We start from the raw sequence: 53401 nt of genomic DNA, 5'->3' as shown, positions 1-53401 counted from the left end.
GCGCGAGCACCAATGCATCCAGCACGCCCGCGCGACCCGCGCGAGCACCAACGCACCCATCGTGCCAACGCGCCGCCCGGCGGTTCGTCAGGCGACGCGCAGATCCATTGCGATGTCGAGGATCGGGGATGAATGGGTCAGACCGCCCACCGACAGATAGTCCACCCCGGTGGCCGCGTAGGCGCTCGCCGTTTCGAGGGTGAGGTTGCCCGTGGCTTCCAGCTCGGCGCGGTCGCCGACGTGTTCCACGATTGAGCGGAGCAGTTCCGGGGTCGTGTTGTCGCAGAGGAGGAAGGTCGCGCCGGCCTCGATCGCCTCCTGGGCCTCGGCGAGGGTCGTCACCTCGACCTGGACCGCGACGTCCGGGAACCGTTCGCGGACCAGGCGGTATGCCGCGCTGATGCTGCCGGCCGCCAGCTTGTGGTTGTCCTTGATCATCGCTACGTCGTAGAGGCCCATGCGCTTGTTGGTGCCGCCGCCGACGCGGACCGCGTACTTTTCGAGGTAGCGCAGGCCGGGGGTCGTCTTGCGGGTGTCCAGCACGGTTGCCTTCGTTCCGGCGAGTTCGTCGGCCCACCTGCGGGTGTGGGTGGCCACGCCGGACATGCGGCACAGCAGGTTGAGGGCCGTACGCTCCGCGGTCAGCAGTGCGCGGGTCGGCCCGGTGACCACCGCCAGCACGTCGCCGCCGGCGACGCGGGCGCCCTCCGGGACTCGCTGGTCGAAGCTCGCCGTGCCCCCAGACGTCACCGCGAAGACCTCGGCGGCGACGGGCAGGCCGGCCACGACCCCGGCGGCCCGGGCCACCAGCTCGGCGGTGTCGGTCTGGTGGGCGCCGATGGTGGCCTCGCTGGTCACGTCGCGCGGTGGGTCGCCGAGGTCCTCAGCCAGAGCCGTGTAGACGATGCGTTCCACCTCGGCCAGGTTGAGGCCTTCGTCCATTGCCGCTTCGGGTGTTGCGTCGGTCATGCCATCTCCTCGAAGGTCTGGGTCAGCGCGCCGTGGCGGTCCATCGAGTCCAGCAGGTGGCCGCGCCATTCGTCGGCGGCGTTCGGGTGGTCCTCGCGCCAGTGGCAGCCTCGGGTCTCGCGGCGGGCGTGGGCCGAGGCGACCAGGGCCGTCGCCACGGTCAGCAGGTTGGTCGACTCCCATGCGGCGTTACGGGGCTTGCCGCGTTGCTCGCCGAGGCGGGCGAGCTCCCGCGCCGTGCCCTCGAGGGAGTCGGACGAGCGCAGCACTCCCGCGCCGCGGGTCATCGCACGCTGGAGCTCGCTGCGGATCTCCGCGGCGACCACCCAGCCCCGGTCCGCGGTCGAGGGGGCCGGGTCGGCCTGCGGAGGCAGGTCGCGCGCGATGTCGTCGGCGATGCGGCGGGAGAAGACCAGGCCCTCGAGCAGGGAGTTGCTGGCCAGCCGGTTGGCGCCGTGGACGCCGGTGCAGGCGACCTCGCCGCACGCGTACAGACCGGGGATGGAGGTGCGGCCGTGGAGGTCGGTGCGGACGCCGCCGGAGGCGTAGTGGGCGGCGGGGGCCACCGGGATGAGCTCGGTGGCCGGGTCGACGCCGGCCGCGCGGGTCGACGCCACGATGGTCGGGAAGCGCCGCTCGAGGAAGTCTTTGCCGAGGTGGCGCGCGTCCAGATAGACGTGGTCCTCGCCCGTGGCACGCAGCACCCGGTGGATGCCTTTGGCAACGACGTCGCGAGGCGCCAACTCGGCAAGCTCGTGCTGGCCGACCATGAACCGCTTGCCGGCCTCGTCGACGAGGTGGGCGCCCTCGCCGCGCAGCGCCTCGGAGATCAACGGCCGTTGCACGGAGGTCACGCTGGCGGTGACGAAGGAAGTCGGGTGGAACTGGACGAACTCCACGTCGGTGACGCTCGCCCCGGCGCGCAGCGCGAGCGCGACGCCGTCGCCGGTGGAGACGGCCGGGTTGGTGGTGGACGCGAAGATCTGGCCCATGCCGCCGGTGGCGAGCACGACCGCCCGCGCCAGGATCGCGCCGACGCCGTCCTCGCTGCCCTCGCCGAGGACGTGCAGGGTGATGCCGCAGGCGCGGCCGTCGGCGGCGCGAAGCAGGTCGAGCACGAGGGCGTGCTCGACCAGGCGGATCCAGGGATCGCGGCGCACCGCCGCGTGCAGGGCCCGCTGGACCTCGGCCCCGGTCGCGTCACCGCCGGCGTGCACGATGCGGTCGGCGCGGTGGCCGCCCTCGCGGGTCAGCATCAGCGAGCCGTCGGCGTTGCGGTCGAACTCCGCACCGATCCGCATCAGCTCCTTGATCCGCGTGGGGCCCTCCTCGACCAGGACCCGCACCGCCGCCGGATCGCAGAGGCCCACGCCGGCGATCTCGGTGTCGAAGGCGTGCGCCTCGGGGGTGTCGAGCGGGTCCAGCACGGCGGCGATGCCGCCCTGCGCCCAGCGGGTCGAGCCGTCATCGATGTTGACCTTGGTGACCACCGTGACGTGCAGGCCCTGCTCCCGCAGGTGCAGGGCGGCGGTCAGGCCCGCGATTCCCGAGCCCACCACCAGCACGTCGGTGGACTCGCTCCAACCCGGCTCGGGGGCGGCCAGGCGGCGGGGAAGCGCCGGCAGGCCGGCGAGAGGCGACATGTGATCAGTCAACCGCGCCGGTACGACGAAATCACGGCCGGGGCGCCAAGAAGTGCCCAGCGTTACTGATACTGGACCGGCAGAGCCTTCCCGCCCTTGCCCTTCAGCGACGCCTTCAGCTTGTTCGTGTCCACCCACAGGTAGCAGCGCACTCCGCGGTCGCCCAGTTCCCAGACGTCCTCTCCGCCGGGCAGCGACACGACACCGGCCCGGTATTGCAGGTCGGCGTCGTTGGGCACGCCCACGTAGGAGGCGATCAGACCCCGGCACCCCTTGTGGAAGTCGTCCCACTGCTTCTGGATCTTCGGGTACGGCAGGTTGCCGGCGTCCCAGACCCCGACAAATTCGGAGTTGTGCGCGGCGGAACACGGCGCGGCGGGCATCGTGCCGATCTCGCCGTTCTTCAGCTGCACGCCGTAGCAGGTCAGCAGCAGCGGCGACGTCGAGTCCCGCAACGCTCCCCGCAGGGTCCCGACCCGCTGCACAAGCCCGCCGTCATCCTCGACCGAGCTGCTGACCACCGCCTCGCAGCGATACCAGCGGGCGCCCCCGGTCCAGGCGGCCTTGGTCGGCTGGGTCACCCCGATCCACAGGCGGCCGGTACGCCACGGCCGGCCGACGTACTCGGTGGTCTTCTTGTCACAGGTCTCGTACGCCGCACGCGCCGCCGCGGAGGAGTTCGCCGGCGGCTCCGGCGCCTCGGCGGCCGGACTGGGGTATTCGCCGACGTGGACGGTCTCGGTGCGGTGCTTGGTCTGGCAGTCGACTTCCTCGTACGAGGCCCGTGGGCCAAACGTGGAGAAATTGGCCAGGTGGCAGGTTCCGGCCGCCGGGGTGAAACCCGTCGGCACGCCGAGCGCTGCCCACTGGTTGGTGAGGTTGCCGTCGACGCCGCCGGGTTTGGCGCACCCGGAGAGGACGGAGGCCACCAGCACGCTCAACGCCACGGCGACGCCCCACCCACTCCGTCGCCGGGAGAAGTGACGCATGAACCGAGCCTCCCGCAGCGCCGCACAATGTCCGATTTGCCGATGATATGGCAACCGAAGCGAATGTCAGGCGCCGTTCGTCAGACCGGCCGATCCAGGAAGCCACCACCAGCCGTAGGCCGAGCAGCCAAGAGCGACCGACGACAGGGAGCGACCGGCGGTGGAACGAACGGCGGCGCGGGAGGGGTGATCGCCTCAGCGGGCGGAGAGCGTGAGATCCCCCCGTACCAGATCATCGGCCATGCCCTCGACGGCGGCCGCCGGGTCCGCACCCAGCTCAATGATCTTGTTGTCCGCGTCCACGTGCACGATCCGGGGCTGGTACGAGCGCGCCTCCGCCGAGTCCATCTGTCCGTAGGAGATCAGGATGACCAGGTCACCGGGGTGCACGAGGTGTGCGGCCGCGCCGTTGATGCCGATCACGCCGGTGCCGCGCTCGCCCGGGATCACGTACGTCTCCAGGCGGGCGCCGTTGGTGACGTCCACGATCGCGACCTGCTCGCCCGGCAGCAGGTCGGCTGCCTCCAGCAGATCCAGGTCCACCGTCACCGACCCCACGTAGTGCAGGTCGGCCTGCGTCACGGTGGCCCGGTGAATCTTGGACTTGAGCATGGTGCGGAGCATCAGGCGACCTCTCCCAGGAACAGCGGAACGTTGTCGATCAAGCGGGTGGTGCCGACCCTCGCCGCCACGAGCAGGCGAGCGGGGCCGGTGGCGGGCGCCGCGCCGAGCAGCGGGTCGGTGAGGGCAAGGTAGTCGACCCGCACGCCCGGCTCGTCGTCGAGGATCTTCTTGGCCGCCTCGAGGACGCGCTTGCCGTCGTCCTGCAGCGCCCCCTCGCGCAGCGCGTGCGACAGTGCGAGGGCCGCCTCGCGCTGCTCGGCGGACAGGTACCGGTTGCGGCTGGACATGGCCAGACCGTCGGGCTCGCGGACGGTGGGTACGCCCACGATCTCGACGCCGAGCTCCAGGTCGGTGACCATCTGCTTGATCAGCGCGAGCTGCTGGTAGTCCTTCTCGCCGAAGAACGCCACGTCGGCGCCGGTGAGCCGGAGCAGCTTGGCGACCACGGTCAGCATGCCGGAGAAGTGGCCGGGCCGGCTGGCGCCCTCGAGGATCGTCCCCAAGGCTCCCGCCTCGAGCGTCACCGACGGCGTGCCGCCCGGGTACATCTCGTCGCGGTCCGGGGCGAACACCAGGTCGACCCGCTCGGCCGTGCAGGCCTCGACGTCCGCGGCCAGCGTGCGCGGGTACTTGTCGAAGTCCTCGTTCGGGCCGAACTGCAGCGGATTCACGAAGATGGTGGCGATCACGTAGTCGGCGTGCTTGCGCGCCTCCCGCATGAGCTGCCGGTGCCCCTCGTGCAGGGCGCCCATGGTCATCACCACCGCGACCCGGCCCGGTGCGGCGGCGCGGGCGGCGGCGAGCTCGGCCCGGGTGTGTGCGAGAACGGTCATGAGTGGCTCCCAACGGTCGCGTGGGCGGTGGCCAGGACATCCAGCAGCAGCGCCGCGTCCTGCGGTCGCAGGCGCCCGGCGGCGATGGCCCGGTCGGCGGTGCGCCGGGCCAGGGCGAGATAGGCCGGCGCGGACTCCGGCGGAAGGCGATCAAGATGCTTGCGTACGGTGCCAGCGTCGCCCCGCGACACCGGGCCGGTCAGCGCCGCGTCGCCGAGCTCGAGCGCGTTGCCGAGCGCGGCGTGCAGCAGCGGCGACAGCACCGTGCCCGGCTGGCGTACGCCGGCGGCGCGCAGCAGGTCGGCCGCCTCGTTGACGAGCGTGACCAGGTGGTTGGCGCCGTGTGCCAGCGCCGCGTGGTAGAGCGGGCGGGCGTCCTCGGCGATCCACTCCGGGACCCCGCCGAGGTCGGTGACCAGGCGCGCGGCGAAAGCCCGGTCGCGGGCCGTCACGCCCCACGCGATGCCGGGCAGCCGGTCGAGGTCGCCGTCGGCGCCCGTGAAGGTCAGCGCCGGGTGCAGTGCGATGCCGTCGACGTCGCCGAGGATCGCGAGGCCGTGTGCACCGGAGGTGTGTGCGACGACCGTGTCGCCGGAGAGCGCCCCGGTCGTGGCCATCCCGGCCACGACGTCGCCGAGCGCGTCGTCGGGTACGGCGAGGAGCAGCAGGTCGGTGGCAGCCCGGGCGACTTCGTCGGCGGGAAGGATCGCGGCTCGCGGCATGAGGCGGCGGGCGCGCTCACGGGAGGCGGCGGAAACGGCGGCGGTGGCGACGACATCGTGCCCGGCGGCGGCGAGGGCGGCGCCGAGAACGGCACCCACCCGGCCCGCGCCGACAACGCCGACAACCAGCGGGTACGCGCGCGAGGCGGCACGTGGCACAGCGCTCATATGCGAGATCCAGTCCTCGAAAGGGGTACCGGTCGAGGGAAAGTATGCGCCCGCTTAACAGGCTCGTGACAAGAGCGTGTGAACAACTGCACCGCCGTAGATTGCTTCTTGTGACGAGGGTGGGTTGGCGGGTCGCCATGCAACACGCGCTGTATGGCCGCGACGGGTTCTTCACGAGCGCGGCCAGCGGTCCGGCGGACCACTTCCGGACCAGCGTGCACGCCTCCCCACTCTTCGCGGGGGCACTGCTGCGCCTGATCGAGGCGGTGGACCAGCGGCTCGGCCGGCCCAAGATCCTGCAGGTCGTGGACGTGGGGGCGGGGCGCGGGGAACTCCTCGCGGCGCTGGCCGCCTCTGCCGCCGACACGGCGCTCGCGGGACGGGTGCGCTTCACCGGCGTCGAGGTGGCGCCCCGGCCCGCCGGGTTGCCCGCCACGATCGACTGGCGGACCGACGTGCCCGAGAACCTCGTCGGCGTGCTGCTCGCCACCGAGTGGCTCGACAACGTGCCGCTCGACGTGGCCGAGATCGACGCCGCCGGACGTGCCCGGCGGCTGCTCGTCGACACGGCGACCGGCACGGAGTCGTTGGGCGCCGAGATCGACCCCGCCGACCGCTTCTGGCTCGCCCGCTGGTGGCCGCGGGCCGGGCTGGGCGACCGCGTCGAGATCGGCTGGCCGCGCGATGTGGCCTGGGCGGACGCGGTCGCCTCGGTGCGCCGAGGCTGCGCGCTCGCGGTGGATTACGGGCATCTGCGCAGCGCGCGACCGGCGTTCGGCACACTCACCGGATATCGGGGCGGGCGGCAGGTGGACCCCGTGCCGGATGGCACCTGTGATGTGACCGCGCACGTGGCCCTGGACTCGGCGGCGGCCGCCGGCGGCGTTCCGTACCGAATCATCACCCAGCGTGTGGCGCTCAAGGCCCTGGGGGTCGACGGCGCCCGGCCACCGCTGGATCGTGCCCGCACCGACCCGGCGGGCTATCTGCGGGCGCTGGGGGCGGCGGGCGCGGCGGCGGAGCTGACCGATCCGGCGGGGCTCGGCGGGCACTGGTGGCTGCTGCACGAGGTGGGGATCGAGCTTCGTGGGACGATCTGAGTCGTGAGGGAACGCAGTGACCGAACCATTGGGCTCAGCAGTGGTCGCTCGTGGCGACGCGGAGCGGCGTCATGAGTGACTTGCGGGAGATGACGGTCGGGACCGGGGCCGGGCTCGACACCGCCGACATGGTGCTCAACATCGGGCCGCAGCACCCGTCGACCCACGGCGTGCTCCGGCTCAAGCTGAAACTCGACGGCGAGCGGGTCGTCGAGTGCGAACCGATCGTCGGCTACATGCATCGCGGCGCCGAAAAGCTGTTCGAGGTCCGCGACTACCGGCAGATCATCGTTCTCGCCAATCGGCACGACTGGCTGTCGGCGTTCGCCAGCGAACTCGGCGTCGTCCTCGCCGTGGAACGGCTCATGGGCATCGAGGTGCCCGAGCGGGCGACCTGGCTGCGGATGGCGCTCGCAGAGCTCAACCGGGTGCTGAACCACCTGATGTTCCTCGGTTCCTACCCGCTCGAAATCGGCGCGATCACCCCGATGTTCTATGCGTTCCGGGAACGGGAAACGCTGCAGACGGTCATGGAGGAGGCGTCCGGCGGGCGCATCCACTACATGTTCAATCGCGTCGGCGGCCTCAAGGAGGAGGTGCCGGCCGGCTGGACGCGTCGCGCCCGCGAGGCCATCGCGCTGGTCCGTAGCCGCATGCCCGACATCGATCGCCTGATCCGAAGAAACGACATTTTCCTTGCGCGTACGGTCGGAGTCGGCGTGCTGACCGCCGAGCAGGCGGCCGCGTACGGCGCCTCCGGACCCGTCGCCCGCGCCAGCGGCCTGGACCTGGACCTGAGGCGCGACGAGCCCTACCTGGCCTACGACGAGCTCGACGTGCCCGTGGTGACCCGCAGCGCGGGCGACTGCCACGCGCGGTTCGAGGTGCTGCTGGAGCAGGTGTACGTGTCGCTGGACCTGGCGGAGCAGTGCCTCGACCGGGTGGACCGGATCGGCGGGCCGGTCAACGTGCGGCTGCCCAAGGTGGTCAAGGCCCCCGAGGGCCACACGTACGCGTGGACGGAGAACCCGCTCGGCATCAACGGGTATTACCTGGTGTCCCGAGGCGAAAAGACTCCGTGGCGGCTCAAACTGCGAACAGCGTCGTACGCGAACGTGCAGGCGCTGGCGACGCTGATCCCCGGATGTCTCGTGCCGGACCTGATCGCGATCCTCGGCTCGATGTTCTTCGTGGTCGGCGACATCGACAAGTGACGCCCTGCCGGCTAGTCACCAGCGCCGGTGGTTGCGCCGATCGCGATCCGAGGCGCCGGGCTGGTCGAGGCCGTCGGTGCGGCTGGGGCTGTCGGTGCGGTTAGGGCCGTCGGTGCGGTTAGGGCCGTCGGTGCGGTTAGGACCGTCGGTGCGGTTAGGACCGTCGGTGCGGTTAGGACCGTCGGTGCGACGGCCGTGCGTTCGCCCGTAGCCGTAGCTCGCGTTGCCGTTGTCATAGTCGTAGGCCGCGCTGACGCCGCCATAGACCGACCCGCTGCCGCCGTAAACCGCTCCACTGTCGCCGTAGCCTTCGCCCGCGTCGGCGTAACCCGGACCGCTGGCGTCGTAGCCCGCGCTGCCGGCGTCGTAGCCCGTGCCGCTGGCGTCGTAGCCCGTGCCGCTGGCGTCGTAGTCCCCGGCGTGGTCATGGTCCTGATCGGCGCCGCCGCCGTGGTAGCGGCCTGATGGGAAGCCGCCGGCATAGCTACCCGAGGTGTCCTCGCCCGTCTGCGCACCGATGGCGCCGGTGGTGAGGCCGTAGGCGGCCTGCGGCTCGAGGCGACCCCAATCCGCATCGGAAGTGCCAGGCTCGGGATCGGAGCAGGTTCCCACGGACGGGCCGGGGTCGAACCCGTTCGCGGCGGTGCGGGACCAACTCGGCTCGGCGCCGGCGGCGTGGCCGAAGCGGGCGATGTCCGTGCCGGTGTCCGGAGCCGCGTGCCGACGTCGAGGCTGCGATTCTCCAGCCGGGGTGTCCGGAGCCGCATACCTGCGCCGGGGCCGCCGTTCGGGAGCCGCGGCGTGCGGCAGATGGTCGCGGTAGGCCCCCTCCCGAGGCGCCGGCACCGAGGCCGAGCCACGCTGCTGGGAAGGCGCGGCGGTTCGAGTCCCGGCCGCCGACCCGAACGACGCGGGCGCAGACGCCGGCGCGACGGACGACGACGCGAACACCGGCGCGGGCGCGGACCGCGGCATTACCGGCGATGAAGCGAACACCGGCGCGGGCGCGGACCGCGGCATTACCGGCGATGAAGCGAACACCGGCGCGGGCGCAGACGGCGGTGCGACCGGCGATGACGCGAACGCCGGTGCCGGTGCCGGTGCCGGTGCGAGGGCTGGAGAACGGGGGACCGCTGCCGCAGCTGCGGGAACCGCCGTCGGAGCGACAGGGGCGGACACCGACGCGGACGCGGTCACGCGACCCGCCACAGCGGGCATTCCGGCCGGCGTGCCCGGCATGCCGGCCGGCACCCGGTGGTCCACGCTGGTGACCTGGACCGGCGCTTCGTCCCGCAGCTCGCGGCGCAGCGCCTTGAGCCTCGCGGACACCAGTTCCTCGACGTCCGTCCTCAGCAGAGCCGGCGTTCGGGCCAGCATGGACGCGCCGAACAGCATCGCGCAGACCGCGACCAGGATGACCGCGAACTTCACCGAGCCGCCGGCCTGGCCGACCAGCACGATGATCGCCGCCATCGGGGCGAGGCCCATGCCCGCCCAGATCAGCGCGCGGGGCAGGGGGTCGGTGTGCCGCATGTCGGTATCCCGGTCAGGCATGGTCGCAGATGCTACCGAGAGCGATAGCCGTCGCGGAACGGGTAGATATCGTTCGGTACCGAGAAAAACGCCGTCCCACCCGCCGGGGACGAAATTCGGCGGACGGGACGGCGCGGAACCCCTCGGGTCAGCCGGCGGCCAGTGCGCCGTCCGAACTGAACACCAGGCCGACGCTGATCGTGCCCTGCTTGAGGCCGGTCTTGGTCAGCGGGCCACCCGCGTCCAGCGAGCTGAACTTGCCCGCCTGGAAGTTGTACTTCTCGACGAGGCCCTGCTGGCACTTCGGCCGCTGCGGGCACTCCGGCGGACCGCCGAGGACGGTGGCCGCGCCCGAGCACTTGGCGGCGAGGTCGGACAGGGTCCGGACGCCGTACTTGGTGGCGAACCCGGCCGTGATGGCGAAGGCGTTCTGGTTCTGCGCCGACGACGGCGTGCCGAAGACGAGGCCGGACTTCTCGCCCAGCGCCTTCAGGTTGGTCATCGTCGTGTTGAGGTCCGGAGAGGACGGGTCCTTGGCGTCCTTGCCCTCCACCTTGCCGGACAGCAGGGTGGCGAGGGTGGCCGCGTACTCCGGCACCACGTCGATCTCGCCCTTCTCGAGGGCGGGCTCGTACAGCTCGCGGTTGCCGATCTGCTGGACCTTGACCGTGTAGCCGGCGGCGGTCAGCACGATGTTGTAGAGCTCGCCCAGCGTCTTGCTCTCGGCGAAGTTCGCGGCGCCGACGGTCAGGTCGCCGCCGGGGCCCTTGGCGATGCCCGCGGTGAGGTTGTTGGCCGTGGCGAATTCCTGCGCCACCGTCTTGGCCGACTTGCGGTCGATGTCGACGGCCTTGTTGAGCTCGATGAGCTTGGCGGTGTCGAGGGCCGCGGAGACCTTGTCCAGCGCCGCGACGAGCTGCGGCGAGGAGGACTTCTTGTTGATCGCCGGGACGATGTTGTCGGTGTTCTGCAGATTCTTGTCGTCGGTGAGCACGACGAGCGTCTGCCCCGCGACCGGGGCGCACCCGGCGCCCGCGGCGGAACTGGGCGGAGCCGCGGTGCCGGACGAGCCGGACTGACCGCAGCCGGCGAGGATGACAGCGGCGGTCACGAAGGTGCCGGCCGTCAGGAGCAGGTGTCGACGCATACTGCCGCCTTCTGTGTCCCGGCACGACCGGTCGGCCGTGCCGCGTGTCCGACGGGCGGTCGAAGTTCCGATGCCCGCATCTTCGGTTGTGCACGCCGGTCCGCCAGGGATCGGCACCTCAGTTCCTAACCCGGGGGTACGACAACCTATGCCGCTCGTGGTTCTACGTTGCCCATTCGTTATCTGATCAAGGAGCTGGCGAGATCATCCCGCCGGTGCCGCGGCGGTCGGCCGACGTTGCCGCTGCGCGCGCAGGGCCGGCGGGGTGACGAGACGTTGCAGGCCCGCCAGCAGTGCCTCCACGAGCAGCGCCAGCCCCGCGACGACGATGCCGCCCGCGACGATCTGTCCGCCGCCGCCGTTGCTCATCCCCACGCCGAAGCCCGCGGCGATGATCTGGCCCAGCCCGCCGCCGTTGACGAACGCGGCCAGCGCCGCCGTCGCGACGACCTGCACTGCCGCCGTACGCAATCCGGCAGCGAGATAGGGCACGGCCAGCGGCACCTCCACCCGCCGCAGCAACTGACCGCCGGAAAGGCCCATCCCCCTGGCGGCGTCGCGGGTCTCCGGGTCGATCTGGCGCAGCCCGGTGTAGGCGTTGGCCAGCAACGGGGGCACGGCGAAGACCGCGAGCGCCACCACCACCGGCGGCTTGCCGAAGCCGAGCGGGGTCAGCGGCAGGATGGTCAGCAGGGCCAGCGTCGGGATGGCCAGGGTGAGGTTGGCGACCGTGACGACCGCGCCGCCGCCGCGACCGCGGTGACCGAGCCAGATGCCGAGAGGCCAGCCGATCAGGCAGCCCAGCAGCACCGCCCAGCCGCTGATGACCAGGTGCTCCTCGAGCCGTTCCAGCAGGCCGCCGGGGTTGGTCCAGTTCAGGGGGTCGTTGAGCCAGATGAAGCCCTCGCGGAAATAGTTCACGCGCGTCGCTCCCTGGTCCAGGGCGTCAACAGCCGGCCCAGCCCGGCCAGGGCGAGGTCGAGGACGAGTGCCAGGCCGACACAGAGGATGGTGCCGGTCATGATCTTGGCCTTGTAGAAGTTGTCGCCGAAGCCGCCGAGGATCAGGTCGCCGAGACCGCCCTTGCCGATCAGCGCGCCGACCGTCACCAGCGCCACCGTCGAGACCGTGGCCAGGCGCAGGCCGGTGAGGATGCCCGGCAGGGCCAGCGGCAGCTCGATCCGCAGCAGGCGTCCGACGCGGCCGTAGCCCATGCCCGCCGCGGCGTCGCGCACCTCGGCGGGCACCTGGGTCAGCCCGGCGAGGGAGTTGCGGATCATCACCAGCAGGGCGTAGAGAACCAGGGCGATCAGCACCGACGTGTCGCTCGTGGTGCCCACGGCCGGAGCCACCAGGGCGAGGAGCGCGAGCGACGGAATCGTGTAGAGGACGCCGGAGAGTGCGAGAATCGGCCCGGTCAGCGGTCGCCACCAGTAGGCGACGACCGCGAGCGGCAGGGCGACGACCAACGCGATGATCACCGCGCGCGCGGTGAGACTCGCGTGGTACTGCACGGCGGAGAGGATGTCGTCCGCGTTGTCGTGGACATAGCGCCAGGAGAACCACGGATTGCCCGGACCCCCGTCGGCGGGGGCGGCCAGGGGCCACGCGGGCGCCGGGGCCCTCGACAGGAAGGACATACGTGGACGCTACCGCGATCAACGACTCCGGCGCTGGCCGGACCGCGGCGTCTATCACGCTCGAGAACGTGGGGAAGGTCTATCCGGACGGCACCGTGGCCGTCGGCGACATCAGCATGGAGGTTCGGGCCGGCGAACTGGCCGTCCTCATCGGGCCGTCCGGCTGCGGCAAGTCGACCGTGCTCCGCATGCTCAACCGGCTGATCGAGCCGTCGAAGGGCCGCATCCTGATCGACGGTGAGGACATCGCCGCGCGGGACCCCGTCGAGCTGCGCCGGCACATCGGGTACGTGATCCAGAATGTGGGACTCTTTCCGCATCAGACGATCCGTACCAATGTAGGGACCGTGCCCCGGCTGCTCGGCTGGGACAGGAAGAAGACCCGGGCGCGCGCGGAGGAACTGCTCGAGCTCGTCGGCCTGGATCCCGCACGGTACGGCGGGCGCTACCCCCACGAGCTCTCGGGCGGGCAGCGCCAGCGCGTGGGGGTGGCACGGGCGCTCGCCGCGGACCCGCTCGTGCTGCTCATGGACGAGCCCTTCTCGGCGGTCGACCCGATCGTCCGCGGCCGCCTGCAGGAGGAATTCCTCCGCCTCCAGGCCGCGGTCCGCAAGACCATCGTGCTGGTCACCCACGACATCGACGAGGCCGTACGGCTGGGCGACCGGATCGCCGTCCTCGCCGAGGGCGGCCGGCTGCTGCAGTACGCGTCCCCGGCCGACCTGCTGAGCGAGCCGGCGTCGGCGGCCGTCGGCGAGTTCGTCGGCAACGACCGGGGCATCCGTCGGCTCGCCGTGACCAGGGTGCGCGAGGCGATGCGGCCGGTGGGCCAGATCGAGGACATCGAGCGGCTGCCGACGGTCGACGCGGCGGGAACGCTCTACGACGCGCTAGCGGTGATGCTGACCAGCGACGCGCTGAACGTGGTGGCGATGGAGAACGGCACGCCGGTGGGGACGATCTCGCGGTCGTTGCTGTTCGACGTACCGAATCGCGAGGCCGCGGCGCGCGCCTAGAACACGCGGCCCGGGCCGGATGGCCCGGGCCTGGTGCGCCGGACTAGTGGGTTCCCCGTCGGCCGCCGAGGGTGGCCAGACCGACGATCCAGCCGACGAAGAGGCCGTAGGCGGCACCTTCACCGGCGGCGCGGAACGCCCCGAGCAGCGACGGGTTCGCGAGGAACAGGGTGGTGAGCAGGGCGGCGAAGCCACCCGCGAAGATGTAGGACGCCCAGCCGGCGAAGAACTGGCTGATCGTCCCGCGGGCCCGGGCCAGCTGCGAGCCGGGCAGCAGATAGAGGAAGAGCAGGGTCAGCACCACGACCAGGATCGCCCTGAGGTCGGTGATGATGATCGAGCGCAGGGAGTCGTCGGAGTCGAAGCGCCAGCTCGGCCACGCGAGCAGGCGCAGCCACCAGCCCCCCGCCGTGTCGGGTTCGGTGTTGTCGGCGACCCAGTCGGCATACCAGGGGCTGCCGAAGACCAGGACCAGGATGAGTGCGGCGAGCGTGCCCGCACCCGGCGCGGTTTTGTAGCGGTTGGTGAGAGCCATGGTCCGCTAGTTCCCAGCGGACGTTCATTTTCAAACGACACGCATGGATGCGCTAGTGCTTCTGTAGGTAATCGATGAACGCGGCGCGCAGCAGGGGCTCCTGCTCGCCGTACCCGTGGCCGGTCAGCTCACGCCACAACGCCACGGCCTCATCGATCGTGGGCCCCACGGAATTCGGCGCGCCGTCGAGGGCGGCGGCGTCGTCCGCGTCGGGCAGGTGCTTGACCACCGACCAGAAGAAGCTCAGATCGCGACGTTCGCGCGCCCTCGCGAAGGCACGCTCACGCAGCGCCTCGGTGGGCAGGGCATCCAACTCGGCGAAGGTGGCATCGGTCATGAGGCCAGCATAGGGCCGCGATCGGCCCGCGCCGTGCCGGTCACGCCCATCACCGCCCGCCACCCCACGGCCCGAGATCCCACTGATCGGACGAGCGGGTCTGGCCCTGCGAGGTCGCCGGCGACCAGGTCTCCGGCATGGCCGGCGACCACGTCTCCTCGGCCGCCGGGGCGCCGTTCCAGTCCTCGTCGACGCCGGGCGGCGGCAGCGGCCGTCCGTAGGTCTCCACCAGCCGGGTCACCAGCAGGCCCGCGCCGACCGTGGCGGCGCCGACCGCGAACAGGGCGATGTCGAAGTCGCGCCGGCCGGCGTAGTCGAGGAACAGCGTGATCCCGGCCGTCGCCAGCAGGGTGCCGAAGATGCCGCCGCGGCGGCCGTACGCGCTGGTGCCCGCCAGCAGGGCCACCCCGAAGGCGAGCCCGGTCCACTCCAGTCCGGTGCCGGGCACGATGGGCGCCGTCGACCGGGCCGCGAGCAGGATGCCGGCACCCGCCGCGAACGTCGACGACAGCACGAGCGCGGCCACGACCGGCAGCACCGCCCCGCCGCCGCGCCGGTCGGCCGGGTCGCCGACCGCGCGCATCCGGCCGACCATCCGGCGGACCGGTCCGGCGGTGCCCAGCGCGCCACCGAGCACGGCCAGCAGCGCGAAGCCGCCGAAGATGAAGAACGCCTGGTCGGAAAGGTCGTAGGTGCGCTGGACCGCGACCGGGGCGGTGCGCAGTTGGTCGAACACGATGACGCCCATGGCCGCGGCCAGCGACACCAGCCAACCGGGCACGTGGAGCGTCAGCACGAGGATCGCGGCCACGAGGCCGCCGCCGGCGGCGATGGCCAGCGGCGGGATCGCCCCCTGGAGCAGACCCTTGTCGCCGTTCTCGGCGAAGTGCAGCGCGGCCGCGAGGGCGATCGGGCCGACCGCGAGATTGGGTACGCCGGCGCGCAGCGTGAGCCCGGCCCCGAGGGCGAGCAGCCCGATCACGGCACCCGAGGTGAGCAGCGTGTCCAGCGCGGGCCGGCGCAGACTGGTCGGATCGAACCGGTAGAGCAGGACGGCGATGGCGGCGACGGCCAGCAGGAGCATGATCTCCCAGCCGATGTGGACGCCGAGCCGGTCGTGCCCGCCGTCCGTGCCGCCCCGGCGGCCGGTCTCGGGCAACGGCTCGGTGATCCGGGTCCCGGTGTCGTCCGGTTCCAGGTCGCGCCGCCGGTTGCGGAAGTCGGTGGCCGCCGAACCGGTTCGGTACGCCGCCGGATCGGTCGGCGTCTGTTCGTCGGCACCGCTGCGACGGTACGGGGAATCGTCGTACGCCATCTCGTCCACCTCCTCCGCCGCGGCACAGCATACGGAAAACGAGGGGCTCTCGGTTCAGCCTTATCGACGAGTTCAGCTCACGGGTGGCCGGCGCGCCGACCCGGATCGCCGCCGTCCTTCTGGTCCGGTTCGTCCGGCACCCGGCAGGCGCGCTCGAGCCACAGCGCGGCACCGATCAGCGCGAGCGACGACACGACGCCGCCCACGGCGGCCGGCACATCGTCGGTGGCGGCCTTGGTCGGCTCGAGCGCGAGCCACGCCAGCAGGCCCGCGGAGAATCCGGCGAAAATCGCCCCGGCCAGCGACGACGCCTTGGCGAGGACGGCGTAGCGGGCGACGGCGAGCGGGTCGACCCGCGGCGTCCCGGGCTTGTGCTCGATGCGGGCGCTGGTGTTCTGCGCCAGGATCGCCTCGGCGATCGACAGTGTGGCCAGCACGATGATCGGCAACCAGGGCAGCCGCGGCATCCGGGTGTAGAACGAACTGAGCAGGAGCCAGCCGACCGCTGCGGCGGCCAGAGCGGCGACCACCAGGGTCGAGAAGCTGGTCGGCCGCATCGACGGGTCGGGTGCGGCGCCGTCGGGATCGCTGGTCACCCTGCAGACTCTAACGCCAGATCCGGCCGCGGGGTCATCGCGTTCGCCTCGGCGGCGAGCGTCGGCAGGTTCAGCAGGTCGGTCACCCATCCGTGGCCGGGAAGCTGGGCGTACGGCTGGATGTCGAGCCACGGCTTGAGCACGAAGGCCCGCTCGTGAACACGGGGGTGCGGCAGCGTCAGCTCCGGGTCGTCGCTGGTCACGGGCTTGCCATCGTCCTCCCAGACCGCGATCACGTCCACGTCGAGCGTGCGCGGACCGAACCGGCGCAGCGGATCGCGGACCCGCCCGGCCCGCGACTCGAGAACCCGGGCCTTCTCCAGCCAGGCCCGGCCGTCCGCCGCCGGATCGACGGCCAAGAGGACCGCGTTCAGGTACGCCGGTTGCTCGGTGTCACCCCAGGGAGGGGTCTCGTACACCCCCGAGACGAGGACGACGCTGTCGCCGAGTCCCTCGACGGCGCCCTTCAGGTGGGCGTACCGATCGCCGAGGTTGCCGCCGATCGACAGAACGGCCCGGGTCATCGGGTACGCCGGAGAGTGACAGCCACGTCCGCGAACTCCTGCGGGATGGGCGCCTGCGGTTTGTGCACGGTGACCGTGGCCGCGGCGACCCGGTCGTCGTCGAGGCACAGCGTGGCGAGCCGGTCGGCCAGGGTCTCGATCAGGTTCACCGGCTCGCCGGCCACCACCTCGGCGAGGCGCTCGGCCAACTCCCCGTAGTGCACGGTGTCGTCGACGTGGTCGCTGGCCGCCGCCGGGGCGAGGTCGAGCTCGAGGTCAACGTCGATCACGAAGTCCTGGCCGTCGCGGCGTTCGAAGTCGAAGACCCCGTGATAGCCACGTACGCGAAGGCCGCGCAGCGAGATCCGGTCTTTCATGGGTGTGTCCTTTCCAGACGGGGGCCCCCGGTGGCCCGCCACACAGCCAACGCGTCAACCGTGGCGCGGACATCGTGCACCCGCACGCCCCATGCCCCCGCCGCCACCGCGAGCACGGACGTGGCGATCGTCGCCGCCTCCCGGCCGTCCACCGGGCGCGGCTCGCCGTCGGCGTCCGCGAGCAGGCGGCCGAGATAGGTCTTGCGCGAGGCGGCGAACAGCACCGGATGGCCGAGGGAGATCAGCTGATCGAGGTGGGCGCTCAGCGCCCAGTTGTGCTCCGGCCGTTTGGCGAAGCCGAGGCCGGGGTCGAGGATCAGCCGGCCCGGATCCACCCCGGCGGCGACCGCCTCGTCCACCCGCTGCCGAAGCTCGTCACGGACCTCGGCGACGACATCCTCGTAGACGGCGAGGTCCTGCATGCGGCGCGAGTGGCCACGCCAGTGCATCAAGATCCACGGGCAGCCGGCGTCGGCGACGACCGCGGCCATGCCCGGATCGGCCAGGCCGCCGGAGACGTCGTTGACCATGGTGGCGCCCGCCTCGAGCGCCGCCGCGGCGACGACGGCCCGGGTGGTGTCGATGCTGAGCGGCACACCCGCCGCGGCCAGCTCCCGGATCACCGGGAGCACCCGGGCGATCTCCGTCGGCCCGTCCACCCGGCCGGCGCCCGGACGGGTGGATTCGCCGCCGATGTCGACGATGCCGGCTCCCGCACGCCGCAGAGCGACGCCGTGCGCGACGGCCGCCTCGAGGCCGGCGAACCGTCCGCCGTCGGAAAACGAGTCGGGCGTGACGTTCAGCACCCCCATCACGACCGGGTGATCTTGGCGAAACAGCAGGTCGTCCGCGACCCGCCGGGTCGTTGCGCTACCGGTCGGCTCCGTCACGACGACGACGCTACCGGGCGAACATCGTTCGAACACCTGTACGATCGGGAATGAGTCACGTTCAATCACGCCTTTATCTTGGGTAACGAATCAGGCAGGTTGTAGGTAAGAAGTACGGCCCGTACGCTTCGGAGCTAGGCATCATTAATGAACCGAAGAGAGCAGACGGGCGTGGGTAGGACAGCAGGGCCCTTAAGCATCGACTCCGCGCACTCGACGTGGTGAGCGGGAAGTAGCACCATATGGGCGTTGCCGCCAGGCTTAACAACTGCAGCGTGACCGGCGCCCTCACGCCGGCCGCCCGGGAGGTTTACCGATGATCGCCACAGAGCTCGCCGCGCGCGTCGCGACGGCAATGCAGCATGGCGCCACCCTTGCCGCCCCCGAGCCCAAGGGCATCAACACCGAAGGCGTCGTCTCCTTCTTCGCGAGCAACATCGCCCCGATCCTGCTGGCCGTGCTCGGCGTCATCTTCATCGGCCGGGCCAGCCGCGGTGAGATCTCCAAGGTGCTGACCAGCAGCGCGATCGCCATCGTCGGCCTCGCCTTCATCGCCGGCGCCGCGACCCTGTTCTTCGTCGGCGACTACCTCATCAACCTCATCTTCAGCTGAGGCCGAGCTCCCATGCGGCTGCGCACCGACGACGACATCTACCGGGCCCGCCTGGTCTACCTGGGTCCGCCCGGATACACCCTGCCCATGCACCTTCCGTACGCGCAGTACGGGATGTTCGTCGTCCTCGTCCCGGCCTTCGTGTTCCTGCACTACCTCATCACGTGGGAGTTCGACCCCTTCCCCGCGTGGGAGATCGCGCTGGCCATGGTGACGACGTCCTACGTCTTCCGGCACGTCGACCCCGACCGACCGGCCCGCATGGTCATCCGCACCGCGCTCACCGACTGGAAACGCACCCGCGAGCCAGCCATCGAGCAGCGAGACCCCCGACTTGTCGCCTCGCGCATCCGGGTACGGGAGGAGTTGGTATGACCAGTCCCGCCCCCCTTGCCGCATGCCCGAACGGGGTCGTCGCATGACCGCTACCCCACCGCCCGGGCACCCCCGCGCGGACGCGTCCCCACCGGGCAGGTCGAGTAACGGTGTGCAACCGAAGGACTACGCTCCGGAGGAGACGCCCGAACAGGTCCCGGGCCCGGAACACGGCGCGGTAGCCGTCTTCCAGGCCCCCCAGCCAATCCGCCCCCGCACCAACGGCACCCCGCCGGTCGACCCGATCGACATCGACTCACCCTTCCTCGACCTGTTCGCCGGCACGACGCCCCGCCAGCCGCCGGTGACCGAACCGCCGCCGGACGATCCGGACGCCGACTTCGACTTCGGTTTCGACTTCGACGGGGAGGACGCGCGCCGCTCGACGTCGCCGGCGGCTACCGCCTCGGGCCAACCGCCCGCCGCCTCGGGCCTGCCGCCTGCCGCCTCGGGCCCGCCGGCCGCCGCCTCGGGCTCGTTGCCTGCCGCTGCCTCTGGGCCGGCTGTTTTTCGCGCGGATTCCCGGGCGGCCTCCGGTTTGCCCGCGGCTGAGTCGACCCCGGTTCGGCCTGAGATCAATGTGCCCGCGGCCCGACCGGTCTCCGGCCCACCCATGGCCCGACCAGTGTCGGGGCCACCAGCGGCCCAACCGGTGTCCGGCCCACCAGCGGCCGAACCGGTGTCCGGCCCACCAGCGGCCGAACCGGTGTCCGGCCCACTAGCGGAGCGGCCCATGTCTGGGCCGCCTTCTGCCGAGGCTGTGTCGGGCTCGCCTTCGGACCGCCCCGTGTCCGGTTCGCCGTTCGGGGAGCCGGTGTCCGGACCGTTCGCCGCTCGGCCGGTGTCCGGGCCGCCGACTCGACAGGTCGATTCCCCGTCAGTGACTTCGCCACCGGCGGAGACCTTGATCGATACGGCGACGAACACCTCGTCACCTGCTCTTCCCTCGCCCGCGACCCCACCTCAGGACGCCTCCGTTCCGGCGGTCGACGGTCCAGAGCCACTCGACGCCCCCACGTCCGCGCCACCGTCCTCAGCCGCGCGGCCCACCTCCGCACCACCTGCCTTTGTGCCGCCGTCTGCCGCGCGGCCCACCTCGGCACCCCCCGCGTCCGCGCCACCGTTCTCAGCCGCGCGGCCCGCCTCCGCGCCGCCCGACTTGGTGCCACCCACCTCCGCGCCGCCCGACTTCGTGCCACCCACCTCCGCGCCGCCCGACTTGGTGCCACCCACCTCCGCGCCGCCCGACTTCGTGCCACCCACCTCCGCGCCGCCATCGCCAGCTCTGTCTGGTTTGCCGGAGTCGCCCTTTATGCGCGCTCCGGTCGGGCCGCGGGCCGACTACTTCGACGAGCACGAGCCATCCGACCTTGGCCTGGAGGACTGGCCGGACGACATCCGCAACGGCGGTGCGTCTTCGTCCACCCGTCCCGCCTCGCCAGCACCCCAGACGCCGCCGTTGTGGCAGCAGGCCGCCGGCGCCACCACGGCGCCCGGGGTGTACCCGGTCGGTCAACCCGGTGGTCCGCCGCCGACCACCGCGCCCGGCGTGTACCCCGTCGGCGCGCCGAATCCCCACCCGACGCCCGCGACCGGCCCCCATCCGACCAACGCAACGAGTCCCCACCCCACGGACGCGACCGGCCCGCACCCAATCGACGCGACGAGCCCGCACCCGGCCGACGCGACCAACCCGCACCCGGCCGACGCGACCAACCCGCACCCGATTGACGCGACCAGCCAGCACCCAACTGGGGCGACCAGCCCGCATCCGACTGGGGCGCCGGGTTCCTATCCGACAGACGTGGCGAATCTCTACCCGACGGACGGCCTTCAGCTGGCCGATGCGAACGGCCACCCAATGGCCGGGGCGCACGGTCCCTACCCGACGGGCACGGACGGCATGGCCGGGCCGTACCTGGCGGCGGACGCGGGCGGCCGAGGAAACCTCTACCCGAGGGATGCGGCGGGCGCCGCGGGCACGTACCCGATGAATCCGGCCGGCACGCCGCAGCCTCATCCGACTGACGCGGCCGGCGGGCCGGGGGCGTACCCGATGAATGCGGGCGGCGTGCCCGTGCCGTACCCGATGAATCCGGTCGCCGAGCCGGACCGTCACGCCGAGCTTGCGCCCCTGCCGGAGAAGGCCCCCGCGCCGCTGCGGGAGAAGGCGCCGGTCAGGAAGAGGGGGCGCCGGAAGAGGGACGAGCCGGACAACCTGCCGGCCGTTCGTAAGCCGGCCAAGGACATCAAGCCGGTACCGCTGCGTCCGCACAAGCTCAAGTTCAGCGATCGCGACCCGGCCATCGAGCTGGAGATCAGCGAAATCGCCGGACATCTGACGTTCACCCAGAGCACCGTCACGGCCTGGTACTACCTGCCCGAAGTGCGGTGGGCCTTCCGACCCGACGCCGAGCGTGAGGCGCTGCTCTCCGCGATCTCCGAGCAGTACGCGGGACTGGCCGGCTTCCGGCTGCACCTGCGCCGGACCAACCGGCCGTTCCCGGCGGACGAGTGGGCTCGCACGGTGGACTCCCTGACCGCGAAGCCCCTTCCCGACGTCACCGACGGCACGTCCTGGTCGGATCATCTCGTTGCCGCCCAGCGGCACCTGCTCTCGGTCAACCATGCCGAGGGCCAGACGTACCTGGGTGTGACCTTCGCGCGGCGCTCGCTCGGCGACACGTTCTCCGAGCGCATTCTGCGGATCTTCGGCCGTGGCACCTCCGACAGCGAGCGGCGCAAGCTGGGCCGTACGGTCGAGCAGTTCGACGAGGTTCTCAACGCCTTCGGCATGCGCGGGCGCCGGGTCACGCCGCAGGAGCTGGAATGGCTGCTGTTCCGCTCGGTCGCGCTCTGCATGGCCCCGCCGGGACCGCTCTCGCCCGTCTCGCACGGGCACTGGGAACGTGGCGACCTGCTCGCGCTCACCGAGCAGGTGGAGCGCTACCGGACCCCGTACGGTTCCACCGTCAAGCTGGTCAACCGCATGACCGGCGAGGAACGGCACGTCGCGGTGCTCTCCGTCGGGCGCATGGAGCCGCTGGAGATTCCGGAGAAGCACGAGCCGTGGATGCACTTCCACGAGCGGCTGCCGTGGCCGATGGAGCTTTCCTCGCGGCTCGACATCCTCGGGTCAAACAGCTCCTTCAAGAACCTCGAGCACCGGCTCCGCATGATCCGCTCCCAGCAGCTCGACTACGCCGAGCACGGCATCGACGCACCGCCGGAGCTGGAGCGTCTAGCCAAGCGCGCCCTGGTGATCGGCGACGAGATGACCACGGGCCTGCCCGTCGAGTCCGCCCGGGCCCACGGCTGGCACCGCATCGCGGTCGGCGGCCGCACCCGCGAGGAATGCCTCGAACGAGCCCGCCGGCTCATCCAGCTCTACTCCCGCGAACTGCGCATCTCGCTGCAGCACCCGAAGAATCAGGATCAGCTCGCCCGCGAATTCATCCCGGGCGAACCCATCGCCAACACCGGCTATGTGCGGCGCATGCCGGTCAAACTGCTGGCCGCCGCGCTTCCCCAGGCCGCGTCGACGGTCGGCGACCGCCGGGGAGACCTTATTGGGCGTACGGCGGGAACGTGCCGCCGCCCGGTCTTCCTCGACCTGCACTTCCCCATGGAGGTTCGAGAGCGCTCCGGCCTCGGCGTCTTCGTCGCGGAACCCGGCGGCGGCAAGTCCACGCTCATGGGTGCGCTGGGCTACCTCAACGCCCGCCGCGGCGTTCAGGTGACCCTGCTCGACCCGTCCGGCCCGCTCGCCCGGCTGTGTCAGATGCCGGAACTGCGACCGTACTCGCGGGTCCTGAACCTGACCGGCTCCGAGCAGGGGACGCTCGCGCCGTACGCGCTGATCCCGACGCCGGTCCGCACCGAGTTCGCGACCGGGCCCACCGGCGACCGCGAGTTTGAGATCGCGGTCTCCAACGCCCGCGCCGAACGCCGCATGCTGGTCCAGGACATCTGCTCCATGCTGGTGCCCCCGCAGGTCGCCAAGGAGGCCTCGACGGCGACATTGCTGCGCCACGCGGTCCGCCAGGTCCCCGCCGAGGAAACCTCGACGCTGGACGACGTCGTGGCAACCCTGCAAGGCCTGGACGACGACGAGGGCAAGGAACTCGCCAACCTCCTGCTGGACACGGCCGAGATGCCCCTCGCCCTGCTGTTCTTCGGCCGCCCACCCCAGCACCTGCTCGGCGCCGACGCGGCCCTGACGGTCATCACGATGGCCGGCCTGCGCCTACCCGACCTGAAGATCGAACGCGAATACTGGTCGGCCGAGGAATCTCTAGCCCTGCCGATGCTCCACACGGCCCACCGCCTCGCGGTCCGCCGCTGCTACGGCGGCTCGATGTCCTCGAGGAAAATGGTCGGCCTCGACGAGGCCCACTTCATGGAAGGCTGGCGTTCGGGCCGCTCCTTCCTGGTCCGCCTCGCCCGCGACTCCCGCAAATGGAACCTCGCGGCGCTGGTCGCCTCCCAGAACCCTCGCGACATCCTGGGCCTCGACGTACAGAACCTCGTCTCGACGGTATTCGTCGGCCGCATCGCGGAAGACCAGGAAATCGCCTCGGAAGCACTCCGCCTCCTCCGAGTCCCGGTCCACGACGGCTACGAGGCGACCCTGGCATCCCTGTCACAGGCGGACGCATCATCGTCGACGCGGCTCGGCTTCCGAGAATTCGTCATGCGAGACGTGGACGGTCGGGTGCAGAAGGTGAGAGTCGACGTCTCATACGTCGACGGCCTGCTGGACCGTTTGGACACCACCCCAGCAGCGGCGAAGGCGGCACCGACGGCCATCCCCACCTTCTCCGACCTGGAGGCCTGACCATGCTCCGCCGGGTATGCGCACTGCTAACAACCATGGCGGTAGCGCTCGTGGCGAGCATCGCATGGGCAGTAGCGGCCCCGGCCCCGGCCACAGCCGGACCGATCCAGGCCCCGGGCGGCGCATGCAGCACTGACGAGTGGAAGCAGGACTTCAAGTCCTGCGTGTCTCGGCTCGCTGACGTCAGCGCCGATCGAGCTCAGTGCTTGATGCCCCCCACACCAAGCACACCCGACTCCGGCCTCGCCGGCTGGTTCGCCGAACGCCCGGAATCATCGAAGCTGAACGGTCCCCAGGGCATCTACAGCCAATACGGCTACGCCGGGTACAGCTACACGACATACGACCTTGAAGGTGGCTGCGCGTCAACGCTGATAGATCCCGAATACAAGTTCGAGACGACTATCGCCAACGGCGAGTTCATGGTCGCTACCGCGATCATTGGAGCCTCTAACGCTCTCCGCGAACGCGCTTGGAATCCTCAGACATTGTGGGGATGGGCGGATCCGTTGGTGAGGCAGGCCACCACGGCAGTCTACGAAAAGGTATTCAGCGTCTTCGGCATCATTACCCTGGCCATCGTCGGGCTTTACCTAATTTGGCGGTCGCAGCAGGCCGACATGGGTGCTGCCGCAACCACAGCCGGCTGGGCAATCCTCATCATGGTCGCCGTGACAGCGATCGCCGCATGGCCAGTGAAATCTGCGAATCTTGCAGATCAAGCCCTTATCACTACGCTCGGAGTCGTCCACGACGCCGTCGGCCCGCGGCCGCAAGACGGTGACGTAACTGCAGGATGTCGGCTCGGGAAAGCCGATGCATGCAAGGACAATCGACCTCCCGCCGTTCGAGCCAGCGACACCGCGACCGAGACCATGCTCTATCGAAACTGGCTGCGAGGTCTACTCGGCTCCGCCGACAGTGTCACCGCGCAGACCTACGGTCGCGCACTTTACGACGCGCGTTCCATCACCTGGGACGAAGCGCAGAAGATGCGGGACAATCCGGAGACCCGAAAGGCCACGATCAACGCCAAGAATGTTCAGTGGGAGAAGGTTGCTGAGCAGATCAAGACTGAAGATCCTGAGGCGTATGAATATCTGCGTGGGGTCAATGGGATGGATCGGATTGGGGCGGGGTTCATTGCTGTGCTGGCGGCGATCATGTTCGCCATGTTCGATCTGACGGCTTCACTGCTGGTGTTGTTGGGCTTCCTGATCTTCCGGTGGGCGGTTATCGCCGCGCCGATTCTGGGGACGGTGGGTCTGTTGCGGCCGGCCAGTTCGGGGATTCGGCGGCTTGGCAACGCGGTCATCGCGGCGATTTTCAATATTGCGATCTTCGGGACCGGAGCGGCGATCTATCTTTTCGCCGTCGATCTCATCATGAACACCGCGAGCCTGCCCGGATGGCTGCAGGTGGTGTTGGTGTGGCTTTGCGGGGTTGTCGGGTGGTTGTTGTTGCGGCCTTATCGGCGGATCACGCAGTTGGGTGGTAAGGACAGTACGGCGGCGATCGCGTCGGCTGGGTCGTGGCATCGTCGGTTCTTCCGGGATATGCGGGAGGCCGCGAAGCTCGATGTCGCCGATGGCGGCGGGACCAATGAGCCTCGGTTCGGCAAGGGGCGCACCGTCTACGTCGAGCAGGGCAATCTTCGGCCGGAGGCGCGGCTCGAGGATCCCGCGCACGCGGCTGCGACGCGTACGGAATCGGGGTCGGCTCCGGCCCGGGCGCAGGACGGCCCGGCGCCCGCCGTCCGGCCGGACGGACGGGAGTCGACGCACGACGTCGCGCCGGCCGGCGATTCGCAGCCGGTGCCGGTGGCCGCCGCCGGGCCGAGCCGGCAGCGGAGGGCGTCGACGTGGACGGAGCCCGATGTCGCCGAGTCGCCGGCGTCCTATGCGATTTACCGGCCGGAGACCGGCAGTACAACGCGCGAGCAGGTGTCGCCGCGAGTTCGTACCGAAGCGCGGTGAGCGGTCATGCCCAGGGTCCTCGAACGCGGTCTCACCGGATTGTTCCGGTCGCGGTGGGGTGTGGCTCTGGTGATCGCCCTGCTCGTGCTCGCGGTGGTCGGGATCGGGCGGCTCTTCTCCGATGGCAGCGGCAGCCAGGGGCGGCTGCTCGACCCCGTGTCGCCGGCGCCGACCGTGAGCGTCGATCCCAGTTTCAATGACGACGGCGTGATCGTGGACGACGAGCCGCCGCCCTCGCCCCGGACGAGTCCGGGGACCGCCGCACCCGAGGCTGTCGCGTACGCGTTCGCCTCGGCGTGGGTCGACCACAAGAACGTGTCCGCGAAGGCGTGGCACGACGGAATCGTTCCGAACGCCACCCAGCATCTTTCCGACGAGCTGAACGGCGTCGATCCGGCCGACGTGCCCGCCGATCGGATCATCGGGCGGCCATCGCTCATACCCATCGGCGACGGGCTGGTCAACGCCGTCGTCACCGCGGATTCCGGCAAGCTGACGCTGCGGCTCGTCGCCCCGGACGGACGGTGGCTTGTCGACGGCGTCGACTGGGACGGGTCGTGAACGTGCCGCGGCCACGGCGGGTATTTCTGCTGGTGGCCCTGGTGGCGACGCTGGCACTGCTGTGTTGCGGTGGCAGCATCAGCGCGGTTCTGCTCGGCGGATTCGGCGGCGACGACGACGATCTGAGTCTGTACACGTCCGGCTGCGGCACCGGCGGACCGGTCGATCCGGATTCCAAGCTGCCGCGGGTGCGGCCGTACGGACCGGCGCAGATGAAGAACGCGGCGATCATCATCAACGTCGGCGCGAACCTGAAGATGCCGCCGCGGGCCTGGGTCATCGCCGTCGCGACCGCAATGCAGGAGTCCAGCCTGACGAACCTCGGACATCTCGGCAAGGAAAACGACCACGACTCGCTCGGGCTGTTCCAGCAGCGGCCGACGAGCGGGTGGGGCACCCCGGCGCAGGTCCGTGATCCGACGTACGCTGCGACGAAGTTCTACAACAAGCTCAAGACGATCGACGGCTGGGAGACGATGCCACTCACCCGCGCCGCGCAACGGGTGCAGATCAGCGGCTACCCGGACGCGTACGCGAAGCATGAGCTTGTCGCCACGCAGATCGTCAACCTGCTCGCGGACGGCGCGGCCAACGCGGTGGGCAATTCGCTGTCGATGGTCTGCGCCTCGGCGGAGGATATCGCCGCCTCGGGATGGACGAACCCGTTCGCCGTCAAGGTCAAAAACCAGTACAGGTGGAGCGTCGGGTCCGGATTCCGTACTCAGGACCGGCCGGACCATCAAGGGGTCGACCTCATCGCCGGTCTCCGTACGCCGGTCCGCTCGGTATCGAGTGGCGTCGTCTCCCGCGTCATGTGCGACGAGACGTTTAGCGGAGTGAAAGACTGTGACCGTGCGGGGTGGCCGGGCAAGGGCGGCTGCGGCTGGCTGGTCGAGATCCGGCACGCGGGCAACATCATGACCCGGTACTGCCACCTGGTGGAACGGCCGAACCTGAAGGTCGGCCAGCGGGTTGCCGCCGGCCAGGTGATCGCCCTCTGCGGTACGAGCGGAAACTCGTCCGGCCCTCACCTGCACTTCGAGGTGCACCTCAACAACGACACGTCCAGCGCCAGTGCGGTCGACCCGATCCAGTTCATGGCGCAGCGCGGATCGCCGCTGGGCGGTTCGCAATGATGGGCAGTCCGCTGCCGGACCCGTTCGCGAACAGCTCCGACTGGGCTCCCGCCGTTCCTCGCCCGGTCGTCCCGACGCCGGCTGTGATGGGCGGCAGCCTTCGCGGCAGGCGCGTACTGATCGGTCTACCGGGGCACGGTTGGCGCGGCGATCTGAGAGCTGATGAAAAGGTGGTGCAGGGCAGCCGGACATATGTGCCGGTTATGCCGGAGGCCGAGTGGTATCGCGCGGAGGCCGAGCAGACGGAGGTGTTCGCGCCGCTCGTACCGGTCGAGCGGGTCTGGGTAGAAGAATTGGGCATGGCGGGTACGGCGCACAAGCCCGCCGATGTCATGTCCCGGCTGGTGTCTATGGACGAACCGCCGCGCCGCAACCCGGTGGCGGCGCTGGATGCCGACGGTTTGACCGGCCGCCGGGTCGTCCAGATCCTCGATGACGGCGGCGAACGAAGAGACCTTCGCGCGGTCACCGAACTCCACACCAGCGACGACGGCGACATCTGCGCCCGAGTAGCCACAGAACTGGACTGGTACCGCTGGTCCTGGACCGGCAAAACCCCAAGAACGCTGATGGTCCCTGTCCATCGGCTGTGGCTGGAGTGATCAGTTGGCAGGAGCGGCGCTGCACACACGCCACCCATCCTGATCCATCAGGGAGAATCGCCAGCCATCCGTCGTTCTCTCACTGCCATCCGAGATCGTTCGACGAATATCAGTGCTAACCGTCGTTCGGCCACTCTCCGTGGACACCGTCAGGCTGGTCCAATCAACTCGGATGCCGATAGAGAAACGTTGCTCCCGGCTTTGAATATCGTCGCGAAAGGATTTCAGCAGAGACAAGTCAAGATTTGACTTGCAGGTGAAGAGGGATGCCTGTTGGTCGTCGCGGTTTACCAGGTAGGCGCGTAGGAAGTTGTCGACTACGGCGTCGGGGGCTGTTCTTTCGATTTTGGTGGCTTCGTCGTAGAAGGAGATGAAGACGCCGATGCCGCCGAGGCAGAGCAGGGACGTGATGCCCGCCGCCATCGCCAGGATCAGTCTGACCCGGCGGTTTCTCTCCTTCGGGGGCGTGGCGGCCTGACCGGGCGGCGGGACAGCCGGCTGAGCGGGCGGAGTATCGGGCTGCACCCCTACGAGATTAGTGGTTCCGCTATGGACCCGTCCCGTGACGATAGGTTTCGATGTTCGGAGGCTCGCCGCCGCTGGGCGGAGCCCGCGCGTCACCCCGACCATCGCCGACTGGGAAGATTGACCAACGGCTGCGGACGACGGATCGATGACCGTTCGCAGGGTACGGTTTGAGCGCACACACGGAGGTGAGGCGGTGGATTCGACGGGGCGGATCGAGCAGGCCGCTGCCCTGCACCGCCAGGCGGAGGCCACCGCTGTGGCGGCCGCCGCCGCGTTGGAGGGGCGGGCCGCGCCCACCGCCGATTCGTTGGAGCAGCATCGGCTGGCCGAGGAGTTGCGGGCGGCTGCCGGGGAGTTGGCTCCGGGGTGGCTTGGGTCGCCGCTCGATGCGTTGTCTGCGAACGCTCCGCTTGGGGGCTCCTACCCTCCGCAGTTCGTTCGGTTGGGTGTGGCGCAGCCGCTCGACGATGCTCGTTTTCCCGCCGTCGTGCCGTTGCTCGGCAGTGGGCATCTGACCGTCGATGCCGATGCCCGGGATCCTCGGGTTGCCGGGCTTTTGCGCTGCCTGCTGCTGCGGCTGCTGGCTGCCGCGCCCGCCGGGTCGTTGTTGGTGCGTGCCGTCGACGGTACGGGCGGAGGCACCGTTTTCGCCCCCTTCGACGTGCTGGCGGACGCGGGTTTGATGTCGCCGCCCGCCCTCGACCGCGCCGCGTTGCGTGAGGTGCTCACCGAGGCCGAGAAGTGGCTTCGGCCGGTGCGTGGTGGTGCCGTGCGGCGTGGGCGCCGCGACCGGATGATGTTGCTGGTCGTCGCGAGTTTGCCGGAGTTGACGGAGGGCGCCGATCTGGTGCGGATCGCCGCTCTGGCGCAGCAGGGGCCGGAGTCCGGCCTGCACCTGGTGGTGGCCGGGTGGCCGCCGCCTCCGCTGACGGCCGAGACCACGCAGCCGCCGCTGCCGCGCACCACCCAGGTTTCGGTGCGCAATCCGTACGCTGTCATCGGCAATCCGCCCGGCGTGACGTTCGGGTCGGTGCCGGAGGCGGTGTGGTTGAACGCCCCGGTCTTCCTGGATGAGGATCCGCCGCCGCATCTGGTCGACGCCGTGTGTCGGGAGTTGGCCGCGCATTCGGCGGCCGCGTCGCGGGTGACGCTCGCCGACCTGTTGCCGGAGCCGTCCGACGCGGTGTGGACAGGCGATGCCGGCGAAGGGCTCGGCACCACCGTCGGTCATGACGGTGACACGCCCGTGGTTCTTCAGTTCAACGACCTGACTCCACACTGGATGGTCGGCGGCCGGTCCGGCGCCGGCAAGACGGCCTTTCTCATCAACGTTCTGTACGGCCTGGGCACCCGTTACGGCCCCGACGAGCTGAGCCTCTATCTGCTCGACTTCAAGGAAGGCGTCTCGTTCGCCGAGTTCGTGCCGACCGCTCGGGATCGCACCTGGTTGCCGCACGCCCGTGCCGTCGGCGTCGAGTCCGATCGGGAGTACGGGCTGGCGGTGTTGCGTGAGCTCGACGGCGAGATGACCCGGCGGTCGGTGGCCTACAAGCGGGCCGGGGTGAGCCGGTTCGCGGAGCTGCGGGCGGTGGCGGCCGAGGAGGGTCGCGGCAAGCCGATGCCGCGCATGCTCTGTGTCATCGACGAGTTCCAGGTGCTGCTCGCCGGCAACGATCCGATGGCCGGCGAGGCGGTGCAGCTGGTGGAGTCGCTGGCGCGTAAGGGCCGCTCGTACGGGATCCATCTGATTCTGGCGAGCCAGACCGTCCTCGGCGTCGAGGCCCTGTACGCGAAGCGTGACTCGATCTTCGGCCAGTTCCCGGTCCGGATCGCCCTGCCGGGTGGCGGCGACGTCCTGGAGCCCACCAACGACTCCGCCGCCGGTCTGCCGCTGGGCACCGCCGTCGTCAACACGGCCGGCGGGCTGGGCGGACCGCGCGGCGCGACCCGCGGGCACGAGCGCATCGTGCGGTTCCCGGATCCGCATGCCGATCGGGACGTACTCAGCGACCTGCGGCACAAGCTGTGGGGTGCCCGCGACCCGGAGGCGGTGCCGCCGCGCATCTTCGCCGGGTACGCCCGGCAGCATCTCGCCGACGATCCCACCTACCGGGCCGCGCTCGCGGGCCGGTCGGGGCGTCCGGCGGCTCTGCTCGGCCGGGTCATCGACGTGAACCTGTCCACCGCGGCGTTCCCGCTCGACGCCTCACCGGGACGGCATCTGGCCATCCTGGGCCCGCGGGCGAGCGGCGCGGAGGTGCTGGACGCGGCGGCCCGCGGTGTCGCCGCGTTCCATGCGCCGAGGACTGCGAGGTTCGTCATCTGCTCGCTGGTCGCGGAGGGCGACGAGCTCGCCCGGGAGTTGGCCGCCGAGGTCGGGCACCGCCAGGAGGTGGTTGTCGTCGACGCCGCCGGGCTGGCCGCGGAGCTGGATCTCGCCCGGCCGGGTTACCGCGTGGTCTTCGGCATGGACGCGGCCAGCCCGGGCACGCTGCCGACGCTGCGTCAGGTGTTGCGTGAGGGCCCGGGCCACGGCGTACACCTGCTGTCGTGGTGGCGCGGGGTGCGCCGTTTCAGCGAGGAGACCGGCGGCAGCGCGGGCCGCGAGGACGTGGCCGGCCTGGTTTTCCTGAATGTTCCGCAGCAGGATGTGTCCCTCATGCTGGGGCAGAGCGTGGATTGGCAGCCTAGGGAGAACCGGGCGCTGCTGCACGACCGGCACGCCGACCGTACGGTGACGATCGTGCCTTTCGCCCGACCCGAGGCTGAGCGATGAGCGACCAACCGGGCCCCTGGGACGACTATCTCGCCGCCGCGCAGCGCTTGGACGCGGTCCGCCGGGCCGCTAGCGCGGCGGCCGGGGAGCAGGCGGCGACGGCGCAGGCCGCCGAGCAGGAGCTGACGGCGGTGCGGGCCCGGCTGGCGCCGCAGCGGGCGCGGCTGGTGCGGGATCTGGGCGTGCCGGAGGCGCGGCTGGTCCCGCAGCCGGCCGAGCAGGCCGTCGCCGCGCAGGCTGTGGCCGGCGGCCCCGCGGCCGTCCTCGCGGCGCTACGGCAGGCGCGCGCGACGGCCGACGCCGCGGACGCGGGCATGCTGGGTCCCGGTCCTGCGGGTCCGATGCGGCCGTGGGCCCGCAACCTTCTTGTGTACGGGCCGTTCGCGGCGGCCGTCCTCATCGTGCAGATAGTCCTTTACCTGGTGGCGCCCTCCGGCTCGCTGCCGACCTACGCCCTGCTGTGCGGGTTGAGCCTGCCGCTGCTCGCGTACGGGCTGGGCTGGCTGACGATCGGCTTCGTCTACGGCGGCGGCCCGCACAAGGTGGACCGCACGCCCCTCGTCGGTGCCGTCACGTGCCTGACGCCGGTGCTGCTCACCTGCATGGGCGTCGGCCTGCTGGCGTTCATCCGATAGCGAAGGGATCCGGTATGGCCAGCGTCGAGGAGGTCAAGGCGAACGTGGCGGCGTCCGTGGACGGCGCCCAGCGTGCGGTGACGGGCATCCGGCAGGTCACCGACCAGCTCGACGAGGCCCTGACCCGGTTGCGGATCACCGCGATCGGCTCGCTGCACCCGTCGGTCGCGGCGGCCATCGCGCAGCTCGAGCAGGCGCGCACCCGCCTGGACGAGGCGGCGACGCTGACCCGGGCGGCCATCGACAGCGCGGACACCTACCGCACGATCGTCTAGCGGCCCGTCCGGTGCCGGAGGGCTTTCAGTCCGGCAGGGCCGCGGTGAGGTCGGCCTCGACGAGCTGCCCCTGGTAGCCCAACGCGGCCGCCCCTAGCAGCTTGCTGGCCGTCGTGAATGCCGAGCCTCAGCGGGCGTTGATCAATGCCATGGCTTCGGCGCGGACCTTGCCGTCGCGCTGGAAGGCGCCGCGGACCGCTGACGTGACCGTGCGGGCGCCGACCTTGCGGATGCCGCGCATTTCCATGCAGAGGTGCTCGCATTCCAGCACGACGATGACGCCGCGGGGGTCGAGCTTGTTCATGAGGAGGTCGGCGATCTGGGAGGTGAGGCGTTCCTGGACCTGGGCGCGCCGGGCATAGACCTCGACGAGGCGGGCGAGCTTGGACAGGCCGGTGATGCGGCCGTCGGCGCCCGGGATGTATCCGATGTGCGCGACGCCCTTGAACGGCAGGAGGTGGTGTTCGCAGAGGCTCATCAGCTCGATGTCGCGAACGAGCACCATCTCGTCGTGGTTCGCCTCGAACGACGTGGTGAGCACCTTGGCGGGGTCGACCCGCAGGCCGGCGAAGAGCTCCGCGTAGGCCCGGGCGACCCGGGCCGGGGTGCGTTCGAGGCCGTCCCGATCGGGGTCCTCGCCGAGGGCGATGAGGATCTCCCGGACCGCCTTCTCGATGCGCGCCAGGTCGACGGCCTGCTCGACCGGTGCCCCGGTGAGCTTGCCGTCGACCAGACGCGCGGCGAGGTAGTCGAGTTCGGCGGAGCCGTCGGGCTCCGCCGAACTCGGATCGGTCCTGCTCAGTGCGAGCCCTCCGAAGTGCCGTTGGGGTTCGGTTCCCCGGCGCTGCCGCCACCGACCGCCACCTGGCCGTCGGCCTCGGCCTGCGTCTTGAGCGCGTCCCGCTCGGCCGGGGTCAGGACCGGCGGCGCCTCCGAGGGCAGCCGCTTGCCGAAGCCGTTGAACGGCGACATCGGCGCGCGCTTCTGCACCCGGGCGCAGATGCGGTCCATGTCCTGCTGGGTGATGGTTTCCTTCTCCATCAATTCCAGCACCATGGCGTCGAGGACGTCGCGGTATTCGACCAGAATCTCCCAGGCCTCGTCGTGCGCCAGCTCGATGAGCGCGCGCACCTCCTGGTCGATCTCGGCCGCGATGGCGTCGGAGTAGTCCCGCTCGTGGCCCATGGACCGGCCGAGGAACGGCTCGTCGTTGTTCGAGCCGTACTTGACCGCACCCAGCTTGGAGCTCATGCCGTACTGGGTGACCATGGCGCGGGCCAGGCCGGACGCCTTCTCGATGTCGTTGCCGGCGCCGGTGGTGGGCTCGTGGAAGACGAGCTCCTCCGCCGCGCGGCCGCCCAGCGCGTAGGCCAGAGTGTCGATCATCTCGGCGCGGGTCTGGGTGTACTTGTCCTCGGTCGGCAGCACCAGCGTGTGGCCCAGCGAGCGACCACGCGGCAGGATCGTCACCTTGTGCACCGGCGCGGAGTGCGGCAGCGCGTGAGCGACCAGCGCGTGCCCACCCTCGTGGTACGCGGTGATCTTCTTTTCGCTGTCGCTCATCGCCCGGGTGCGCCGCTCGGGGCCGGCGATGACCCGGTCGATCGACTCCTCGAGGAACTCGTTGGAGATGGCCCGCTTGTCGTTACGGGCGGTGAGCAGCGCCGCCTCGTTGATGACGTTGGCCAGGTCCGCGCCCGAGAAGCCGGGCGTGCGCCGGGCGACCGAGTCGAGGTCGACGTCGGGGGTGAAGGGCTTGCCCTTGGCGTGCACCCGCAGGATCGCCTTGCGGCCCTCCATGTCGGGGTTGTCGACCGGGATCTGGCGGTCGAAGCGGCCCGGGCGCAGCAGCGCCGGGTCGAGGATGTCCGGCCGGTTGGTCGCGGCGATCAGGATGACGCCGCCCTTGGTGTCGAAGCCGTCCATCTCGACGAGCAGCTGGTTGAGGGTCTGCTCGCGCTCGTCGTGGCCGCCGCCCATGCCGGCGCCGCGGTGGCGGCCGACGGCGTCGATCTCGTCGACGAAGACGATGGCCGGGGCGTTGGCCTTGGCCTGCTCGAACAGGTCGCGGACCCGGCTGGCGCCGACACCGACGAACATCTCGACGAAGTCGGAACCCGAGATGGAGTAGAACGGCACCCCGGCCTCGCCGGCGACGGCGCGCGCGAGCAGCGTCTTACCCGTGCCCGGCTGGCCGAAGAGCAGGACGCCCTTGGGGATCTTCGCGCCGAGCGCCTGGTATTTCGCCGGGTTCTGCAGGAAGTCCTTGATCTCCTGGAGCTCCTCGACGGCCTCGTCGGCGCCCGCCACGTCGGCGAACGTCGTCTTGGGCATGTCCTTGGTCAGCATCTTGGCCTTGGACTTGCCGAAGTTGAGGACGCGGGAACCGCCACCCTGCATCTGCGACATGAACAGCAGCAGCAGGATCACCAGGATCGCGATCGGCAGCAGGTTGACCAGCAGGCTCAGCAGGATGCTGTCGCCGGAGACCTTGGCGTCCAGGGTGCCGGTGACCCGACCCGCGGCCTTGGCCGCCTTGACGTCGTTCCAGACCTCGTCCGTCAGCTCGTACGGATACTGGGTCTCGATCTTGTCGGTGGTCTTGTCGCCGAACCGCTCCGGGCTCGCCAGTTCCAGCTGGAGCGTCTGCTCCTTGTCTTCCTGGACGACGTTCTTGATGTTGGGCTGGTTGAGTCGCTCGAGGACGACCGAGGTCTCGACGCGGTGGTAACTCGGACCACTGGTGAAGAATGAGCTCAGCGCGACGGCGCCGATGATCACCAGAATGATCCAGACCACCGGGCGGCGGAAGAAACGCGTACGTTCCATACTGTTGTCGGGCGCCAATTGCGCCCGGACCCTCCTGATCGGCGTCCTGGTCACCTGGGTTGACGGGTCTCCGCCGTCGGGCACCGATCGGGCACCCGCGCCACGGAGACGCTGCCGGTATCGAATACCTCCAGGCGATGGGAGCAAACCCCACCGGCCCGTCCGCTTCCGACCCGACCCGACCGGCGCACGTGACACTGCGCCATCGGTCACTCGACGGTACACCGTGGGTGCCGCTCACGACTCCGTCAGCCCGGCTGCCGGAGGGGTTGCCGTCACCCGCGGTTCACGCTCCCGGCGGCCATAAATCGCCGCAAAGACGGACAATACTCCCCGCGCCGGGATCGGTCACCCGATTCCTGAGAGTCGCCTGGGAGACCGTTCAGCTACGGGCGTAGACCTCGGGCTTCAGCACTCCCACATACGGCATCTCGCGGTAACGCTCCGCGAAGTCCAGGCCGTAACCGACCACGAACTCGTTGGGGATGTCGAAGCCGACGTACTTGGTCGGCACCGGAACCTTGATCGCGTCGGGCTTACGGAACAGCGCCACGACCTCGACACTCTCCGGCTGGCGGGACCTCAGGTACTTCATCAGCCAGGACAGCGTCAGGCCGGAGTCGACGATGTCCTCGACGATCACCACGTGCCGGCCGGTGATGTCGCGGTCCAGGTCCTTGAGGATGCGCACCACCCCGGAAGACGTGGTTCCGGACCCGTACGACGACACGGCCATGAACTCCATCTCGGAGTAGGGACCCTGCCGGCCCAGCGCGCGGGCGAAGTCCGCCATGAACATGACCGCGCCCTTGAGCACGCAGACCAGCAGAACGCCGCCCTCGGCATCCGCGTAGTCGGCGGCGACCTGCTTCGCCAACTCTTCGGTCTTCTCGCGGATCTGCTCCTCGGAGATGATCACGCGGTCGATATCGGCGTCGTACCAGGAGCCGTCTGCCATGGCTCTAGCCTGCCGTATGGGGTCGGGGTCGCGCCGCCGGGGGCAGCGGTCAGTGCCCGGAAAAGCCCGCGTAATCAGATGATTCCGCCCGAACTCCGTCGGGGTACGCCACTCTCGGTGACAACTGTCACAGCGCGGCGCGGACGAGGTCACCCGCTCGGCGGGCCACGAGGATGCCCTGCGGCAACGCTGCCGGCCCCTGACCGTGCCATCCGGTGACCAGGGCGTCGAGCGCGGTCACGTGCCGGTGGGAAAGCGCGGCGCCCGGCGCGCCCAGCTCCGCGGCCCAGGCGTGCAGGACGCGGCCGCGGATCGCCGGTGCCAGCCGCGCCAGGGCCGTGACCGACAGGCCCGCGGGCGTTCGCACCCCGGCCAGCGCCTGGGCGGCGACGTCGTCCAGGTAGGCGACGTCCGCGGCTAGCAACGAGGCGGTTCGGGCGAGATTGGCGACGACAGCCGGGCCGAGCGCGGCGGCAAGTGCAGGCAGCGCGTCAGCGCGGACCCTCGCCCGGGCGTACGCGGGATCGGCGTTGTGCGGGTCCTCCCACGCCGCGAGACCGAGAACGGCGCAGGCCTCCCGGGTGTCGGCGCGGGAGACATCCAGCAGCGGTCGGACGAAGTGCCCCTTCCGGAACGGCATGCCAGCTAGGCCGCGAGGTCCGGCACCTCGGGCAAGCGCCAGCAGCACGGTCTCGGCCTGGTCGTCGCGGGTGTGCCCGAGCAGCACCGCCACGGCGTCGAACCGCTCCGCGGCCGCAGAGAGCGCCTCATAGCGAGCGTCGCGCGCGGCCGCCTCGGGTCCGCCCGGGCGTCCCCCCACGTCGACGGTGGCGACCTCGACGGGGTCAAAGCCGGCCGACCGCCCCCACCGCGCGACGGCGGCGGCTCGCTCGGCCGAGCCGTCCTGCAACCGATGGTCGACCGTGACCAGGCCGGCGGCGATGCCGAGGCGGGGTGCCACGAACGCCGTCGCGGCGGCGAGAGCCAGCGAATCGGCCCCACCGGAGCAGGCGACGAGCACCGGCCCTCGAGCGTCGGCCGGCCCAGCGGTCAGCGCCCGTCGCACCGCCGCGCGAACGGTCGCCACCGGCGGCGGGATGCGGGCCACGACGACGAGGTTACGAGGCGAGCCCGACCGGCCCGTGCACCCGGGCCACCCACGCGTCCGGGTCGTTCAGCTCGTCGAGCCGGGGCAGGGTCAGCGGCGAGCTGAAGATCTTGTTGAAGCCGGCCATGCCGACCCGCTCGACGACGCCGTGCACGAACTTGCGGCCCTCGGCGTACTGACGCATCTTGACCTCGATGCCGAGCAGCCGCCGGATGGCCTTCTCCAGGGGGTTGCCGCTCTCGCGGCGCTGGTTGAACTTGGCGCGGATCGACTCGACCGAGCCGATGACCTCCGGGCCGACGCCGTCCATCACGAACTCGGCGTGCCCCTCCAGCAGCGTCATCAAGGCTGTCAGGCGGTCGAGCACGGCCTTCTGCGCCGGGGTCTGCACGATGTCGAGCACCGAGGAGCGGCTGTCCGGGTCGCGCAGCGCGTCCGACAGCGTGGCTACCCCGCGGCGCAGGCGTTCGAGGATGTGCTCGCCACTCTGCGAGGCGTCCACGAAGGCCTGCACCTCGCCGAGGAAGTAGCCGCGCATCCACGGCACCGCCTGGAACTGGGTGAGGTGGGTGACCTCGTGCAGGCAGACCCACAGCCGAAAGTCGCGCGGGTCGGCGCCGAGCTTGCGCTCCACCTCGACGATGTTGGGCGCGTTGAGCAGCAGCTGGCCGGGCTCTGCGGAGAAGACCTCGTACTGGCCGAGCACGCGCCCGGACAGGTACGCCAGGACGGTGCCGGCCTGCACGCCGGTGACCCGGGAGCCGATCGCGTCGGTCAACGCGCCCGGCTGGCGGTTGCCGGACAGCCGGCTGACCAGCGGAATGATCACTTCCTTGAGGCCGGCGATGTTGATCGCCGCCCAGTCCTTGCGGTCGACGATCCGCACCGGCGGGCCCTCCACCTGCGGGGTCAACCCGGTGTACGCGGCGACATGACCGCGCGCCTCGTCGGTCAGCTCGCGCAGCTGGGTGACCACCTGCATGGCTTCCTCGTAGGACACCGCGGGGCCCGATTTCGACAGCGCGCCCGCGGTGGCGGCGGCCAGATCCCAGTCAACGAACTGCGCCATGCAGACCACCGTACCCGTGGGGGACCAGCGGCAGACCCTGAGAAATCCCTTACTGGCAGCCGCAGGTCACGAGCTTGGCGGCGATCCGGTCGAGGGCCTGGCGCGCCGCGCCGGTCTCGCCGGTCTCGTCCGCCAGGACCGCGAAGGCCAGCAGCCGGCCGTCCTTGGTGGTCAGGTTGCCCGAGATGGCGTTTACCCCGGTGAGCGAGCCGGTCTTGGCCCGGACCAGCCCCTGACCCACCTGGTTGCTCGTGGGGTCGGCGAAGCGCGAGCGCAGGGTGCCGGACCAACCGGCCACCGGCAGGCCCCCGAACATGTTGCCCAGTGCGGGCTGCTTGCCGCTCGCGGCGAGGACCAGCAGGTCGGTGAGCAGGCCGGGGCTGATGCGGTTGTCCAGGGACAGGCCGCTCGCGTCGGACAGCTCGGCCTGGTCGGCGGGCAGTCCCAGCTCGGTCAGCTTTGCCCGCATCGCCTCGGACGCGCCCGCGAAGGAGGCTTCCTTGCCGGCGGCCAGGGCGACCTGCCGGGCCAGCGCCTCGGCGAGCACGTTGTCGCTCTGTTCGAGCATCCAGTCGAGCACGTGCACGAGCGGCGGCGACTGCACCACGCCCAGCTCCGCGCCGGGACCGCCCGCGGCGGGGGCGGACGACGCGGTGGACTCCTCGGCGGCCGGAGCCTTGCCCTTGCGGACGGCGCTGCCCGGAAGTCCGAGCTGTGTGGCGAACGCCCGGCCGGCCGCGAGCGCGGGGTCGGCGAACCGGTCGTCGCCGCCGAACTCGTTGTGCACCGGCTCGACGCGGCCGCCGTTGGTCGTCAGCGCCTGAATCCGGGCCACCTGACCTCCGTCGATGAGGCCGTCCTCCCAGCCGGGCCCGGTCTCCGGGCCGGTGAAGAGCGAGGTGTCGACCACGACCCGGCTCGGCTTCTGCTCGCCGAGGGCCTTCTTGACCTGCTCGGCGAGCTTGTCGAGGCGGGCCGCTCCGGGGAACAGGTCGTCGCCGTCGACAGCGAGCGAGGGGTCGCCGCCGCCGATCAGGACGACCTCGCCGGGCTCGGCGCCGGCCACGGCACGGGTGCTCAGGCGATAGGCCGGCCCGCGAGCGGCCAGCACGGTCGCCGCGGTGAGCAGCTTGGTGGTGGAGGCGGGCGTGGTCTTCGTCTCGGGGTTCTTCTCGTAGAGCGCGTCGCCGGTCGCGACGTCGACGACCGAGACGTTGACGCGGGAGCCGAGGACCGGGGCATCGACCAGCGACCCGATGGCCGCCTCGACGCCGGCGGCGGTGGGCGCGGTGCCAGCGGCGCCGGCCGCGACCAGCACGGGCGACGGAGCCGGGTCGGGGGTCCGTGCGCTCGCCGACGGCTTCGCCGGGTCGCCCGACAGCCAGCGGTCGACCGGGCCGGGCCGCACCAGGAAGACCGTGCCGGCCGCCAGCACGAGAAAGATCAAGACAGCGAGGGACACCACTATCGGACGCCGACCCGGACCGGTTGCCGGCTTCGCCGCTGGCGCGCCCCCGCTGGGCGGTCCGTCCGGGCCGGTGACGGACGTGCCGGGTGCGGCGGGGGGTCCATCGAGGGGTGGGAAGTTCTGCGACGTCTGCGGCACCGGGCCGACGTTCGGGGGAACCACGGCTCGGCCATATGTCGTGCCGGTGGGTCGCGGGAAGGGCGCCCCAGGGGGCACACTGGCCCGCCCTACCCCAGGAGTGCCCTCCTGCTGCCTCGACACGCCGTCGTAGTCGGGTCCATTCTGTGAATCTTGCCTCCCCACGCGCCCCTCCCCAGTCCGTAGCGTCAGACTTAGGGGAGACTACAAACATCCGGCACACCGGCGCGCACGGATCCGGCGGGGCTCATGGCTGCTCCGCTCCCGCGCCGGAGGTCCAAGCCGGTCCAAGCCGGGGCGAACAAGGGAGCGAACGATGGATTTCGACGTACTGGTTGAGATCCCTAAGGGCCAGCGGAACAAGTACGAGGTCGACCACAAGACCGGTCGGATCCGTCTTGACCGGACGCTCTTCACCGCGACGCAGTATCCGGCCGACTACGGATACATCGAGGGAACCCTCGGGCAGGACGGTGACCCCCTCGACGCTCTGGTGCTGATCCAGGAGCCGACGTTCCCCGGTTGCCTCGTGCGGGCCCGGGCGATCGGCATGTACCGGATGACGGACGAGAAGGGCCGCGACGACAAGGTCCTCTGCGTGCCCTACGAGGACCCGCGCCAGGAGCACCTGCGCGACATCCACCACCTGGGCGAGTTCGACCGGATGGAGATCCAGCACTTCTTCACGGTCTACAAGGACCTCGAGCCGGGCAAGTCGGTGGAGGGCGCCACCTGGACCGGCCGGGTCGAGGCCGAGGAGGAGATCCGCGCCTCCTTCAAGCGCGCCGAGGCCGCCGAGCAGCACGAGGACCACTGACCGACGAGCGTCACGACGATGGCCGGGCTTTTGCCCGGCCATCGTGCTTTTCGCCGCCCGGGGCCGCCGGGCCGGCGTCAGAAGCTGATGGTGCTGACCAGGCCGTAGAGACCGACGACGGAGCAGGCCACCGGGATCACCGCGATCACGACCAGGCCGTCGATCAGGTCCGCCGTTCGGCCCAGGTACGGCGACGGCGCCCGGCGCGACCACGTGGCGCCGGCCGCCACCGTGGCCATCGCCAGCATCAGGCCGAGAACGCTCAGGCCCAGCAGCATGGCCTCGTCCGCGTGCCGGAGCAGGTCGACGCCGAGCACGAAGGTGCCGAACAGGCCGCCCACGATCAGCGGCACCCGCTGGCGCAGCGTCACGAAGAGCCGGGAACGCAGGAGCAGGGCGGCGACCGCCAGACCCAGCAGAATTCGGGCAGCCGTCCCGCCCGACGACGCGAGCACCACGAAGGCGGCCGCGGCCAGCGCCGCGTGGCCGATCAGCATGCCGGTGAGCAGTTCCTCCGTGCGGCTCACGGCCGCGAAGACCCGCCGGCGGTCGGGCAGCTCACGCGCGGCGTCGAGGCCGGCGGGCCGGGCACCGGTGAAGCCCTGCTCGGCGTCCGTGCCGGTCGGCAGGGTTACCGGCGGCGTGGGCAGCTTGCCGAAGCGGATCGCCAGCAGCGGCAGCGCGCCGATGCCGCAGACCAGGAGCGAGACGAGGACCGCCGCCGCGCCCGCCGCCGAGGTCAGCAGGCCGACCAGCGCGGTGAGGGCACCGAGCAGGCCGGCGGTCGCGCCCGCCGCGAAGACCCGCATCGAGGCCGCCACGCCGACCCCGCCCAGCGCCGCGAACAGCAGCAGCGCCGCCGAGCCGGCGAGCAACTCCGGGCCGCCAAGCCACGGGAGCAGCGGGAAGACGCCCGCCCGGTCCACGGTGCCCTGGCCGACCAGCACCGCGCCACCGGCGAACGCGTACGGCAGCGCCAGCCCACCCAGGGCCGCACCCGCGCGCGCGTCCCCGTACGCCCGGGAAGCGGTGACGCCCGCCAGCGAGAGCAGCAGTCCCACGCCGAGGCCCACGAACGCCGCGCCGCCCCACCCCGGTCCGGCCATGAGCACCGCGAGCAGGCCGAGCGAGAGCAGTATCGCGGCCGCGACCAGCGTGGCCGTCCGGGTCGAGGCCGCCGACCAGACGGTCCCGCGGCGGCGTGCCCCCTCGGCGATCGCCTCGACAACGTCGTCGTACTCGAGCTCCGGCCATTCGTCGCGCGCCGGAACCAGGTGCAGCACCTCGCCGTCGCGGACACCCTGGGGGAACAGGCCCTGCGCGGTGGCCAGCGCGACGCCGTCGGTGCGCCGCAGGACCCACCCGCCGTGTTTCTCGCCGTCATCGGCCAGGCCCTCGCCCGCGTGGCGCAGGACCTCCGGAAGGAGCTCGGCGAGCGGGACGTGCTCGGGAAGAGCCACGTCCACGCGGCGCGACGGGGCGCTGATGGTGATCCTGGCCAGGCCGATGCTCATGCCGCCACCCCGCTGCGCCCGGCGCCGAGCCGAGCTGTCATGACGCGGAGCCCGGTGACGAGCTCGATGCGCTCATTCATGGCCAATTTCCCATCGGTGGTGACGAGGCTGCGGAACTCGAGCGACTTTACCTATCCTTGGCCGGGCGCGGTGAGCTGCGAGGATCACCGCGGACGGGGAAGCCTCCCACGGCCTTAACACAATAAGTCCGACTAGGGCCCAGGGTTGCTGACGAAAGGGACGACTTCGGTATGAGCACGGTGGTGATCAAGCGGGCCGCACGCCGCCCGGCACCCGAGATCCCGACCGGCGAGCTCGCCGTCGACGCGCCACCCGAGATTCCCCAGGCGGTCGGTGGCCGCTGGCAGCAGGCGTTCATGGTGCTGCCCATGCTCGGCGGTTCGGTCGCCATGGCGTTGATGATGGGCCAGGGCCGGGGTGGCCCGATGTCCTACGTCATCGGCGGACTCTTCGGCGTCTCGTCGCTGGCCATGCTCGCCACCTCCTTCGGCTCGAGCGGCTCGCCCAAGAAGGCCGAGATGATGTCCGCCCGCCGCGAATACCTGCGCCACCTCGCCGGCCTGCGCCGCCGGGTACGGGACACCGCCAACCGCCAGCGCGTCGGCCTCTACTACCGGCACCCTGACCCCGCCCGGCTGTGGTCGACGGCCGGCAGCCACCGGGTCTGGGAACGCCGGTCCGCCGATCCCGACTTCGGCGTCGTCCGCCTCGCCGTCGGCCCGCAGACCCTCGCCACGCCACTCATCCCGCCGGTGACCCGGCCGCTGGAGGACCTGGAGCCGATGACCGCCGGGGCGCTGCGGCGGTTCCTGGACGCGTACTCGGTCGTGCCGGATCTTCCGGTCGCGGTCTCGCTGCGCGGCTTCGCGCGGGTCTTCCTGCGCGGTAACGGTCCGGACGGCGAGGCCGACGCCCGGTCGCTGACCCGCGCCGTGCTGACCCAGCTCGCCACCTTCCACGCCCCCGACGACCTGATCGTCGCGGTCTGCGCCGGGCCCGAGCGCCGGGCGATGTGGGAGTGGGTCAAATGGCTCCCGCACAACCTGCACCCGTCCCGCACCGACCGCCTCGGCCAGGTGCGCCTGGTCGCCAGCGCCGGTCCCGACCTCGAGAAGCTGCTCGAGGACGTGATCGGCAACCGGCCGAGATTCAACCCGACGGGCACCGGCACCGCCGGGCCACACGTGGTGATCGTGCTCGACGGCGCCGACCTCAAGGGCGCCACCCAGCTCGACGACGGCATCGACGGCGTCACCGTGCTCGACCTGGACGAGGTGCCCCCGCGGCTGCTCGACCGCTCCCTGCTGGTGCTCGAGGTGCGGGCCGACGGCGGTCGCCGGGAGCTGCACACGTTCGCGATGGACCACGCCGCCGAGGTCGGCACCCCCGACCGGCTCAGCGAGGCGGAGGCCGAGGCCGTCGCGCGCCGGCTCGCGCCGTTGCGGCTCGGCGCCATGTCGAAGTCGGCGGACACGCCGCTGGCCACCGAAATGGGTCTCGCCGAGCTGCTCAATCTGGGCGACCCCGCCTCGTTCAGCGTCGCCCAGTCCTGGCTGCCGCGCCCCAACCGCGACAAGCTGCGCGTGCCGATCGGTCTCGGCGCCGACGGTTCCGCCATCGAGCTGGACCTGAAGGAGTCGGCGCAGGACGGCATGGGCCCGCACGGCCTGCTGATCGGCGCGACCGGCTCCGGCAAGTCGGAGCTGCTGCGCACGCTGGTGCTCGCGCTGGCCGCCACCCACTCCTCCGAGACGCTCAACTTCGTCCTGGTCGACTTCAAGGGCGGCGCGACCTTCTCCTCGCTGGACCGGCTGCCGCACACCGCCGCCGTCATCACCAACCTCGCCGACGAGCTGCCCCTGGTCGACCGCATGGTGGACGCGATCGACGGCGAGCTGATCCGGCGGCAGGAGATGCTGCGCAAGGCGGGCAACTACGCCAGCCTGCGCGACTACGAGAAGGCTCGGGCCGGCGGTGCCGCCCTGCCGCCCCTGCCGTCGCTGCTGGTGGTCTGCGACGAGTTCTCCGAACTGCTGTCGGCGAAGCCGGACTTCATCGACCTGTTCGTGCAGATCGGACGGCTGGGCCGGTCGCTGGGCGTGCACCTGCTGCTCGCCAGCCAGCGGCTGGAGGAGGGCCGGCTGCGGGGACTCGACACCCACCTGTCGTACCGGATCGGCCTGCGGACCTTCTCGGCGCTGGAGTCCCGCGCCGTGCTCGGCGTGCCCGACGCCTACGAGCTGCCCCGCTCGCCCGGGCACGGCTACCTCAAGTTCGGCACCGAACCGCTCGTACGCTTCAAGGCCGCGTACGTCTCCGGGGTCTTCCAGCAGGCCGGCGGCCGCGGTCCCGGCGCGACCCGCGACGGCGCCGCGCCCGAGATCCTGTCCTACTCCACCCATTACGTCCCGGCGCCGAAGCCGGTGCGGCCCGCCGAACCGAAGCCGGAGGAGGCGCCGGCCGGCGAGAGCCTGCTCGACGTGATGGTGGCGCGCCTGAGCGGCCAGGGGCCGCCGGCGCACCAGGTCTGGCTGCCCCCGCTGACCAGGTCGGCGACCCTCGACGAGCTGCTCGGCCCGGTCACCGCCGATCCGGCGCGCGGTCTGGCCTTCGCCAACCCGGAGCTGCACGGCGCCCTCCAGGTGCCGATCGCGCTCATCGACAAGCCCCGCGAGCAGCTGCGTGACGTGATGTGGCTGCAGCTCGGCGGCGGCTCGGGCCACGTGGCCGTGGTCGGCGGCGCCCAGAGCGGCAAGTCCACGGCGCTGCGCTCGCTGATCTGCGCGCTGGCGCTCACCCATACGCCCGCCGAGGTGCAGGTCTACTGCCTCGACTTCGGCGGCGGCTCGCTCGGCACGCTGCGCGATCTGCCCCACGTCGGCGGGGTCTACGGGCGCCTCGACGCGGTCGGGGTCCGGCGCACCGTCGGCGAGGTCTCCACCCTGCTCAATGAGCGGGAGCGCCGCTTCGGCGAGCTGGGCATCGACTCGATGGCGTCGTACCGCCGCCGCCGCGCGGCCCGCACCGAGCTGGGCACCGGGGCGGACGCGGACCCGTTCGGAGACGTGTTCCTGGTGATCGACGGCTGGACCACCCTGCGCAACGACTACGACGAGCTCGAGGGCGTCATCACCGACATCGCCACCCGCGGCCTGTCATATGGCATCCACGTCGTCGCCAGCGCGCCGCGCTGGATGGACTACCGCCCGGCGATCCGCGACCTCTTCGGCTCGAAGGTGGAGCTGCGCCTCGGCGACCCCACCGACTCCTCGGTCAACCGTCGGCAGGCGATCAACGTGCCGGAAAAGCCCGGCCGGGGCCTCGTCGAGCATCCGACCGACAAGAACAAAGCCCTGCACTTCTTGACGGTACGGCCGGAGCTGAGCAACGCCGAACCCACCGAGCTGGTCAAGATGATCGCCGCCTCCTGGGCCGGACCCGGGGCGCCGCGCGTGCGGTTGCTTCCGCCCTCGTTGCCGTACGCCGACATCGACCTGGACCGCTCGACCGGCCTGCGGTTGCCGATCGGCATCGCGGAGTCCGACCTGCAGCCGGTGGAGATCGACTTCGCCAGCGACCCGCATTTCCTGCTCTTCGGCGACGCCGAGTGCGGCAAGTCGTCGTTCCTGCGCGCGCTGGCGACCACCATCACGCGACGCTTCCTGCCGACCGAGGCCCGCATCATCCTGGTCGACTACCGACGCAGCCTGATGGACCTGCCGGAGAGCGACCACCGCATCGGGTACGGCATCCAGGCGGCGAAGACGCTCGAGCTGATGGAGTCGGTGGCGGGCTACATGGAACGCCGGCTGCCCGGGCCGGACGTGACCGCCCAGCAGCTCCGCGAGCGCTCCTGGTGGACCGGCCCGGAACTGTTCGTCCTCGTCGACGACTACGACCTGGTCGCCTCGGGCCCGACGAACCCGTTGCAGCCGATCCTGGAATACCTGCCCCAGGCGCGGGACGTGGGCCTGCACCTGATCGTCACCCGCCGGGCCGGCGGCGCGGGCCGGGCCATGTACGACCCGGTCATCCAGCGCCTGCGCGAGCTGTCCTCGCCGGGCCTCGTGATGACCGGCCCATCGGACGAGGGCACACTGATCGGCCCGGTCCGCCCCACCCTGATGCCGCCCGGACGTGGCCGCCTGGTGACTCGACGTGAAGGAGTGCGTCTGGTGCAGTTGTCGCATCTCCCCCCGTACTGACCCGATGTCCTGCCCGGACGCACCCGCGGTGCGATCCGCATAGACAGACTCCAGCGACAACGCGCGGATTCGGAGTAATCTCCCTCCATCGACCGTCCATCCTCAGAATGGTCTGCCGTCCAGTGAACGCTGTGACCGAAGCACGAAACGCGTCCCGTCCAGCCCGGCGTGACGCTTGGGCGCCCCGCGCGGCCCGCGGCGGTGCCCGTTGGTGAGAAACCTCTCCGCGCGGGTCACGGCGGCCTGCCTGGCCGCCGGCCTGAGCGCGACTCCCGTTCTCGCTTCCGTCTCCTCCCTCACCCCCTCCCTCGCCTCCTCCCCCGCCTCCTCCCTCGCGGAGCCGATCGCCGTGGACTCCTCAGGCGTCTCCACGGGTGGCGCGGGCGGGCTCGCCGGTCCGCTGGCCACGCCCGAGCCGCTCCGGGGTGACTCGGTGCGGTCCGAGCAGTGGCACCTGAAAACGCTCAACGTCGCCGACGCGTGGACCTACTCCGCCGGCGAGGGGGTGACCGTCGCGGTCATCGACTCCGGCGTCGAGGCGAGCCACGTCGATCTGCGGGGTCAGGTGCTCAAGGGCCTCGACCTGGTGGACCCGAGCGGCAACGGCGACAGCGACCTGGTCGGCCACGGCACCACGGTCTCGGCGCTCATCGCCGGCCGCGCCGACGACACCGCCGGCGTGGTCGGCATCGCACCCAAAGCCAAGATCCTGCCCGTCCGCGTCCTGGACCGGGACAACAGATACGACGACGCGATGATCGTGGCCAAGGGCGTCCGCTGGGCGGTGGACAACGGCGCCCGCGTCATCAACCTCTCCCTCGGCGGCAACGGCAGCAGTCCGGCCCTGGCGGCGGCGCTCGACTACGCCTTCGCCAAGGACGTGGTCGTCGTCGCCTGCACCGGCAACGCCAGCGCCTCGACCTCGTCCGGCGTCTGGTATCCGGCCCGCGAGCCGGGCGTCATCGCGGTGGCGGGCATGGAAAGAGGCGGCGACGCCCTCTGGTCCGGCTCGATCACCGGCAAGGAGACCGTGGTGACGGCCCCGGCCACCGAACTCGTCGGCGCCCGCGCGGACGGCTACTGGCGGGTCCAGGGCACGAGCTTCGCCGCGCCCATGGTGTCGGGCACGGCGGCGCTGATCCGCGCCCGCTGGCCCACCATGCCCGCGGGCGAGGTGGTCAACCGGATCATCAAAACCGCCCACGACCGGGGCGCGCAAGGTCGCGACAGCGATTTCGGCTTCGGCCTGGTCGACCCGGCGGCGGCTCTCACTGCGGAAATCCCCGCGGTGATCCGCAACCCCCTCGACACGACGGCCTCCCCCGGCATCGCCCGCTTCGGCAGCGCCCCGGTGTCGGGCCAGGCCCAGTCGGCCCCGGACGACGCCACCACGACCACGCCCGGCGCCCGGGCATCGGGAGCCAACGCCGGCAGCGCGATCGTGACCGAGCCGGACCCGGCCGAGGAATCCCGCGGCTGGTGGGCCGCCGCGACCCTGTTCCTCGCATCCCTCGCCGCAGCGGCCTGGACAGTGCGGCGCTTCGCCGGCCTGGCCTGAGCCGACCCACTCCACCACCAGGGTGCCTTGCTCGAGCCGGACGGCTTCGCGGGCGGGAGCCGGCCTGAGCCGGGCAGCTTCAGCCCAGTCTGAGCCGCCACCTCATCCACGGGCGCTTGAACCTGGGCCAAGGCATCTCGACGTCCCGAGTCGCCTTCGCCACCATGGGCCCGCCGTGCGCCCCGCACCACTGTCACGATCAGGTGCCTGGCGCCTGAGCCGGCGCCGCTTCACTAGCCGGGGGCCAGCCTGAGCCGGCGCCGCTTCACTAGCCGGGGGCCAGCCTGAGCCGGCACCGCTTCACTAGCGGGGGTCCGAGCCGGGCGAGTTCGCGGGCGGGAGCCGCCTGAGCCGGGCGAGTTCGCGGGCGGGACCGGCCTGAGCCGGGCGCTATCGCGGGCGGGGCTGGCCTAAGTCGGGCGGCTCGCGGGCGGGAGCCGGCCTGAGCCGGGCGGCTACGCGGTCGGGTCAGGCGCAGTCTCCCGTTTTCACTCCGCGGGTGCGTTCGACGCCCAGCTGAGCGGTGCCGGCCGCCTCGGCCGCGGTCAGGGCGAAGCCGACGTTCCGGTCGTCCGCGGCGGCCGCGAAGATGACGCCGAGCACGTCGCCGTTGGGTGCGACCAGGGGGCCGCCGGAGTTGCCGCTCTGGACCAGGGCGCGGATCGTGTAGATCTCCCGGGTCACGTTGCCCGAGTCGTAGATGTCCGGCCCGGTGATCTTGCTGACGTCGCGGACCCGGGCGCCCTGCGCGTTGTAGGGGCCGTCGAGCGGGAAGCCGAGCACTATCGCGTTCGCGCCGGTGCCCGCGGGCTTTTTCACGAATGGCATCAGCGGAGCCCTCAGGCCCGGGACGTAGACGACGGCGAGGTCGCGTTCCGGGTCGTACACGACCACCTTGCCGTCGAGGCGGTCGTTCTGGGTCTCCACCTGGACGTTGCGGGTGCCCGCCACCACGTGGGCGTTGGTCATCACGCGCTCGTCGGCGTAGACGAAGCCGGAGCCCTCGATGCGGCGCGAGCAGCTCGGGGCCGTACCCAGAACTTTGATGACCGACTTGCGGGAGTTGATCACGACCTGGCTCTTCGCCAAGGCCGGGTCCGGCGGAGCCACCTCGCGGGCGTTGGTGCGGGTCAGGCCGCCGAGGACGTCCGGGAAGCCGTTGGTGTTGAGCGACTCGCTCAGGCCCGCCGACAACGCCTGGGCCTGGTCCGGCATGAGCTGGTTGATGCCGTTGAGGATGGCGCTGCTGCGGACCTGACGGTTGATCTCGGGAACCGGCGTCGAACCCAGCGGCACGGCGATGAGCCAGGCGACCAGCAGCACGGCGATCAGCGACACCACCGCGCCACCCGCGTCGTCGAGCCGTTGCAGCGGCTTGCTCTCGATGGCGCGCCGCACCTTGGTCCCGAGCCATCCGGCCAGGGTCTGCCCGAGCACCGCCAGCGCGAAAATCGTCACGAGCGACACGACCAGCCGGACGATGCCGTCGGCGAACTGGTTGGCGATCAGCGGTCCGATCTGGAGGCCGATCAGCACGCCGCTGAAGAAGCCGCCGAACGACAGTGCCCCGATGACGAAACCCTGCCGGTATCCGCTGATCGCGAAGACCAGCATGAGCAGGATCAGGAATCCATCGACCACAGGCACTCGCTCAAGGTAGAAGTGACGGTCACGAGACCACCTCGTCGGAGGTGGCGGCGGCCGAGGCATCGGCGACCGGAACGGACCCGTTGGACGATGGATCGGATGGTCCCGCGGGACCTGGCACGGGTGTGGCTGGCACATAGGCGGGGTCTGACAGTTCCATGATGCGACCCGGGCGCCAGGGGCGGCTCCATCCGGCCATGTCGAGCAGCGCGGAGATCACGCCGGCGGTGAACCCCCAGACGAGCATGCCGCGCACCTGGAAGGCCGGGCCGATCCAGCCGCTCGGGTGGCGTACCCGGATCCGGTTGGCGGGGTCGACCAGCTCGGCGATCGGCAGCCGGGCGACGTCCGCGACCTCGGCGGGATCGCACGGCCGCACCGGATGCGGGGCATGCCACCAGGCCAGCACCGGCGTGACCACAAACCGGCTCACCGGGATGTACAGCTCCGGCAGCGTGGTCAACACGGTCGCGGTCGCCGGGTCGAGCCCGACCTCCTCGTTGGCCTCACGCAGTGCGGTCGCCGCGGCGTCCTGGTCCTCGGGATCGGCGGCACCGCCCGGGAACGCCGGCTGACCGGCGTGGTTGCGCATGGTCGCCGCCCGCTGCAACACCAACAGGTCTGGCTCACCGGACCGGTCCTCCCCCAGGAGGACGAGGACAGCGCTCGGTCGTCCACCGGACGCGGGCGGCCGCAGAGACGTGAAATCTTCGGTACGCGCGGCGGCGGCCCGCGTCAGCAACGGCTCCCACCAGCCCGGAAGCCCACTCGGCAGCCCGTCAGCACTCGCACCCGACAAGCCGCCCGGGCTCCCGCCCACATTTGCGTCCAGCGGACCGTCGGACCGCGCGCTCGCCGGTCTCATCCGGTCACCGTAACGCCGGTGTGGGTACGCACCAGCGTGCCCAGCATCAGCTTGTCGGGAGCCTTGCCGGTGTAGACAAATCGCTTGCCCTGCGCGTCGAGGAACACGGTCACGGGCAGCGTGACCTGCCCGAGAGCCGCCAGCAGCCGCTGATCGCGGTCGAACAGCGTCGGCATCGAGACGCCGCGGTCAGAGGCGAAAGACGCGCCGGCCTCGCGGTCGTCTTTGGTGTCCACGCTGAGCACGCGCAGCCTGCCGGAGGTGGCGTCGGCGAGCTCCTGCATCAGCGGCAGCTCCTCGCGGCACGGGCCGCACCAGGAGGCCCAGAGGTTGATGACGGCGGGACCGCGCAGATCGATGGTCCGGACCGGCTCACCCCCCGTGAAGCACGGAAGCGAAAGGTCCGGAAGGTCCGGCACACCCGACCCGGCTCGCAAGGACACGGATCCGGCCCGGGAGGAAGAGCCGGAGGAGAGACCGGAGGAAGGAGACGCAACGGGCGCGGAAGAGCCGGACAAAGCCGGCCCGCCCAGGCTCGCACAGTCAACGAAAGGTGACGGGCCCTCGGGCGGCGCCGTGCACGCGGCAAGAAACAGCATCAGCGACGGCGTCAGCCACAGCGACAGCCATCTAGCCGCGGGCCCGCGAGTGGGGTCACTGCTCACGGGGCCTCCGGTGTCACGACCGCGACCGCCGGAACCAGGTCGGGGTCGACGCCCGCCTGCACGGCCAGCTCGCGCGCCCGGGGACCCTTGAGCAGCTTGGCCGCCGGGGCCGCCTCGGTCGGGCCGGTGCCATACGACGGGCAGACCGCGGCGAGGGTGCACGCGCCGCAGGCCGGCTTGCGGGCGTGGCAGACGCGGCGGCCGTGGAAGATGATCCGGTGCGACAGCATGGTCCAGTCGCGCTTCTCGATCAGGTCGGCGACCTGGAACTCGATCTTGACCGGGTCTTCCTCCTGGACCCAGCCGAAGCGGTTGACCAGGCGGCGGAAGTGCGTATCGACGGTGATGCCCGGGACGTCGAAGGCGTTACCGAGGATGACGTTGGCGGTCTTGCGGCCGATGCCGGGCAGCGCGACCAACTGGTCCAGCTTGCCGGGCAGTTCGCCGCCGTGGAGCTCGACCAGCGCCTGGCCCAGCTTGATCAGCGAGTCGGTCTTGGCGCGGAAGAAGCCGGTCGGCCGGAGGATGTCCTCGAGCTCCGCGCGGTCGGCCGCCGCGTAGTCGGCCGCCGTCAGGTAGCGCTTGAAAACCAGCGGCGTGACCTCGTTGACCTTCTTGTCCGTGCACTGCGCCGACAGGATGGTCGCCACGGCGAGCTGGAGCGGGGTCTCGAAGTCGAGCTCGCAGTGGGCATCGGGATGGGCCTCGGCGAGCATCCTGGCCGTCTTGCGGGCCCGACGCTTGCGTCCGATCGCGGTCTCCCCCGCGAACCGTCTGGCCGACCGGGCGAGCGGGGCCGCACCGGCGGGCGCGGCGGCAGGGGGACGACTCACGCGAGCAAGAGTACGTCGCGCCTCCGACATTCCTCGTCCTCGGAAAGGACGCGGAAAACCCGCGGCCGGGCAGAGACGGGGAGAACGCCCCGGGGGTGGGCAGGCATCGACGCGGACGATACCTTCGGCGACGGACCGTGACGAGCCGTCGAACGGCGGAGCGCCGCTCACCGAGAGCGACGGATTTTCCCGCCTTTGCGGCCGGAGTGGTTACGCTACGAGATCCATATCGAGGGGTGGCCGCCCGTTTGCGGGCTGCGTACGCCTAGACTGATCGTGCGCGGCGAAGCGCGTAGTCGGAGGTACAGCGATGGATGAGGTACTGGCTCGCAGCGGGATCTTCCAGGGCGTTGACCCGGAGGCTGCCGAGGCGCTCGCCAAGGAGATGGAGACGATCGAGTACCGAAAGGGCGACATCGTCTTCAATGAGGGCGAGGCGGGCGACAGCCTTTACATCGTTCTCTCCGGCAAGATCAAGCTGGGCCGCCGCGCCGCGGACGGCCGGCAGAACCTTGTCTCGATCATGGGCCCGTCGGACATGCTCGGTGAGCTGTCTCTGTTCGACCCGGGACCACGGACGGCGACGGCCACCGCGGTGACTGACACCCGGCTGGCCCGGCTCAAGAAGTCATCTCTGCGGCCCTGGCTGAACAACCGCCCGGAGATCGCCGAGCAGCTCCTGCGCGTGCTCGCCCGCCGGCTGCGCCGGACGAACGACGCGCTCGCGGATCTGATCTTCACGGACGTTCCGGGGCGCGTGGCGAAGAACCTGCTGCAGATGGCGGGACGGTTCGGCACGCGGGACGGTGGCGTGCTGCGGGTGACGCACGACCTGACCCAGGAGGAGTTGGCCCAGCTCGTCGGCGCCTCGCGCGAGACGGTCAACAAGGCGCTGGCCGATTTCGCGTCGCGGGCCTGGCTGCGGCTCGACGGCAAGAGCGTGATCATCCTGGATCCGGAGCGCCTGGCGCGCCGGGCCCGGGTCTGAGGTTCCTCAGCACCCCAAGCTGAAGTACGGAAGGGGTCGTCCCGTCGGACGACCCCTTCGGTGTGTCCGCATAACGGGCATTGCGCCGCATAATCTCCGAATCCCCACCTGATCAGGGGACAGAACCCGCCCGGCAAGATCCGTGTCGCACCCGGTCAGCCGCTCGTTACGGAGGTGGTCGAGAGGCACTACGACGGTCGAGAGGGCGCGGCTTTGAACGAGGTGGCGGGCGTGCAGCGCAGCGGGGTGACGA

The 53401-nt window shown here is 71.0% G+C and carries 46 protein-coding genes; 17 read left to right on the top strand and 29 right to left on the bottom strand.

Going from position 1 to position 53401, the window contains the following annotated elements; genetic code table 11:
- Nucleotides 1–87: 87 nt before the first annotated feature.
- From nadC to AB0M36_RS27285, 6 genes are all read right to left on the bottom strand, one after another.
- On the bottom strand, nucleotides 88–969 hold the full coding sequence (nadC, locus tag AB0M36_RS27310) for a carboxylating nicotinate-nucleotide diphosphorylase (RefSeq protein WP_364162650.1): 882 nt from the start codon (nucleotides 967–969) through the stop codon (nucleotides 88–90).
- Nucleotides 966–2612: an L-aspartate oxidase gene (locus AB0M36_RS27305; RefSeq protein ID WP_364162648.1), complete on the bottom strand. Its 1647-nt coding sequence runs from the start codon at nucleotides 2610–2612 to the stop codon at nucleotides 966–968. Before AB0M36_RS27305 ends, nadC begins: the two co-directional genes overlap by 4 nt.
- Before the next feature lie 62 nt (nucleotides 2613–2674).
- Nucleotides 2675–3601, bottom strand: coding sequence for a septum formation family protein (locus tag AB0M36_RS27300; protein ID WP_364162645.1), 927 nt, complete (start codon nucleotides 3599–3601; stop codon nucleotides 2675–2677).
- Between the two features lie 195 nt (nucleotides 3602–3796).
- Entirely contained in the window at nucleotides 3797–4225 is a 429-nt protein-coding gene (gene panD / locus AB0M36_RS27295) for an aspartate 1-decarboxylase (protein WP_071807155.1), read from the bottom strand.
- Nucleotides 4225–5058, bottom strand: coding sequence for a pantoate--beta-alanine ligase (gene panC / locus AB0M36_RS27290; RefSeq protein WP_364162641.1), 834 nt, complete (start codon nucleotides 5056–5058; stop codon nucleotides 4225–4227). Before panC ends, panD begins: the two co-directional genes overlap by 1 nt.
- Nucleotides 5055–5948 (bottom strand): Rossmann-like and DUF2520 domain-containing protein, encoded by an 894-nt coding sequence (locus tag AB0M36_RS27285; protein WP_364162638.1) that lies wholly within the window; start codon nucleotides 5946–5948, stop codon nucleotides 5055–5057. Before AB0M36_RS27285 ends, panC begins: the two co-directional genes overlap by 4 nt.
- Before the next feature lie 137 nt (nucleotides 5949–6085).
- On the opposite strand from AB0M36_RS27285, the gene AB0M36_RS27280 reads away from it, so the two are divergent.
- Together AB0M36_RS27280 and AB0M36_RS27275 are read left to right on the top strand one after the other, a co-directional pair.
- The gene (locus tag AB0M36_RS27280) at nucleotides 6086–7048 is read left to right on the top strand and encodes an SAM-dependent methyltransferase (RefSeq protein ID WP_364163150.1); all 963 of its coding nucleotides are present in this window, start codon (nucleotides 6086–6088) and stop codon (nucleotides 7046–7048) included.
- Nucleotides 7049–7119: 71 nt separating this feature from the next.
- Nucleotides 7120–8262, top strand: a complete 1143-nt coding sequence (locus AB0M36_RS27275) for an NADH-quinone oxidoreductase subunit D (RefSeq protein WP_364162635.1) — start codon at nucleotides 7120–7122, stop codon at nucleotides 8260–8262.
- 15 nt (nucleotides 8263–8277) lie between these two features.
- Here AB0M36_RS27275 and AB0M36_RS27270 read toward each other — a convergent pair whose 3' ends face one another.
- From AB0M36_RS27270 to AB0M36_RS27255, 4 genes are all read right to left on the bottom strand, one after another.
- Nucleotides 8278–9816, bottom strand: coding sequence for a hypothetical protein (locus AB0M36_RS27270; RefSeq protein WP_364162632.1), 1539 nt, complete (start codon nucleotides 9814–9816; stop codon nucleotides 8278–8280).
- 127 nt (nucleotides 9817–9943) lie between these two features.
- Nucleotides 9944–10942: a glycine betaine ABC transporter substrate-binding protein gene (locus tag AB0M36_RS27265; protein WP_364162629.1), complete on the bottom strand. Its 999-nt coding sequence runs from the start codon at nucleotides 10940–10942 to the stop codon at nucleotides 9944–9946.
- Between the two features lie 204 nt (nucleotides 10943–11146).
- Nucleotides 11147–11863, bottom strand: coding sequence for an ABC transporter permease subunit (locus tag AB0M36_RS27260; RefSeq protein WP_364162626.1), 717 nt, complete (start codon nucleotides 11861–11863; stop codon nucleotides 11147–11149).
- Complete coding sequence (locus AB0M36_RS27255; RefSeq protein ID WP_364162623.1) at nucleotides 11860–12582, bottom strand: ABC transporter permease subunit; 723 nt, start codon at nucleotides 12580–12582, stop codon at nucleotides 11860–11862. Before AB0M36_RS27255 ends, AB0M36_RS27260 begins: the two co-directional genes overlap by 4 nt.
- Nucleotides 12583–12584: 2 nt before the next feature.
- Here AB0M36_RS27255 and AB0M36_RS27250 point away from each other — a divergent pair, with 2 nt between their 5' ends.
- Nucleotides 12585–13598 carry an ATP-binding cassette domain-containing protein gene (locus AB0M36_RS27250; protein WP_364162620.1) on the top strand — a complete coding sequence of 338 codons (1014 nt, stop codon included), beginning with the start codon at nucleotides 12585–12587 and terminating at the stop codon, nucleotides 13596–13598.
- A gap of 43 nt (nucleotides 13599–13641) precedes the next feature.
- On the opposite strand, the gene AB0M36_RS27245 is transcribed toward AB0M36_RS27250, so the two are convergent.
- The 7 genes from AB0M36_RS27245 to folP form a co-directional block, all read right to left on the bottom strand.
- Complete coding sequence (locus AB0M36_RS27245; protein ID WP_364162617.1) at nucleotides 13642–14133, bottom strand: hypothetical protein; 492 nt, start codon at nucleotides 14131–14133, stop codon at nucleotides 13642–13644.
- 52 nt (nucleotides 14134–14185) lie between these two features.
- Nucleotides 14186–14470, bottom strand: coding sequence for a hypothetical protein (locus tag AB0M36_RS27240; protein WP_364162615.1), 285 nt, complete (start codon nucleotides 14468–14470; stop codon nucleotides 14186–14188).
- A gap of 49 nt (nucleotides 14471–14519) precedes the next feature.
- Nucleotides 14520–15785: an ABC transporter permease gene (locus tag AB0M36_RS27235; RefSeq protein WP_364162612.1), complete on the bottom strand. Its 1266-nt coding sequence runs from the start codon at nucleotides 15783–15785 to the stop codon at nucleotides 14520–14522.
- 77 nt (nucleotides 15786–15862) lie between these two features.
- Nucleotides 15863–16342: a DUF3180 domain-containing protein gene (locus tag AB0M36_RS27230; RefSeq protein WP_364163147.1), complete on the bottom strand. Its 480-nt coding sequence runs from the start codon at nucleotides 16340–16342 to the stop codon at nucleotides 15863–15865.
- A 35-nt stretch (nucleotides 16343–16377) separates the two neighbouring features.
- Nucleotides 16378–16905: a 2-amino-4-hydroxy-6-hydroxymethyldihydropteridine diphosphokinase gene (gene folK / locus AB0M36_RS27225; protein ID WP_364162609.1), complete on the bottom strand. Its 528-nt coding sequence runs from the start codon at nucleotides 16903–16905 to the stop codon at nucleotides 16378–16380.
- Nucleotides 16902–17261 (bottom strand): dihydroneopterin aldolase, encoded by a 360-nt coding sequence (gene folB, locus AB0M36_RS27220; protein ID WP_364162606.1) that lies wholly within the window; start codon nucleotides 17259–17261, stop codon nucleotides 16902–16904. Before folB ends, folK begins: the two co-directional genes overlap by 4 nt.
- Nucleotides 17258–18073: a dihydropteroate synthase gene (gene folP / locus AB0M36_RS27215; RefSeq protein ID WP_364163144.1), complete on the bottom strand. Its 816-nt coding sequence runs from the start codon at nucleotides 18071–18073 to the stop codon at nucleotides 17258–17260. Before folP ends, folB begins: the two co-directional genes overlap by 4 nt.
- A 433-nt stretch (nucleotides 18074–18506) precedes the next feature.
- Here folP and AB0M36_RS27210 point away from each other — a divergent pair, with 433 nt between their 5' ends.
- From AB0M36_RS27210 to AB0M36_RS27180, 7 genes are all read left to right on the top strand, one after another.
- Nucleotides 18507–18764 carry a hypothetical protein gene (locus AB0M36_RS27210; protein WP_364163141.1) on the top strand — a complete coding sequence of 86 codons (258 nt, stop codon included), beginning with the start codon at nucleotides 18507–18509 and terminating at the stop codon, nucleotides 18762–18764.
- 12 nt (nucleotides 18765–18776) lie between these two features.
- Nucleotides 18777–19139 carry a hypothetical protein gene (locus tag AB0M36_RS27205; RefSeq protein ID WP_364162603.1) on the top strand — a complete coding sequence of 121 codons (363 nt, stop codon included), beginning with the start codon at nucleotides 18777–18779 and terminating at the stop codon, nucleotides 19137–19139.
- 1312 nt (nucleotides 19140–20451) lie between these two features.
- Nucleotides 20452–23976 (top strand): ATP-binding protein, encoded by a 3525-nt coding sequence (locus AB0M36_RS27200; protein ID WP_364162600.1) that lies wholly within the window; start codon nucleotides 20452–20454, stop codon nucleotides 23974–23976.
- A gap of 35 nt (nucleotides 23977–24011) precedes the next feature.
- The gene (locus AB0M36_RS27195) at nucleotides 24012–25952 is read left to right on the top strand and encodes an MFS transporter (protein WP_364162597.1); all 1941 of its coding nucleotides are present in this window, start codon (nucleotides 24012–24014) and stop codon (nucleotides 25950–25952) included.
- 6 nt (nucleotides 25953–25958) lie between these two features.
- Nucleotides 25959–26513 (top strand): hypothetical protein, encoded by a 555-nt coding sequence (locus tag AB0M36_RS27190; protein WP_364162594.1) that lies wholly within the window; start codon nucleotides 25959–25961, stop codon nucleotides 26511–26513.
- Nucleotides 26510–27649 (top strand): M23 family metallopeptidase, encoded by a 1140-nt coding sequence (locus AB0M36_RS27185; RefSeq protein ID WP_364162591.1) that lies wholly within the window; start codon nucleotides 26510–26512, stop codon nucleotides 27647–27649. The genes AB0M36_RS27190 and AB0M36_RS27185 overlap by 4 nt, the downstream gene beginning before the upstream one ends.
- Nucleotides 27649–28251 (top strand): hypothetical protein, encoded by a 603-nt coding sequence (locus AB0M36_RS27180; protein ID WP_364162588.1) that lies wholly within the window; start codon nucleotides 27649–27651, stop codon nucleotides 28249–28251. Before AB0M36_RS27185 ends, AB0M36_RS27180 begins: the two co-directional genes overlap by 1 nt.
- Here the strand turns inward: AB0M36_RS27180 and AB0M36_RS27175 are convergent, their stop codons facing one another.
- Nucleotides 28252–28776, bottom strand: coding sequence for a hypothetical protein (locus AB0M36_RS27175; protein ID WP_364162585.1), 525 nt, complete (start codon nucleotides 28774–28776; stop codon nucleotides 28252–28254).
- A 196-nt stretch (nucleotides 28777–28972) separates the two neighbouring features.
- On the opposite strand from AB0M36_RS27175, the gene AB0M36_RS27170 reads away from it, so the two are divergent.
- Genes AB0M36_RS27170 through AB0M36_RS27160 form a run of 3 tightly spaced genes read left to right on the top strand, consistent with a single transcriptional unit; the run spans nucleotide 28973 to nucleotide 32465 of the window.
- On the top strand, nucleotides 28973–31555 hold the full coding sequence (locus tag AB0M36_RS27170; RefSeq protein WP_364162582.1) for an FtsK/SpoIIIE domain-containing protein: 2583 nt from the start codon (nucleotides 28973–28975) through the stop codon (nucleotides 31553–31555).
- The gene (locus AB0M36_RS27165) at nucleotides 31552–32190 is read left to right on the top strand and encodes a hypothetical protein (protein WP_364162579.1); all 639 of its coding nucleotides are present in this window, start codon (nucleotides 31552–31554) and stop codon (nucleotides 32188–32190) included. Before AB0M36_RS27170 ends, AB0M36_RS27165 begins: the two co-directional genes overlap by 4 nt.
- 14 nt (nucleotides 32191–32204) lie before the next feature.
- A complete protein-coding gene (locus AB0M36_RS27160; RefSeq protein ID WP_364162576.1) occupies nucleotides 32205–32465 on the top strand; it encodes a hypothetical protein in 261 nt (86 codons plus the stop codon).
- A 127-nt stretch (nucleotides 32466–32592) separates the two neighbouring features.
- Here the strand turns inward: AB0M36_RS27160 and folE are convergent, their stop codons facing one another.
- The 6 genes from folE to dacB all read right to left on the bottom strand — a co-directional run bounded on the left by folE (nucleotide 32593) and on the right by dacB (nucleotide 39876).
- On the bottom strand, nucleotides 32593–33267 hold the full coding sequence (gene folE, locus AB0M36_RS27155) for a GTP cyclohydrolase I FolE (RefSeq protein ID WP_364163138.1): 675 nt from the start codon (nucleotides 33265–33267) through the stop codon (nucleotides 32593–32595).
- Nucleotides 33264–35294 (bottom strand): ATP-dependent zinc metalloprotease FtsH, encoded by a 2031-nt coding sequence (gene ftsH / locus AB0M36_RS27150; protein WP_364162573.1) that lies wholly within the window; start codon nucleotides 35292–35294, stop codon nucleotides 33264–33266. The genes folE and ftsH overlap by 4 nt, the downstream gene beginning before the upstream one ends.
- A 382-nt stretch (nucleotides 35295–35676) precedes the next feature.
- Entirely contained in the window at nucleotides 35677–36252 is a 576-nt protein-coding gene (hpt, locus tag AB0M36_RS27145; RefSeq protein ID WP_189199656.1) for a hypoxanthine phosphoribosyltransferase, read from the bottom strand.
- Nucleotides 36253–36379: 127 nt separating this feature from the next.
- Entirely contained in the window at nucleotides 36380–37360 is a 981-nt protein-coding gene (tilS, locus tag AB0M36_RS27140; protein WP_364162570.1) for a tRNA lysidine(34) synthetase TilS, read from the bottom strand.
- Between the two features lie 10 nt (nucleotides 37361–37370).
- Nucleotides 37371–38429: a zinc-dependent metalloprotease gene (locus tag AB0M36_RS27135; protein WP_364162568.1), complete on the bottom strand. Its 1059-nt coding sequence runs from the start codon at nucleotides 38427–38429 to the stop codon at nucleotides 37371–37373.
- Nucleotides 38430–38478: 49 nt separating this feature from the next.
- Nucleotides 38479–39876 (bottom strand): D-alanyl-D-alanine carboxypeptidase/D-alanyl-D-alanine-endopeptidase, encoded by a 1398-nt coding sequence (dacB, locus tag AB0M36_RS27130; RefSeq protein ID WP_364162565.1) that lies wholly within the window; start codon nucleotides 39874–39876, stop codon nucleotides 38479–38481.
- Nucleotides 39877–40351: 475 nt separating this feature from the next.
- Between dacB and AB0M36_RS27125 the strand changes: the two genes are divergently transcribed.
- Nucleotides 40352–40852 (top strand): inorganic diphosphatase, encoded by a 501-nt coding sequence (locus AB0M36_RS27125; RefSeq protein ID WP_364162562.1) that lies wholly within the window; start codon nucleotides 40352–40354, stop codon nucleotides 40850–40852.
- 77 nt (nucleotides 40853–40929) lie between these two features.
- Here the strand turns inward: AB0M36_RS27125 and eccD are convergent, their stop codons facing one another.
- Nucleotides 40930–42366, bottom strand: coding sequence for a type VII secretion integral membrane protein EccD (gene eccD / locus AB0M36_RS27120; protein ID WP_364162559.1), 1437 nt, complete (start codon nucleotides 42364–42366; stop codon nucleotides 40930–40932).
- A gap of 251 nt (nucleotides 42367–42617) precedes the next feature.
- Between eccD and eccCa the strand changes: the two genes are divergently transcribed.
- Both eccCa and mycP read left to right on the top strand, forming a co-directional pair.
- The gene (gene eccCa / locus AB0M36_RS27115) at nucleotides 42618–46592 is read left to right on the top strand and encodes a type VII secretion protein EccCa (RefSeq protein ID WP_364162556.1); all 3975 of its coding nucleotides are present in this window, start codon (nucleotides 42618–42620) and stop codon (nucleotides 46590–46592) included.
- A gap of 211 nt (nucleotides 46593–46803) precedes the next feature.
- Nucleotides 46804–48150, top strand: coding sequence for a type VII secretion-associated serine protease mycosin (mycP, locus tag AB0M36_RS27110; protein WP_364162553.1), 1347 nt, complete (start codon nucleotides 46804–46806; stop codon nucleotides 48148–48150).
- Between the two features lie 468 nt (nucleotides 48151–48618).
- Here mycP and AB0M36_RS27105 read toward each other — a convergent pair whose 3' ends face one another.
- The 4 genes from AB0M36_RS27105 to nth form a co-directional block, all read right to left on the bottom strand.
- Nucleotides 48619–49797, bottom strand: coding sequence for a MarP family serine protease (locus AB0M36_RS27105; RefSeq protein ID WP_364162550.1), 1179 nt, complete (start codon nucleotides 49795–49797; stop codon nucleotides 48619–48621).
- Between the two features lie 22 nt (nucleotides 49798–49819).
- On the bottom strand, nucleotides 49820–50662 hold the full coding sequence (locus tag AB0M36_RS27100) for a CoA pyrophosphatase (protein ID WP_364162547.1): 843 nt from the start codon (nucleotides 50660–50662) through the stop codon (nucleotides 49820–49822).
- Nucleotides 50659–51261 (bottom strand): TlpA disulfide reductase family protein, encoded by a 603-nt coding sequence (locus tag AB0M36_RS27095; RefSeq protein ID WP_364163135.1) that lies wholly within the window; start codon nucleotides 51259–51261, stop codon nucleotides 50659–50661. The genes AB0M36_RS27100 and AB0M36_RS27095 overlap by 4 nt, the downstream gene beginning before the upstream one ends.
- Before the next feature lie 62 nt (nucleotides 51262–51323).
- On the bottom strand, nucleotides 51324–52160 hold the full coding sequence (gene nth / locus AB0M36_RS27090; RefSeq protein WP_364162544.1) for an endonuclease III: 837 nt from the start codon (nucleotides 52158–52160) through the stop codon (nucleotides 51324–51326).
- Nucleotides 52161–52470: 310 nt separating this feature from the next.
- Here nth and AB0M36_RS27085 point away from each other — a divergent pair, with 310 nt between their 5' ends.
- Nucleotides 52471–53148 carry a Crp/Fnr family transcriptional regulator gene (locus tag AB0M36_RS27085; protein WP_364162541.1) on the top strand — a complete coding sequence of 226 codons (678 nt, stop codon included), beginning with the start codon at nucleotides 52471–52473 and terminating at the stop codon, nucleotides 53146–53148.
- Nucleotides 53149–53401: the final 253 nt, after the last annotated feature.

Origin of the sequence: Actinoplanes sp. NPDC051346 (genome assembly GCF_040682215.1) — a bacterium.
GTDB lineage: Bacteria > Actinomycetota > Actinomycetes > Mycobacteriales > Micromonosporaceae > Actinoplanes.
The sequence above is the reverse complement of the archived record's forward strand: the minus strand, read 5'-3'. Positions and strand labels throughout refer to the sequence as shown.

Bases quoted from the DNA above. Each gene is read 5' to 3' on its own strand.
- AB0M36_RS27300 (WP_364162645.1), bottom strand. From the start codon at position 3,601: ATGCGTCACTTCTCCCGGCGACGGAGTGGGTGGGGCGTCGCCGTGGCG.
- AB0M36_RS27285 (WP_364162638.1), bottom strand. From the start codon at position 5,948: ATGAGCGCTGTGCCACGTGCCGCCTCGCGCGCGTACCCGCTGGTTGTC.
- AB0M36_RS27235 (WP_364162612.1), bottom strand. From the start codon at position 15,785: ATGGCGTACGACGATTCCCCGTACCGTCGCAGCGGTGCCGACGAACAG.
- nadC (WP_364162650.1), bottom strand. From the start codon at position 969: ATGACCGACGCAACACCCGAAGCGGCAATGGACGAAGGCCTCAACCTG.
- folB (WP_364162606.1), bottom strand. From the start codon at position 17,261: ATGAAAGACCGGATCTCGCTGCGCGGCCTTCGCGTACGTGGCTATCAC.
- AB0M36_RS27205 (WP_364162603.1), top strand. From the start codon at position 18,777: ATGCGGCTGCGCACCGACGACGACATCTACCGGGCCCGCCTGGTCTAC.
- AB0M36_RS27240 (WP_364162615.1), bottom strand. From the start codon at position 14,470: ATGACCGATGCCACCTTCGCCGAGTTGGATGCCCTGCCCACCGAGGCG.
- folP (WP_364163144.1), bottom strand. From the start codon at position 18,073: ATGGGGGTGCTGAACGTCACGCCCGACTCGTTTTCCGACGGCGGACGG.
- AB0M36_RS27280 (WP_364163150.1), top strand. From the start codon at position 6,086: ATGCAACACGCGCTGTATGGCCGCGACGGGTTCTTCACGAGCGCGGCC.
- panC (WP_364162641.1), bottom strand. From the start codon at position 5,058: ATGACCGTTCTCGCACACACCCGGGCCGAGCTCGCCGCCGCCCGCGCC.
- hpt (WP_189199656.1), bottom strand. From the start codon at position 36,252: ATGGCAGACGGCTCCTGGTACGACGCCGATATCGACCGCGTGATCATC.
- AB0M36_RS27255 (WP_364162623.1), bottom strand. From the start codon at position 12,582: ATGTCCTTCCTGTCGAGGGCCCCGGCGCCCGCGTGGCCCCTGGCCGCC.
- AB0M36_RS27195 (WP_364162597.1), top strand. From the start codon at position 24,012: ATGGCGGTAGCGCTCGTGGCGAGCATCGCATGGGCAGTAGCGGCCCCG.
- AB0M36_RS27165 (WP_364162579.1), top strand. From the start codon at position 31,552: ATGAGCGACCAACCGGGCCCCTGGGACGACTATCTCGCCGCCGCGCAG.
- AB0M36_RS27245 (WP_364162617.1), bottom strand. From the start codon at position 14,133: ATGGCTCTCACCAACCGCTACAAAACCGCGCCGGGTGCGGGCACGCTC.
- AB0M36_RS27095 (WP_364163135.1), bottom strand. From the start codon at position 51,261: ATGCTGTTTCTTGCCGCGTGCACGGCGCCGCCCGAGGGCCCGTCACCT.
- ftsH (WP_364162573.1), bottom strand. From the start codon at position 35,294: ATGGAACGTACGCGTTTCTTCCGCCGCCCGGTGGTCTGGATCATTCTG.
- AB0M36_RS27135 (WP_364162568.1), bottom strand. From the start codon at position 38,429: ATGGCGCAGTTCGTTGACTGGGATCTGGCCGCCGCCACCGCGGGCGCG.
- AB0M36_RS27200 (WP_364162600.1), top strand. From the start codon at position 20,452: ATGCGCGCTCCGGTCGGGCCGCGGGCCGACTACTTCGACGAGCACGAG.
- AB0M36_RS27125 (WP_364162562.1), top strand. From the start codon at position 40,352: ATGGATTTCGACGTACTGGTTGAGATCCCTAAGGGCCAGCGGAACAAG.
- eccD (WP_364162559.1), bottom strand. From the start codon at position 42,366: ATGAGCATCGGCCTGGCCAGGATCACCATCAGCGCCCCGTCGCGCCGC.
- AB0M36_RS27160 (WP_364162576.1), top strand. From the start codon at position 32,205: ATGGCCAGCGTCGAGGAGGTCAAGGCGAACGTGGCGGCGTCCGTGGAC.
- AB0M36_RS27265 (WP_364162629.1), bottom strand. From the start codon at position 10,942: ATGCGTCGACACCTGCTCCTGACGGCCGGCACCTTCGTGACCGCCGCT.
- AB0M36_RS27190 (WP_364162594.1), top strand. From the start codon at position 25,959: ATGCCCAGGGTCCTCGAACGCGGTCTCACCGGATTGTTCCGGTCGCGG.
- AB0M36_RS27085 (WP_364162541.1), top strand. From the start codon at position 52,471: ATGGATGAGGTACTGGCTCGCAGCGGGATCTTCCAGGGCGTTGACCCG.
- AB0M36_RS27270 (WP_364162632.1), bottom strand. From the start codon at position 9,816: ATGCCTGACCGGGATACCGACATGCGGCACACCGACCCCCTGCCCCGC.
- panD (WP_071807155.1), bottom strand. From the start codon at position 4,225: ATGCTCCGCACCATGCTCAAGTCCAAGATTCACCGGGCCACCGTGACG.
- AB0M36_RS27305 (WP_364162648.1), bottom strand. From the start codon at position 2,612: ATGTCGCCTCTCGCCGGCCTGCCGGCGCTTCCCCGCCGCCTGGCCGCC.
- eccCa (WP_364162556.1), top strand. From the start codon at position 42,618: ATGAGCACGGTGGTGATCAAGCGGGCCGCACGCCGCCCGGCACCCGAG.
- AB0M36_RS27210 (WP_364163141.1), top strand. From the start codon at position 18,507: ATGCAGCATGGCGCCACCCTTGCCGCCCCCGAGCCCAAGGGCATCAAC.
- AB0M36_RS27230 (WP_364163147.1), bottom strand. From the start codon at position 16,342: ATGCGGCCGACCAGCTTCTCGACCCTGGTGGTCGCCGCTCTGGCCGCC.
- AB0M36_RS27275 (WP_364162635.1), top strand. From the start codon at position 7,120: ATGAGTGACTTGCGGGAGATGACGGTCGGGACCGGGGCCGGGCTCGAC.
- folK (WP_364162609.1), bottom strand. From the start codon at position 16,905: ATGACCCGGGCCGTTCTGTCGATCGGCGGCAACCTCGGCGATCGGTAC.
- AB0M36_RS27180 (WP_364162588.1), top strand. From the start codon at position 27,649: ATGGGCAGTCCGCTGCCGGACCCGTTCGCGAACAGCTCCGACTGGGCT.
- AB0M36_RS27100 (WP_364162547.1), bottom strand. From the start codon at position 50,662: ATGAGACCGGCGAGCGCGCGGTCCGACGGTCCGCTGGACGCAAATGTG.